The sequence below is a fragment of the Cupriavidus oxalaticus genome, from assembly GCF_004768545.1.
Classification (GTDB): Bacteria; Pseudomonadota; Gammaproteobacteria; order Burkholderiales; family Burkholderiaceae; genus Cupriavidus; species Cupriavidus oxalaticus_A.
This window is the reverse complement of sequence record NZ_CP038635.1, coordinates 3,644,520-3,701,008: the sequence shown is the minus strand read 5'-3', so window position 1 is coordinate 3,701,008 and position 56,489 is coordinate 3,644,520. Positions and strand designations below refer to the sequence as shown.

The following is a 56,489-nucleotide window of genomic DNA, read 5'->3' as shown; positions in this document are numbered from 1 at the left end:
ACAGGTTCTTCGGTTTGTGGCATATGTGTCGGCGCACAATGCCGTTTACCTTGACACCTTCTTTAAAACTGGGTTAAATGCCGGGTTCTGCGATGCGGCAGGGGATCACGTATGCGCATCGCCGGGTCTGGCCTGTTCGTGCCGTCCGCGCCCACAGGCCAACGCCTGCACTGCGCCGCCGGCCGGCAGCAAGACAGAACCAGAATCGTCGGCATTACCGCGGCAGTTCCTTGCCAGCGGCAGCCCCATGCGAACCATACGCGGCGGCCACGGCACCCCGGCACCGGCCGAAGCCGGGCACGCCCAGATCAACCAGAGAGTGCAACATGAAACGTACCTACCAACCTTCCGTTACCCGCCGCAAGCGTACCCACGGTTTCCGCGTGCGCATGAAGACCCGTGGCGGCCGTGCCGTCATCAACGCTCGCCGCGCCAAGGGCCGCAAGCGCCTGGCCATCTGAGGCCCGGGCAACCGGCCTGACGGCGCCTGCGGCGCCGTCGATGCCTCTTGCCTCGGGTCCAGGACGGCCTGCGCAGTTTGCGCCGGGTTGCCGCCGGGTCCAGCTAGTCAGTCAGCAGTATCTCTCGCCAGCCTTGCCCAGCGTGTCAGCCCATGCCTTCCCCAAAGCCGCGAGGCTAACAAAGACGGATGAGTTTTCATCCGTTTTTGCTTTGCGGCCCCGGCGGCGCAGCACGCATTTCGTGCTGTACGTGCGCGCCAACGGCCAGGCCGAGGCCCGGCTGGGCGTGGTGGTGGGCAAGAAGTTCGCGCCGCGCGCCGCCGAGCGCAACCTGGTGAAGCGCATGGCGCGCGAGCTGTTCCGCCAGCGCCGCGAGGAGCTGTCGGGGCGTGATGTGCTGCTGCGCCTGCAGGCAAAATTCCCGCGGGCGGAATTTGCCACGCGCACGGCGGTCCGACAGGCGTGCGCGGCGGAAATCGCCAGCCTGCTGGAAGTGGCGGCCAGGCCGCTGCCGCCGCCGCCCGCTGCCAACCCTGCACCGCCCGTCCCGCCGCCGGCTTCTGCCCCGCAGAGCCAGCCACCGGGCCTTTAGGCCTGACGGTCTCATCATGAAGCGAATCCTGCTAGCCCTGCTGCGTATCTACAAGATCGCCCTGAGTCCTTACCTGGGCTCGCAGTGCCGCTTCCTGCCGACCTGTTCCGACTACGCCCGCGACGCGATCGTCCATCACGGCGCCGCGCGCGGCAGCTGGATGGCCGCCTGCCGGCTGTGCCGTTGCCATCCCTTCGCCCAAGGCGGGTATGATCCCGTGCCGGGCACGGAAACCGACACAGCCGGGGCGGACTCCGCATCGGGCCGTTCCGTCCATGCCGCGGCAGGCCATGCGCCCCATGTGCCTGCCGCAATCCGTCTGCCCAGACCCTGATTTCTCCGACCACAGCCAGACATGGATATCAAACGCACCATCCTCTGGGTCATCTTCTCGATGTCCCTCGTGCTGCTCTACGACAACTGGCAACGCTCCCAAGGCCATGCGTCGATGTTCTTCCCGAGCGCGACGCAGCAGCAGGGCGCTTCGGCGCCGGCCGCCAGCGGCGCGGCCGCGCAGGGCGACGTGCCCAAGGCCAACGTCCAGCCGGGCGCAGCAACCCCGGCCGCCGGCGCTGCGCCGCAGGCCGCCGCCCAGCCTGCAGGCGAGAAGATCGTTGTGACCACCGACACGGTGCGCGCCGAGATCGACACCGCCGGCGGCATCGTGACGCGCCTGGAGCTGCTCAAGGAGCTTGAGAACGACGGCAAGCCGGTGGTGCTGTTCGAGCGTGACAATGTGCACACCTACATGGCGCGCTCGGGCCTGATCGGCGGCGACCTGCCGAACCACACCACGGTGTTCACCGCTGCTCCCGGTCCGCGCAACCTGGACGGCGCCGAGCAGCTGGAAGTGGTGCTGACCGCCGAGAAGAACGGCGTCAAGCTCACCAAGACCTATGTCTTCCGCAAGGGCAGCTATGTGGTGGACACCAAGTTCGCGGTGACCAACGCGGGCACCGCGCCGGTATCGCCGACGCTGTACCTGGAACTGGCGCGCGATGGCAGCAAGATCGAGCAGTCGCAGTTCTACAGTACCTTCACGGGCCCGGCGCTCTATACGGACGCGGACAAGTACCACAAAATCAGCTTTGAAGACATCGCCAAAGGCAAGGCTACCGTGCCTGCCGCCGCCAACAACGGCTGGGTGGCGATGGTGCAGCATTACTTTGCCTCGGCCTGGATCCCGCAGACCGGCAAGGAGCACAGCTTCTACGTCCAGCAGATCGATCCGAACCTGTACCGCGTGGGCATCCAGCAGCCGCTGGGCGAAGTGGCCCCGGGCGCCACGGTGAGCACCGATGCACGCCTGTTCGCCGGTCCGCAGGAAGAGCACATGCTCGAGAAGATCGCCCCGGGCCTGGAGCTGGTGAAGGACTACGGCTGGTTGACCATCCTGGCCAAGCCGCTGTTCTGGCTGCTGGAAAAGCTGCACGGCTTCCTGGGCAACTGGGGCTGGTCGATCATCGCGCTGACGGTGCTGATCAAGCTGGTGTTCTTCCCGCTGTCGGCGGCAAGCTACAAGTCCATGGGCAAGATGAAGGACCTGCAGCCGCGCATGACCGCGATCCGCGAGCGTTACAAGAACGACCCGCAGAAGATGAACCAGGAGATGATGGGCCTGTACCGCACCGAGAAGGTCAACCCGCTCGGCGGCTGCCTGCCGATCGTGATCCAGATCCCGGTGTTCATCGCGCTGTACTGGGTGCTGCTGTCGTCGGTCGAAATGCGCGGCGCGCCGTGGCTGGGCTGGATCAAGGACCTGTCGGTGCCGGATCCGTTCTACATCCTGCCGATCGTGATGGCCGTGTCGATGTTCGTGCAGACCAAGCTGAACCCGACGCCGCCGGATCCGGTGCAGGCCAAGGTCATGACGATCATGCCGCTGGTGTTCTCGGTGATGTTCTTCTTCTTCCCCGCCGGCCTGGTGCTGTACTGGGTGGTGAACAACATCCTGTCGATCGCGCAGCAATGGCAGATCAACCGGATGCTTGGCAAGGGCAAGACGGCGGTGGTGGCCAAGAGCTGATTGCCTGTTGCGTTGATGTAGTCAGCGGAAAGCCCGGCGGAGTCGCCGGGCTTTTTGTTTTTTTGTTTGATGACTGACAGGCGTTGATTCCCTGGCGGTTTGCTCCTCTCCCGCAAGCGGGCAAGGGGAGCCGCGTTCGTGCGGTGTTGGCTGCGGCAGGCGTTTTGCAGGCGTATGCTACTGGCCTGCGCCTCAACGTCCGGAGATCCCCATGAGCTGGTCCGCCCGCCAATACGTTGCCTTCGAAGACGAACGCACCCGTCCCGTCCGCGATCTCGTTGCCGCCATCCCGAACGAGATCGTGCGCAATGCAGTGGATATCGGCTGCGGCCCCGGCAATTCCACGGAGGTATTGCTGGCGCGATATGCCGGCGCATCGATCACCGGCCTGGACAGCTCCGGCGACATGGTCGAGGCCGCGCGCAAGCGCCTGCCTGACGTGCAGTTCCGCGTGGCCGACATCGGCGCGTGGGACGATCCCGGCCCGTACGACGTGATCCTGGCCAACGCCGTGCTGCAATGGCTGCCCGACCACGCCAGCCTGTTTCCCAGGCTCGTTTCCAAACTCTCGGAAGGCGGCACGCTGGCCGTGCAGATGCCCGACAACCTGGAAGAGCCCGCGCACCGGCTGATGCGGCAGGTGGCAGCGGAAAGCCCGTGGGCGCAGCAGCTGGCCAGCGCCAGCAAGGCGCGCGCAGAGCGTTCGCCGGCGCAGTGGTACTACGAACTGCTGCGCCCGCTGTGCCGGCGCGTGGATGTATGGCTGACCACCTACCACCATCCGCTGGCCGGCGGCGCGGCGGCGGTGGTGGAGTGGTTCAAGGGCAGCGGCCTGCGGCCATTCCTGCAGCCGCTGGACGAGGCCGGGCGCCTGGCGTACCTGGCGCGCTATGAAAGCGAGATCGCGAAGGCGTATCCCGCGCTGCCCGACAAGTCGGTGCTGCTGCCGTTCCCGCGGCTGTTTATCGTGGCGACGCGCTGATCGCCATCTGCCGCACCAGCCGGCTCAGGCCGGCTTGTGACACACCGCCTCGATGTTGTGCCCGTCCGGGTCCAGCACGAAGGCGCCGTAATAATCCGGGTGATAGTGCGCCCGGAGCCCCGGCGCGCCATTGTCCCGTCCGCCCGCCTCGATCGCGGCGCGGTAGAACCTGTCCACAAGCTCGCGGCTGTCCACGCGGAAGGCCACGTGGACCGGCGGCCGGTTGGGCTCGCCGCGGTGGATCCAGAAATCCGGCTTGCCCGGTGGCCCAAAGCCCGCCACGTCGGTACTGCCCGTGACGCTGGCCGGAAATTCCTTGACGAGGCCGTAGCCGATGGCGCCGAGCGCAGCCAGGTAGAACGCGCGGCTCTTGCCGTAATCGCTGACACTGGCACCGGTATGGTCGATCATGCTTGGCTCCTTGCAGGATTGGGATTGGACTCAGGCCAGGTCCAGCACGCTCATGGTGGCGTTGAAGCGGCTTACCAGCACCGTTTCGCCATGCACGTCCGCAAACACATCCGCCTCGACCACGATGATCGAGCGGCCGGACTTGAGCACGTCGGCGCGGCAGCGCAGCCGGTCGCTGCGCACGGCCCTGAGCAGGTTGATCTTGAATTCCGCGGTGACCACGTGCTGGCCCGCTTCGAGGATGGTGGTGGCCGCCGCGCCCGCGGTGTGCTCGGCCATGGTGGCCTGCACACCCGCGTGGACGATGCCGCCGTGCTGCAGGTGACGCGCGGTGATCGCCAGCGTCGATTCGCACCAGCCCGGCCCGCAATCCGCCAGCGCGATGCCGACATCATTGACGAAGGCGGCCTGGCGGAAGCCGGCCGCGATGGTGTCGCGCAGCAGGAGACGCTCCTGTTCGGTGGTCATGGCGGGTCCTCGTACGGTCACTGCTACGGTCACTGCATCACCAGGCGGTGTGCGCATTGCAGCGCGACCGCGGGCCGCTGTCAACCGCGGCAGCGCCTGATGCGCCGCCCGGGCACGTTCGCGCGTGCCGTCGCCTACACTGGTGGCATCTGCGTCTCCACCGGCGCGCCTGACCGCATGAAGACCGCCATGACTGACGCCCAGCCGCCCACGCTGCGCCGCAAGACGCATCCGGTCGTTGCCTTTGCCGCGCTGACACAGGCCAGCCTGGCGCGGATCGACACGTCCCTGCAGGATCTGCTGCACCGCGACGAAGCGGAAGACCTGCACCAGCTACGCGTAGCGGTGCGCTATGCGCGCGCGGTGCTGTGGGCGCTCGCGCCAGCGCTGCCACTGCTGGAGCGCGAGCGTTGGAAGCGCGAACTGCGCACGCTGGCGCGAGCGACCAGCGAGGTGCGCGACTGGGACGTGTTCCTGGCCGAGACCGTTGCCCCGGCGCACGGGAAAGCGCCGGACGATCCGGTGCTGGCCGCCGTGGCCGAGGTTGCCGCCACACGGCGCAACAGCGCTCGCGCGGCCATGCTGGCGACACTGGTCAGCTACCGCGACGGACAGTTGCCTGTCGTGCAACGCGATCTCGCCCACCTGGGCCACCTTGCGGAAAAGGTCGCCGCCCGAGGCAAGGCCGGGCGGCGCGACCGCCTGGGCCCGTTCGCAAGCCAGCGTGTGCGCCGCGGTCGCAAGCGATTGCGCGCGCTGAAGCAGGCCGCACAGGGAGGCGACCTGGGCGCGGTGCATGACCAGCGCATCGCGGGCAAGCGGCTGCGCTACACGATCGAGGCGCTGGCACCGGTGCTACCGTCGCGCTATACCAGGCGGCTGCACCGCAAGCTGATCAGGCAGCAGACGCGGCTGGGCGGCTTTGTCGACGCCATCGTCGCGCGCCGGCTGATGTGCGAGTGCCTGGACGTGGCGGAGCTGCCCGACGACGTGCCGCCGCCACCGCCCGGCGCGAGCTGACGCCCCGCCCGACATGGCGGCCGACCCACCGCGCCGCGCGGCGCTCCTGCAAGTGCAACCCGCGCCACGCCAACTGCAATCGATCTGCGACAATACCGCATGACTGCTACCCAGGTTCCCATTGCCGCCATCGCCACCGCGCCCGGACGCGGCGGCATCGGCGTGGTGCGCGTCTCGGGCCCCGATGTCGGCCCGGTCATGCGCGCCGTCTGCGGCCAGGCACTGAAGCCGCGCCATGCCACCTACCTGCCGTTCCTCGACGGCCACGGCAAGGTCATCGACCACGGCCTCGCGCTGTACTTCCCCGCGCCCAATTCATACACCGGCGAAGAGGTGCTGGAGCTGCAGGGCCACGGCGGCCCGGTGGTGATGCAGATGCTGCTGACGCGCTGCCTGCAGGCCGGCGATGGCATCGGCCTGCGGCTGGCCGAGCCGGGCGAGTTCACGCGCCGCGCCTTCCTCAACGACAAGCTCGACCTGGCGCAGGCCGAGGCGGTGGCCGACCTGATCGAAGCCAGCACCGAAGCCGCGGCACGCTCGGCGGCGCGCTCGATGGAAGGCGAGTTCTCCAATGCGATCCGCAAGCTTGTGGACAAGGTGATCCACCTGCGCATGCTGGTCGAGGCCACGCTGGACTTCCCCGAGGAAGAGATCGATTTCCTGGAGCAGTCCGACGCGCGCGGCCAGCTTGCGGCCATCCGCAATGATCTGGGCGGCGTGCTGGCGCAGGCGCGGCAGGGCGCGCTGCTGCGCGAAGGCTTGTCGGTGGTGCTGGCGGGCCAGCCTAACGTGGGCAAGTCTTCGCTGCTCAACGCGCTCGCCGGCGCCGAGCTTGCCATCGTCACGCCGATCGCCGGCACCACGCGCGACCGCGTGCGCGAGACCATCCAGATCGACGGCATCCCGCTGCACATCATCGACACCGCCGGCCTGCGCGAGAACGCCACCGATGAAGTCGAGCGCATCGGCATCGACCGCACCTGGGACGCGATCCGCCGCGCCGACGTCGTGCTGCACCTGGTCGACGCCACCGACTACCTGCGCCACGGCCTGTCCGAGATCGACGACGCCATCGACGACCGGCTCAGCGGCCATCTGCCACCGGGCTCGCCGATCGTGCGCGTGGTCAACAAGATCGACAAGGCGCCGGCAGTGGGCGACACGATGTTTGGCGGCAACCGCCCGCACGTTGTCGCAGCGAACGGGCCAAACCCGACGGAGATCTGGATCTCTGCCCGCACTGGTGCAGGCATCGAACTGCTGCGGCGCGAGTTGCTGCGGCTGGTGGGCTGGCAATCCGGCAACGAAGGCACCTTCCTCGCGCGCGAGCGGCATCTGACGGCGTTGCGCAATGCGCAGTCGCACCTCGATATTGCGGCGGAACAAGCCGAGCATCAGGCGCAGGCGCTGGATTTGTTTGCGGAGGAACTGCGGCTGACGCAGGAGTGCCTGAACAGCATTACCGGGGAGTTCACCAGTGATGATTTGCTGGGGACGATTTTTACGCGGTTTTGTATTGGGAAGTGAGGCGGTCGCAACCGGAACGCGCCACCATCCTCTCCCATGCGCCTCACCCTCATCACCTTCGGCACCCAAGGCGACTGCCGCCCCATCGTAGCCCTCGGCCTGGGCCTGCGTGACGCCGGGCATGACGTGCTGATGCTTGGCGAACGCGCCGCGGCACCGCTGGCCGCCGGGCATGGCCTGCCGTTCGCGCCGATGGCCGGCGACATCCAGCAAACCCTGCAGCCCGGCGGTGCCTTGCACAAGCTGATGACGGAGGGCGGCAACGTGGCCGAGGCCACGCGTGCGTTCGGGCGCATTGCGGAGGAGAACACCGAGGCGTGGATGGCGCAGCTGGCGGAAGCGGCGCGCGATGCGGATGGCATTGTATTTTCGGGGCTGACGGCTTATGTGGCGCTGTCCGTGGGCGAGCAGCTCGGCAAGCCGGTGATCGGCGCGGGCATGTTCCCGATCTCGCCGACGCGGGATTTCCCGTCGGCCCTGTTGCCGCCGTTGCGCATGCCGGGCTGGGCCAACCGGGCCAGTCATGCGGTGATCAACTTCGTGCTATGGCGCATGTTCCGCAATGCCACCAACGCGGCGCGCGCGAAGCTGTTCGGCGTGGCGCCGCGCCGGGCGATGTGGCGCGATTTCCCGTCGCTGTACGCGATCTCGCCGCACCTGGTGCCGCGCCCGCGCGACTGGCATGCGGACTGGCTGGTGACCGGCGCGTGGAACATGCCGGCGCAGCCGGCCTGGAAGCCGGGCGCTGCGCTGCGAGACTTCCTGGCGGCCGGCGCGCCACCGCTGTATATCGGCTTTGGCAGCATGGCGGGCTTTGACCGGCAGAAGGTGGTCAAGGCCATGCTGCAGGCCGTCGATGGCCGGCGCGCGCTGTTCTATCCGGGCTGGTCGGGCATCGATGTGTCGGCGCTGCCAGCCAACTTCCATGTGATCGGGGCCACGCCGCATGACTGGCTGCTGCCGCGCGTGGCGGCGGCGATCCATCATGGCGGGGCCGGCACCACGCACGCGGTGGCGGCGGCCGGCGTGCCATCGATCGTGCTGCCGTTCGCGGGCGACCAGTTCTTCTGGGCGGGACGGCTGGCGGCGCTGGGCGTGGCGCCGGCGTACGTGCCGGGGCACAAGATCGACGCAGCGCGGCTGGCGTCGATGATCGCCTTTACCGAGCGCCCCGAGACGCGCGGCAAGGCCGCCGCGCTGGGGCGCGCCGTTGCGGCGGAGCGCGGGGTGGAGCACGCGGTGGCTGCAATCGGGCGCTTCTGCGCTTCGGGTGGCGCATAATCGCGCTTTCGCCTTTTTGCATGCTCCCAGGCAGACCGCCAGATGTTGAACCGTACCCAGCAGATCCTCGTTGCCATCGTCGCCGTGGCTGTCCTTGGCATGTTGTGGCTTGCCGGCAATGACCGGCATGAAGACGCCGCCGCACCCGCTGATTCCGCAACGCCGGCGCAGGCCAGCGCGCCCGTTGCCACGGCCAGCGATGTGCGCGGCGTGCCGCGCGACGGCACGCTGGACCCGGTCAGCATCGACCCGCAGCGGCCCGCCGACCGCCTGCCGCAATACCAGGCCGGCGCCATCCTGGACGACTACCGCAACGATCCCAAGGCCGCGGATGCGCGTTACCTGAACCGCTACGTGATCGTCGAAGGCGTGGCCAGCGGCGTGCGCCGCGAGGGCGAGCAGGTGTTTGTCGATATTCGCACCAACGATCCCGCCGCCAATGTGCGTGCCTTGCTGCTGCAACGGCAGATCTGCGGCCCGGCGGGCCGGGTCTGCGAAGTGGAGGCCCGCGCCACCATGGTGCGGCGCGGCCAGAAGGTGGCGGTGGAGTGCAACGGCGCGGGCGTGGCCGATGGCGTGCCGCTGCTGCGCGACTGCCTGCTGCGCGGCGGCGCCAACTGAGCGCAAGCCTGAACCGGAGAACCTGCGATGCAATCCGTGCTGTCCGTGCTTGCGCTCATCATCCTGGCGGCGACCGCCGCCGGCCTGGCTTCGCCGCGCTGGCTTAGCGAGACCCTGCTGGGCGGCCGGCCCGTGACGCGGCTGCAGGTCGCGGTGGTCGGGCTGTGCCTGGCTGCGTTCTGCCTGATCCTGGTGGGCCGGCTCGCGCAAGGCGGGGCGGGCGGCTGACGCGCCACGCCGGCGCAGCAGCGCCGGTTTTGCGTCTCTGTTCCGGGAATTGGCCGGCGCCGGCAGCGCCTACAGTGTGAAGGCACGCTGCCCGCATTGCGCGCCGGCGGCAGTGCCCCAAGCCATCCAGGATTCCCATGAACAAAGCCCTGCTGGCCGCCAGCGTCGGCCTGCTGCTGTGCGGCTGCTCGACCTACCAGGCCGTGACCCCGGTCGACCGCCCCGACCGCTCCGATCCCAATACCGCGTTCCAGGTGCCCGCCGGCGGCGGCCCGCGCGGCGACTACGGCGCCAACGGCATGCTGCTGTGCGTGGTGGTGAACCCGGTGAGCGGCAACAACTATGTCGAGGCCTTCCGTGCCTCGCTGGAACACCGCAACTTCGAAGTGAAGATGCTGCAGGCCGAGGCAGCGTCGGCGATGGCGTGCCCGATGGTGGCGTATTACAGCGCGCGCAGCGCCTGGTTCTGGACGTCATACCTGGACAGCGTGGACATCACAGTCTTTCGCCAGGGCGACCGCGTCGGCAAGGCGATCTACAGCGCCAACCGCAGCGCGGGCGGGCTCAACCTGAGCAATCTCGTGGACCCGGCGTCCAAGCTGAACGAGCTGGTCGAGCAGCTGTTCCCGGGCATGCTGCCGCCGCCGGCGCCGTCGGCGGGCACATTGCCGGCACCGACGGCGGGAGCCTGATCAGGCAGACCCTGACCTTCCAACCCGGCTCAGCGTTCGAGCCGGCCCAGCCGCACCACGGTCACGCCGGGGCGAAGCTGGCGCAGCGAAGGCATCACCAGCACGCAGTCGGGATACGGCGTCACCACCGGCTCGCCGTCGCGCCAGCCGATGACCGCGCCGGCGTCGGCAAAGGTCTCCAGGCCGGTATAGGGGCCGGCAAAGCGGAAATCCATGCCGGTGGCGACCACCGGCTCGGTCACGCGTACCACCCGCTGCGCGGCGGGCAGCGGCTGCAGCCAGCCGGCGGGCAGGTCGGCGGCGTCGACCACGCCGGCGTGCATCAGGAAGCGCGCGGTGCTGTCCTGCGCCACCGTCACGGCAGCCGGCTCCCAGTGCTGGCCGCATTCGATCAGCAGCGCATTGCGCGGGCTGGCGGGATCGCCAAAGCCGTCGTAGTCGCGCATGCGGCGGCCTTCGGGATGGCCTTCGTCGACGATCACGTCGGCCGGCGCGCCCAGCGCGCGCGACAGGGCGATGCCCTTGTCGAGCGGGCCCGAGACGATCAGCGGGCGGCTTTTCTCATGCATCGAATGCAGGTCGAGCAACAGGTCGACGGTGTCGATCACCGGGCGCATGGCGCGCGCGCGGCGCAGCTCGGAGGAATCGCGGCTGGTGTCGTCCAAAGTGCCGGCGGTCCAGACGCGGTTGAAGTCCTGGTCGACGAAGCGCGAGGCGTCGGGCCGGGCCGGGTCGAAGCTGTGATAGGCATCGACGTTGGCGAAGGCCAGCGTCAGGCGGCCGCGGCGCGGGCGCAGGTGGTGGTCGAGCAATGCCTTGACGGCGATGGCGCCGCAGACCTCGTTGCCGTGGGTCAGGGCGTTGACCATCACGTGCGGGCCGGGCTGGCCGCTGTCGAAGGAGTACAGGTAGGGGATGCCGCTGTTGCCGGGGGCGTAGGGGCGGATGTCGGGGAAGGCGACGTCGACGGGGTAGGCGTCGAGGTGGGCGGGGTGGGTCATGGAAATCAGGTGCTCACAGGGGTGCGCATTGGATCGGTGCCTGGCGGGTCGTTTCTATTTGGTGTGTCGTGGGTACTGGCAGGCGCTGGCAGCACCGACACCCCATCCCTCACTCACGAATCCCAGCCGTCTGCACAATCGTCCGGTAGCGCCCCGTCTCGCGCTTGATAAAGCTGCCGAACTGCGAAGGATTGCCCGGCGTCACTTCCACACCAGCCTCGGCCAGCTTCTTCTTCACATCCGGCAGCGCCAGCACGGCTTGCATCTCGTTGTTCAGCCGCTCCACTACCGGCTTGGGCAGGTTGGCCGGCCCCATCAGACCGAACCACACCCCCATATCGACGCCCTTCAACGCCGGCGTCTCCGCCAATGCCGGCACGTTCGGCGCCACCGCGGCGCGCTTGGCGCCGGTCACACCATAGGCCTGCACGCGGCCCGCCTGGATATGCGGCAGCGCCGACGACAGCACCATCACCGCCAGGTCGATCTGGCCGCCGAGCAGGTCGGTGGCCATGGCCGATGCGCCCTTGTACGGCACGTGCGTGATATTGACGTTGCCCTGCTGCTTGATCAGCTCGCCGGCCAGGTTCAGCGGCGTGCCCACGCCCGACGACGCATACGACAGCTTGCCCGGCTGCGCCTTGGCCAGCGCGATCAGCTCGGCGGCGTTCTTCGCCGGCAGGCCCGGCTTGCCGACCAGCACCATCGGCTGGGTGCCGACGAAGGTCACGGGCGCCAGGTCCTTCTCGCCGTCGTAGCGCACGGCCGGGTTGGTCAGGCGAGCGATCGAGACCTCGCTGCCGGATCCCATCAGCAGGGTGTAGCCATCTGCCTCGGCCTTGACCACCTTGGACGCGCCGATGGTGCCGCCGGCGCCGCCCAGGTTTTCGATAACCACGCTCTGGCCCAGGCGCTTGCCCAGCTCCGGCGCAATGGTGCGGGCGACGAGGTCGACGCTGCCGCCGGCGGTATAGCCCACCACCAGCGTGATCGGCTTGGCGGGCCAGGTGCCGGCAAAGGCGCCGCCGGTGGCGGTGGCAAGGCAGAGTGCGGCAGCGGCCGCGCGCAGGATGGTCTTCATGGTCTTGTCTCTGGGGTTTCCGGAATCTATGTTGTGACCGGATGTTAGAGAGCGCGCGGCCCGGCCGGCATGCGGCTTTGGCAAGTGGGGTTGCCGATTCGGCAATGGCCGCAGCTAGCGCGGCGCCGCCACCGCGGCGCGCCAGAACGCCTCGGCCAGCGGCCGCATCGGCGCGCGCGGGCGGTACAGGCGGATATCGAGGGCAAGGTCGCCGCCATCGTCGGCCCCCGCAGCAGTGGCGCCGATCGCGCGCACCAGCCGGCCCGCGTGCAGGTCGTCGGCAATGAGCCGCGCGGGCAGCCACGCCAGCCCCATGCGCTGCCGCACCATTTCATGCACCGACTCGGCAAAGTCGCTGACCGCGATCACGTCCAGCCGCGGCGCCAGCTTGCGGCGCGCGATCTCCTGGTTGACCATGCGCCCCAGCGTCAGCGTCTCGGCATAGGCGATCATCGGCACCGGCTTTTCCTTCGCTGCCTTGCCGGTGCGCAGCCGGTGCAGCGGTGCGCCGTGCGCGTCGGCGGCGCTGACGCACACCAGCCGCTCCACGCCGGCCAGGTGGAACTGGTAGCGCGCGTCGTCCAGCATCACCGGCAGGTCGGGCGGGCTGTAGCACAGCAGGAAGTCGGCATCGCCCTCGGCAAACATCGCCAGCGCGTCGTGCATGGGGAAGGTCGACAGCCGCGTGCGGAAGCCTGCCGCGGCGGGGTCGCCGCGCAGCGTCTCGCGCAGGCCGGACAGCCACGCCGGCACCATCGAGCGCGCCAGCGTCTTGCCGGTGGCGATGGTCACGGTGCTGGCGTCGGCCCGGTGCGCGGCGCGCAGTGCCAGCCGCGTTTCATCGAGCGTGCGCAGCGCGCCCTGCGCGGCTTCCAGGAACAGCCGGCCCTCGGCGGTCAGGCGCACCGGGAACACGCTGCGGTCGATCAGCGGGGCGCCGGCCCACACTTCCACGGCCTGCATGCGCCGGCCGAACGCGGGCGGGGTCACGTTGCGCAGCTCGGCGGCGCGCGCCAGGCTGCCGGCCTGCGCCAGGCAGACGAAATCTTCGAGCCAGCGGATATGCATGGAAGGCGGGCGGGTGGGGTTGGTCTGCCCTCATTATCGGCAAAACCAGCACGGGTTTTGCTACGCCTGCGCGACCCGGCGGCGCCAGCCGTGCGGCGTCTCGCCGGTCCAGCGCTTGAACGCGTGCGTGAATGCGCTCTGCTCGGAATACCCCAGCCGCAGCGCGCACTGCGCCAGGCTGACCGCGGGATCGGCCAGGTATTGCTCGGCCAGCGCGCGCCGCACGTTATCCACAAGCTGTGAATAACTGATGCCCTGCGCCTGCAGGCGGCGCTGCAGCGTGCGCACGGGCAGCCGCAGGTGCGCGGCCACGTCGGCGATGGGCAGCTCGCCGTCCTGCAGGCGGGCGCTGATATAGGCACGCGCCTGCGCCAGCTCGTCGGCGCCGGCGGGGACGCAAAGCTGCAACTGAGAGTCGGCGATGCGCGTCATCTGCGCCTGCATGCCGGCATCGGCCTGCAGCGAAGGCAGCGCCAGCAGCGCCGGGTCGATATGCATGGCATGGCGCCCGGTGCCAAAGGCGACCGGGCAGCCGAACACCTCGGCATGCAGGCTGGTGTCGGCCGGCGCGGGGTGCGGGAATTCAACCTGCGTGGCGAAGTAGCGCTCGCCGATCAGCCAGCGCGCGAACACCGACCAGGTGGCCATGTGCAGCTCATGCGCGTGGCGCGACAGCGGGCCGTGCTGCGCGGTCCAGGTCATGCACGCCATGCCCGGCGCTTCGACCAGGCGGGTGCGGCCGATATCGTTGGCCAGCACCTCATAGCGTATGCCCTGCAGGATGGCGTCGCGCACGGTCGGCGTGGTCAGCACCACATAGCCCATCTCGGCATAGTGGCGCGGCACGAAGGCGGCCCCGGCACGCAGCCCGACATGCGGATCGCCGGTGGCCTCGCCGAGCCAGTCCAGCAGCGCAAGGTAGGCGGCACCCGGGATGCGCGTGGCGATCGGCGCACCGGTGGCGCCGAGGATGCCGGCCGCCACGCCGACGGCGCGCAGCTGGTCGGCGGCGGCAATGCCCTGGCGTTCGCCGTGGTCAAGCACGGCGCGAAGGTAAGCGAGCGACACGGTGCCGGATACCGTGGCACCGCCGGCGGTCGGGTTGGCGCGTGGCATCAATTCACCTGTCATGCGGAATCAAGACGGGGCTCCGATCTTTATCCAAACTACAGGTAGCGTCAATGCGGAGTCATCCCGCCCCGACAACAACACCGACGCACAGGAGACACCCCATGCCCCCGCATTCCCAACCTGCGCCACACCGGCGCGCAGATGCCGGCGCCGAGGCGCTGCACGCGCTACACGCTCTCTCGCGCCGCGGCTTCCTCAAGGTCGGACTCGGCTTCTCGGCCGCGCTGGCGTGTACCGCGCTGGTGCCGTCGCTGGCCGGATGCAGCGCGGCCGATGCCGCGCCGCAGGCCGGCATGGCCTGGCTGCGGCCCGACGACGTGGCCATGTTCCGCGCGTTGCTGCCCGCCGTCGTCACCGAACTCGCCGAGGCGCCGCCGCCGCGGCGCGAGGCCCTGGTGCAGGAGACACTGCGCAATATCGACACCAGCTGCGCCGCGATGAACGCCGGCGCGCAGGCTGAGCTGCGCAAGCTGTTCGGCCTGCTCGCCAGCACGCCGCTGCGCTGGGCGCTGGCCGGCATCCGCCAGTCCTGGGACGCCACCACGCCGGAACAGGTCCAGGCCTTCCTGGAACGCTGGCGCGCCAGCCGGCTGGCCACGCTCAATGCCGGCGCGGTGGTGCTGGTCAAGCTCGCCAGCGTGAGCTACTACGTGCTGCCCGCCGCCTGGGCCGGCAGCGGTTATCCCGGCCCCAATGCGCCGGTCTACAAGGCGCTGCACGCCTGAATACAGACATGGCCATCGACAATCTCTACGATGCCGGCATCGCCGCCGGCTGGAAGGTGCTGGATGCCGCCACCTTCACCGCCTCCCGCACGCTCGACGCGGACGTTGTCATCGTCGGCAGCGGCGCGGGCGGCGGCATCAGCGCCGAAACGCTGAGCCGCGCCGGGCTGCGCGTGGTGCTGCTGGAAGAAGGCGCGCTGCGCACCTCCGACAGCTTCCGCGACATGGACGAGAACCGTGCCTACCGCGAGCTGTACCAGGAGGCCGCGGCGCGCACCACCGCCGATGGCGCCATCGCCATCCTGCAGGGCCGCGCCGTCGGCGGCAGCACCACGGTGAACTGGTCGTCCAGCTTCCGCACGCCGCCGCAGACGCTGGCGCACTGGGCCGGGCACCATGCCGTCAGCGGCCACGCCGAGGCCGACATGGCGCCGTGGTTCGCGCAGGTGGAAGCGCGCCTGGGCATCGCGCCCTGGGCCATGGCGCCGAATCCCAACAACGACGTGCTGCGCCGCGGCTGCGAAAAGCTGGGCTGGGAGTGGCACGTCATCCCGCGCAACGTGAAGGGCTGCTGGAACTCGGGCTACTGCGGCTTCGGCTGCCCGGTCAATGCCAAGCAGTCGATGCTGGTATCGACCATCCCGGCGGCGCTGGCCGCAGGCGCGACGCTGGTGCACCGGGTGCGGGTGCGCACGCTCGGACACGACGGGCAGCGCGTGCAAGCGGTCATCGGCGAAGCGCTCGGCGCAGACGGTTATACGCCCACCGGCGTGGGCGTGACCGTGCGCGCGCGGCACGTGGTAGTCGCCGGCGGCGCTATCAACACACCGGCGCTGCTGCTGCGCTCGCGCGTGCCGGACCCGCATGGGCGGCTGGGCGTGCGCACGTTCATCCATCCGGTGAATATCAGTGTCGCAGTCATGCCGGAGAAAATCGATCCCTATTATGGCGCGCCGCAGTCGGTCGCCTCCGACCACTTCCAGTGGGCCAACGGCGCCACCGGCCCGATGGGCTACAAGCTGGAGGTGCCGCCGCTGTTCCCCGGCATCAGCGCCGGCGTGCTCAACGGCATGGGCGACGCGCTGCGGCGCGATATCGCGCAGCTGCCCAATACCAACGCCATGCTGGCGCTGCTGCGCGACGGCTTCGTGCCGCAGAGCGAGGGCGGGCGCGTGCGGCTGGCCCCCGACGGCAGCCCGCTACTCGACTACGAGATGAGCGACTACGCCTGGGACGGCGTGCGCCGCGCCTGGCTGAGCATGGCACAGGCGCAGTTCGCCGCCGGCGCGGTCAAGGTGCGGCCGGCCCACCTGGACGCCACCGACTACCGCAGCTGGCCAGAAGCGCGCGACGCGATCGCGAAGCTGCCGCTCAAGCCGTTCCGCACGGCGCTCTTCACCGCGCACCTGATGGGCGGCTGCGGCATGAGCGACGACGCCCGCCGCGGCGTGGTGGACAGCCACGGGCGCCACCACCAGCTGGAGAACCTGTCGGTGTTCGACGGTTCGGTCTTTCCGACCAGCGTGGGGGCCAATCCGCAGTTGTCGGTGTTTGCGCTGACGGCACAGAATGCAGATGCGCTGGCTCGAAATATCACGGCATGATGGATCGGCGCCGCTGTGATGCAGGCGAAAAAAAACCAGTGGCGCTGCCACTGGTTTCTTCGCTTGAGCTGCTTGCTCCCCCTCCCGCTTGTTCCGCTTGTGGGAGAGGGGAGCAAACCGGCAGTGAGCGTTACTGCGTCACCGGTTGCTGCGCCGCTGGCGCTGCCTGCTGCGCCACCGCGCTGTCCGCCTTCAACCCGCCGCCCAGCGCGCGATACAGGTCGATCGCGTTGTTCAGCCGCAGCTGCCGCGCCTGGATCAGCGCCTGCTCCGCGGTGAACAGCTGGCGCTGCGCGTCGAGCTCATCCAGGTAGCTGGCCACGCCGCTGCGAAAGCGCAGGCGCGACAGCTCGTAGCGCGCGGCTTCGGCATCGCGCACCTGTTCCTGGCCGGTGACCTGGTCTTCCAGCGTGCCGCGCGCCACCAGCGCATCGGCCACTTCCGCGAAGGCCGTCTGGATGGTCTTCTCGTAGTTGGCGATCTGGATGTTCTTGCGCACGTTGGCCAGGTCCAGGTTCGACAGGTTGCGGCCATAGTCGAAGATCGGCAGCGTCAGCTGCGGCGCGAACGACCATGCGCGTGTGCCGGCATCGAACAGCCCCGAGAACGTCGGGCTGATGGTGCCCACGCTGGTGGTCAGCGAGATGCGCGGGAAGAACGCGGCGCGCGCCGCGCCGATATTGGCGTTGGCCGACAGCAGCTGCTGCTCGGCCTGCCGGATATCGGGACGCTGCTCCAGCAGCTCCGACGGCAGGCCCGCCGGGATATCGCTGATGATGCGCTCGTCCGACAGCCGCATCGGCTCGGGCAGGTTCTCGATGGTGCCGATGGGCTTGCCCACCAGCACTTCGAGCGCGTTCTGCGCCTGCGCGCGCTGGCGTGCCAGCTGCGCCGCGGAGACGCGTGCCTGCGCCACCAGCGATTCGTTGTCGCGCAGGTCCAGCGCCGAGGTGGCGCCGGCGTCAAAGCGCTTCTTGGCCAGCCCGTAGGTGCTTTCGCGCGCCTGCAGCGTGTTGCGTGCCAGCTCGTACTGCTCGGCAAAGGAGCGCTCGGCCAGGTAGGCCTTGGCGACTTCCGACACCAGCGAGATATACGCCGAGCGGTGCGCTTCTTCGGTGGCGAAGTACTGCGCCAGCGCGGCGTTGGACAGGCTGCGCACGCGCCCGAAGAAATCGAGCTCGTACGACGAGATGCCCAGGCCGACCCGGTAGACCTCGGTCACCCCTGGCTGGCCCAGCACGGTGGCCGCCTCGGCCGGGGTGGTGCGGGCCCGCGTATAGCCGCCTTCCACGTTCACCGTGGGCAGCAGGTCGGCGCGCTGCACCTGGTACGTGGCGCGCGCTTCCTCGATGCGCAGCGCGGCCTGGCGCAGGTCGCGGTTGTTATCCAGCGAGGTGGCGATCAGCGCCTGCAGGCGCGGGTCGCGGAAAAACTCGCGCCAGCCGATGTCGGTGGCGCGGCGGGTCTCGCCGCTCTTCACCTCGGCGGTGGCATAGCCCTCCGGTGCCACCGGGAAGCTGTCTGCCACCGGCGGGGCGGGGCGGTCATAGTGGGGTGCCAGCGTGCACCCGGTCAGAACGCCGGCCACCAGCAGCAGTGTGGTCAGGGTCTTGGTCATGTCAGATTTCCTCTTGCGGGTCATGCCACTTCTTGTCCAGCATGCGCTGGCGCTGGCTGCCCTTGAAGCGCTTGCGCACCACCACGAAGAAGACCGGCACCAGGAAAATCGCCAGCACCGTGGCCGTGATCATTCCGCCCATCACGCCGGTACCGATCGCGCGCTGGCTGCCCGAGCCCGCGCCGGTGGCGATCGCCAGCGGCAGCACGCCCAGGATGAATGCCATCGACGTCATCAGGATCGGGCGGAACCGCAAGTGCACCGCTTCCAGCGTGGCTTCGACCAGGCCCTTGCCTTGCGCCTGCAGGTCCTTGGCGAATTCCACGATCAGGATGGCGTTCTTCGCCGACAGGCCGATCGTGGCGATCAGGCCCACCTTGAAGTACACATCGTTGGGCATGCCGCGCAGCGTCACGCCCAGCAGCGCGCCGAGCACGCCCAGCGGCACCACCAGCAGCACCGAGAACGGGATCGACCAGCTCTCGTACAGCGCGGCCAGGCACAGGAACACGATGATCAGCGACAGCGTGTACAGGATCGGTTCCTGCGAGCCGGCCAGGCGCTCTTCATACGACTGGCCCGACCACTCGAAACCGAAGCCCGGCGGCAGCTTGGCGAAGTTCTCTTCCATCGCGCGCATGGCTTCGCCGGTACTGCGTCCCGGCGCGGCCTGGCCCGCGATCTTCACCGCCGGCATGCCGTTGTAGCGCTCCAGGCGCGGCGAGCCCATGATCCACCTGGACGTCGCAAACGCCGCGAACGCCACCATGTCGCCGTTGCTGTTCTTCACGCGCAGCTTGGTCAGGTCATCCGGCAGGCGGCGGTCGGCGCCGTCGGCCTGCACGATCACCTTGCGCACCCGGCCTTCATAGATGAAGTCGTTGACGTAGCTGGAGCCGAACGCGATCGACAGCGTCGAGTTGATCTCGGCCACCGACACGCCCAGCGCTCGCGCCTTCTCGCGGTCGATGTCGATCTGCAGCTGCGGCGCGTCTTCCTGGCCTTCGGGGCGCACGCCCATCAGCACCGGGTTCTGCGCGGCCATGCCGAGCATCATGTTGCGCGCTTCCATCAGCTTGGCGTGGCCCTGGCCGGTGCGGTCCTGCAGGCGGAAGTCGAAGCCCGAGGAGTTGCCCAGCTCGGCGATCGCCGGCGGATTGAGCGGGAAGATGATCGCGTCCTTGATGAACGACAGCGCGCCGAAGGCACGGCCCACCAGCGCCTGCGCGTTCTCGCCGTCGCCGGTGCGCTCCTTCCAGTCCTTCAGGCGCACGAACGCGATACCGCCGTTCTGGCCGCGGCCGAAGAAGGAGAAGCCCGCCACCGTGATCATCTGGTCCACCACCTTGCTTTCCTTCTGCAGGTAGTAGTCCTCGATCTGCTTGAGCACGCCGATGGTACGGTCCTGCGTGGCGCCGTTGGGCAGCTGCACCACCGTGATCATGTAGCCCTGGTCTTCATCGGGCAGGAACGACGACGGCAGGCGCTTGAACAGCACCACCACGCCGGCGATGATCAGCGCGTAGATGATCAGGTAGCGGCCGGTGCGCTTGAGGATGCGCGCGACCACGCCCTGGTAGCCGGTCGACGCGGTAGCGAAAGTGCGGTTGAACCAGCCGAAGAAACCCTTCTTCTCATGGTGATGGCCGGCTTCCACCGGCTTGAGCAGCGTCGCGCACAGCGCCGGGGTCAGCGTCAGCGCCAGCAGCGCCGAGAACGCCATCGAGGCGATCAGCGACAGCGAGAACTGGCGGTAGATGTTGCCCACCGAGCCCGAGAAGAATGCCATCGGGATGAACACCGCGGTCAGCACCAGCGTGATGCCGACGATGGCGCCGGTGATCTGGCCCATGGCCTTGCGTGTCGCTTCGCGTGGCGAGAGTCCTTCCTCGCTCATGATCCGCTCGACGTTTTCCACCACCACGATGGCATCGTCCACCAGGATACCGATCGCCAGCACCATGCCGAACATGGTCAGCACGTTGATCGAGAAGCCGAACGCCAGCAGCGCGCCGAACGTACCCAGCAGCGCGATCGGCACCACCAGCGTCGGGATGATGGTGGCGCGGAAGTTCTGCAGGAACAGGTACATCACCAGGAACACCAGCACCACGGCTTCCAGCAGCGTCTTGATCACTTCCTCGATCGAGATCTTGACGAAGGCCGAGGTGTCGTAAGGCACCGTGTACTGGTAGTCAGCCGGGAAGGTCTTCGACAGCTCTTCCATCTTGGCGCGCACCGCGGTGGCCGTGGCCAGCGCGTTGCCGGTCGGGGCCAGCTTGATGGCGATGGCCGCCGACGGCTTGCCGTTGGTGCGGGCCAGCGTCGAGTAGTCGGCGCCGCCCAGTTCCACGCGGCCCACATCCTTGATGCGCACCGACGAACCGTCGGGGTTGGTGCGCAGCAGGATGTTGCCGAACTGCTCGGGCGTGGACAGCCGGCTTTCGGTGGTGACGGTGGCGTTCAGCTCGGTGCCCTTGGGCGAGGGCGTGCCGCCCAGTTCGCCCACGGCGACCTGCACGTTCTGCTCGCTCACCGCGGCGGTCACGTCCAGCGGCGTCAGGTTGTAGCCGGTCAGCTTGGACGGGTCCAGCCAGATGCGCATGGCGTACTCGGTGCCGAACAGGTCGGCCTGGCCCACGCCCGGCACGCGGCGGATCGAGTCGATCACCTGCGCCGAGACATAGTTGCCGAGCTGGATCGCGCTGGCCGTGCCGGACTTGGACGACACGGTCAGGAACATCATGTAGTTGTTCCCGGCCTTGTCCACGCGCACGCCCTGCTGGCGCACCTCCGCCGGCAGGCGCGCTTCCACGCGCTTGAGGCGGTTCTGCACCTCGACCGAGTTCAGGTCGACGTTGGAGCCCGGCGCGAACGCGATGGTGATCGTCGCCAGGCCGGTCGATTCGCTGGTCGAGTTGTAGTAGAGCAGGTTGGGGGCGCCGTTAAGCTCCTGCTCGATCACCGAAGTGACGGAATCCTCCAGCGTCTTGGCCGACGCACCCGGATAGGTGGCCGTGACCGAGATCGTAGGCGGGGCGATGTTCGGGTATTGCGCGATCGGCAACTGCATGATCGACAATATCCCGCCCAGCACGATGATCAGCGCGAGCACCCACGCGAACACCGGCCGGTCGATAAAAAACTTGGCCATAAGACTGGCTCCCTCTTTGTCTAGCCCTGTGTGCCGCGGCGGCTGGCTTCAGCCGCCGCGGCGCGGCGGTTTCAGCCTTGCTTGCCCTCGGCCTTCGCTTCCTGCTTCGCTTCGGCCTTGGGGGCCGAGGCCGGGGCAGCAGAAGCCGCAGCCGGCATGGCGGCCGGCGCCGAGGCACCCGCCTGCACGAACGGCACCGGCCTGGCCGGCGCGCCGACCTTGACCTTCTGCAGGCCCTCGACGATCACCTTCTCGCCGCCCTTCAGGCCTTCGGTCACGATCCAGCGGTCGCCGATGGCCTGCGGCGCCTTGACCGGCACGGAGGCGACGTTGCCGTCGTTGCCAACGACCAGCACGGTGGCGCCCTGCGCGCCGCGGATCAGCGCCCGCTGCGGCACGGTCAGCGCGTTCTCATCCACGCCCTGCTCGATCTTCACGCGCACGAAGGTGCCCGACAGCAGCTCGCGCTTCGGATTGGGGAACTGCGCGCGCAGCGTGATCGCGCCGGTGGTCGGGTCGACCGTCATGTCCGAGAACAGCAGCTTGCCGGTGTGCTCGTACTCGCGGCCGTCTTCCACGTACAGGTGCACGTTGGCGCCGCCGTTGACGCCCTTGACGGCGCCCGACTCGATGGCGCGTCGCAGGCGCGTGACTTCCGAGGCCGGCTGGGTGAAGGTGACCCACATCGGGTCGACCTGCTCCACCAGCGCCAGCTTGGTCGCCTCGCCCTTGCCCACCAGCGCGCCCTCGGTCACCAGCGCACGGCCGGCGCGGCCGCTGATCGGCGCGGTCACGGTGGTGTAGCCCAGGTTGATCTGGGCGGTGCGCACGGCGGCCCTGGCCGATGCCACGTCGGCGTTGGCCTGGCCGGCGGCGGCCACGGCGTCGTCGTATTCCTGCTTGCTGACCGCGTTGACGGCCACCAGCGGCTTGTAGCGCTCGGCCTTCAGCCTCGCAGTGACGGCGTTGGCCTCGGCGCGCTGCAGCGCGGCCTGGGCCGACGACAGTTCGGCCTGGTAGGGCGCCGGGTCGATGCGGAACATCACTTGGCCGGCCTTCACTTCGCCGCCCTCGGTGTAGTTGCGCGACAGCACGATGCCTTCGACGCGAGCGCGCACTTCGGCCGTGCGCACGCCTTCCAGGCGGCCCGGCAGTTCATTGACGACGGCGACCGGCGACGGCGTCACGGTGACCACGCCCACTTCCGGCGGGGGCGGGGCACCGCCCTCGGCCTTCTTGTCGCCGCAGGCAGTGAGCGCCAGCGCCGACAGCGCAGCGGCTGCAAAAGTGGCAACGCGACTGATATGTTGGGACTTCCTCATCGATAACCCCATGATGGCAATTTGAGATCTGCCGCATCGCCCCGGCCTGACATCTCAGGAAAGCGAAAACGACGCAGCCCGCCGCAATATTTGCAGCGGATAAAAGCGTGATGCTAGCCACAAATCGCGTCGGCGCGGTGACGAATACGACGAACGGTGGCTTTTATATGACGACTGGATTGCCGTCCGGCTGGCCTGCGCAAGGAGTCGCCCAGGGTGCTGGCTATGTCACAGGGGGCGGCTGGCCGAAAGCCGGGCGAGCGCGTATTATATATACATTCAAGCATGTATGTTAAAGTCGATTCATCAGCAGGGGCTTTCACATCACGCCGGGCGGGTCCGATGCGAACCATCGGATCCCAGCGAAAAGCCGGCCAACCTGATCCGGTATCCGGCGCAAACCGCCGACTCGGGTTAGGATGCGCGCCGTCCTGTCGGACCCAAGGGCTTGCGACAACATAGCCATGTGACGACAACGACCCGCCGCGCACCTTGCGCGGCACCGGGGAGATTCAACACGCCGGACCGTGGACACCGTGTCCATGCGCCTCCGGCATATGAGACAGACATGGTCAGACGCACCAAGGAAGAGGCGCTAGAGACGCGCCACCGGATTCTCGACGCGGCCGAAACCGTGTTCCACGCCCGCGGCGTGGCACGGCCGTCGCTGGCCGACATCGCCGAGGCGGCGGGGGTCACGCGCGGCGCGATTTACTGGCACTTCAAGAACAAGAGCGATGTGTTCGCCGCCATGTGCGACCGCGTGCACCTGCCGGTGGAAGCGCTGTGCGATCCGGAGCGGATCGCGCGCCAGGAAGACCCCCTTGGGGGCGTGCGCGACATCTGCGCCTACGTGATGCGCCAGACCGTGGTGAACCCACGCCTGCGCCGCGTGTTCGAGATCATCTTCCACAAGTGCGAGATGGTGCAGGACAACGGAGCCATCTTCGAGCGCCAGCGCCAGTCGCACAAGGAAGGCCTGGTCAAGATCCGCGAGCACCTGCGCCTGGCGCGCGAGCGCGGGCAGCTGCCGGCCGACCTCGACCTCGATCTCGCCGTCAATGCGTTCCACGCCTGCATCGGCGGCGTGCTGGCGCACTGGCTGTTCTCACCCGAGGACTTCGACCTCGACGCCAACGCCGAGCGCATGGCGGATGCCTTCATCGATACCCTGAGATTGTCCCCCGCGCTGCGGCTCGGCTACGTGCCGCGCCCGATGGCGCAGCTCGACGACGAACTGTCGACGCTGTGCGAGCAGGCCTGCCAGAAGGAAGCCGCGGGCCTGGACACCAGCGACCTGGTGCCCTGATCTCCTGACTCCCCTGGCTCCCCGAAACCGGCCTGGGTGCTAGCCGCGCACCGCTTCGTGCCAGCGCGCCAGGAAGGCGCGCTTGCGCAGGGTGTCCTGCGCGGCCAGCAGGCCCGGCCCCACGCTGATCGGCTTGAGCGCGTAGCCCAGGCGCTCCGACAGCGCCGCGGCGGTGTGCACGCTGTCGGTATCGGTGCGGATGGTATAGAGCTGCGTGGTCGACTTGGCCAGCAGCGCCTGGCCCTCGCGCGACAGCAGGAAATCCAGCCACAGCCGCGCCGCATTGGGCCGCGGCGCGCGCCTGGCGATAAACGCCACCCGCGACATCACCAGCGTGTAGTCGCGCGGCGCGATCACGTCGATCGCCGCGCCGCGCTCCATCAGCGACAGCGCGTAGGAACCCAGCAGGTTGTACCCCATCACCAGCTCGCCGCTGGCGATGCGCTCGACCATCTCCGCGGTCGACGACGACAGCTGCACCCCGGCGCGCCCCAGCGCCTGCGCCAGGTACCAGAACTCGCTGCCCATGCGCGCGTCCTGCTGCGCCAGCAGGTAGCCCACGCCGGAGCGCTCCACGTCATACGTCACCACCTTGCCGCGCCAGCGCGGCGCGTTCTCCTGCAGCAGCCGCGCCAGCCCGGTGCGGCTGCGCGGCGCGCGCATGCCGGCGAAGTGGTGGCGGTTGTAGACGATCACCGCGGGCTCGAAGGTGGTGCCCCAGGCCTCGTCGCGCCAAACCGCCCAGCCGGGCAGGCCGGCGCGCTCCGGCGAGGCGTAGCGCTGCGCGTTGCCGTCGTTGACCAGCTTGATCTGCAGGTCCATGGCGGTGCTCCACAGCACGTCGGCATAGCGCGCGCCCGGCGCCGGGCGGCCGCTGCCCAGCGCGGCGGTTTCGGCGAGGAAGCGCTGGTTCAGGTCGACGGTGTTCAGGTCTTCATAGCGCACCCGGATGCCGGGATAGCGCGTCTCGAACGCCGTGATCAGCGGCTGCGCCACTTCCAGGTCGGTCGAGGCATAGACCACCACCTCGCCTTCGCGCAGCGCGCGGGCGATGGTGGCGTCATACCCCGACGGATAGCCCGGCGGCGGCGCCGGCAGCATGGACTGGGCCTGCAGCGGCAATGACAGCGAAGTCCCGGCAAGCAGCGCGGCACCGGCCAGCCGGCGGCGCTGCGGTGAGGCGGGTGACGGGTGTGATGCGTGACGTGATGCGGGAAGGGCGGGCGACCCATGCGCCGCGGGCGGCATGGAAGCGGACTGCTGGGGCGGACGCTTGGACACGGTGATCGGGAACTGGAGGGCGGCCCTGCAGCAGGCGCGCCGGGACAGGCGGGGCGGGGTTATTATAGGCGCCCGCGGCCGGCGCACCATAGCGCCGGGGCCGCCATGCAAGAACCGGCAGAGGAGGAGAACCGGCATGCGCATCCTGCTGGTGGAGGATGAAGTCGAACTGGCACGCTGGGTCGCCCGCGCACTGGAGCAGGGCGGCTTCGTGATCGAGCACGTCGCCGACGGCCTGCAGGCCGAGGCACGGCTGCAGGCCGAGGAATACGACGCGGTCGTGCTCGACCTGCGCCTGCCCGGCAAGGACGGGCTGGCCGTGCTCAAGTCGATGCGCGGGCGCGACGACCGCACCCCGGTGCTGATCCTGACCGCGCAGGACACGCTCGACGAACGCGTGCGCGGCCTCAACCTCGGCGCCGACGACTACCTGCCCAAGCCCTTCGCCATCGCCGAGCTGGAAGCGCGGCTGCTGGCGCTGATCCGCCGCAGCCGCGGCCGCGCGCACCCGCGCCTGCAATGCGGCACGCTGGTGTTCGACGGCGAGACGCGCAGCTTTACGCTCGATGGCCAGCCGCTGGCGCTGACGCCGCGCGAATCGACGCTGCTGGGCGCGCTGCTGGCGCGCAGCGGCCAGCCGCTGACCAAGGCGCAGCTGCTCGACAAGGTGTTCTCGCTCGACGCCGACGTCTCCCCCGACGCGATCGAAGTGCTGGTCTACCGGCTGCGCAAAAAGCTGGCCGGGCACGGCGTCACCATCGTCACGCTGCGCGGCTTCGGCTACCTGCTGGAGCCCGAGGCCGGGCGCTGACATGCGCTGGATGGCAGGGAATATGCGCATGGGTCCGCGCCATCCCATACTGCTGTGGCGGCGCGGCAGCCTGCGCCGCCAGCTGCTGTTGCTGCTGGTGCCGGCGCTGGCGGCGATGATGGCGATCGACACCTGGCTCAGCTACGGCACGCTGCGCGACGCCGCCAACCGGGCCTACGACCGCTCGCTGTACGGCTCGATCCGCACCATCGACAACGCCATCGGCATGGCCGGCGAAAGCGTCCAGCTCACGCTGCCCGACGCCGCCATGGAAATGTTCGAGAGCGCGGCGCAGACCCATGTGTACTACCGCGTGTCGCTGGAGCGCGCCGGCAAGGTGGAGACCATCACCGGCTACGACGACCTGCCGCTGCCCGCCGGCAACCTCGTCAACAACCAGCCGCGCTTCTACGATACCGAGTACCTGGGCGAAGCGGTGCGCATCGGCGTGATGGCGCGCCCCGTGTACCGGCCCGATGCGCGCATGCGCGTGATCATCCAGGTTGCCGAGACCGCCGAGCCGCGCAGCGCGCTGATCGCCACGGTGTGGCGCAGCGCGCTGGCGCGCGACCTGATGCTGATCCTGCTGAGCGCCGCGATCCTGGTGGGCGGCGTCACTTACGTGCTGCGCCCGCTCAAGCGCGTGCGCGACGACGTCGAGGCGCGCTCGCCCGACGACCTCGCGCCGCTGTCCTTCGAGCGCGTGCCGTCCGAGGTGCGGCCGCTGGTCGACGCGGTCAACCTGCACGTGTCGCGCTCGGCGGCAATGGCGCAGGCGCAGGCGCAGTTCATCGCCGATGCCGCGCACCAGCTGCGCACGCCGCTGGCAATCCTGAAGACGCAGGCCGAATACGCCCAGCGCCAGCTGCGCGACCCCGATCCGGAAGCCGCGCGCCGCGCCGCGGGCGAGGCCGTGGGCGGCATCGTCACGCAGCTGGAGCAGGCCGCGCGGCTGACCAACCAGCTGCTGGCGCTGGCGCGGGTACGCCAGCACCATGGCGAGAATGCACAGCCGGGCGAGGCCAGCGACGCCATCGACATCATCGACGCCGTCGCCGTGGCCGAGCAGGTGGCGCTCGACTACCTGCCGCTGGCGCGCGGCAAGCAGCAGGACTTCGGCTGGGAGCCGGTGCCGGGGCTGAAGCTGCCGGTGCGCGCCGATCCCGCCCTGCTGCGCGAGGCGCTGGCCAACCTGGTGCACAACGCGATCCAGTACTCGCCGCGCGGCAGCCGGATCACCTTGTCGGCAAGCCGCAACGACGAAACGGCCTGCCTGGTCGTGGAAGACGACGGGCCGGGCATCCCGGCCGAAGAGCGCGAGAAGGTCTTCGCGCGCTTCTACCGCCGCGTGGGCAACGCCGAGCCCGGCTCGGGGCTCGGGCTGGCGATCTCGCGCGAGATGGCGTCGCGCTTCGGCGGCACGGTGGAGCTGGGCGACGGCGCGCAGGGCGTTGGCGTGCGCGCCGTGCTGAAGCTGCCGGTCGGTGATTGAACCCGAGTAGCGCTCAATAGCGCTCAGCCGAACAACTCCTCCGCCACCGTCGGATGCAGCTGCACCGTGGTCTGCAGGTGCGATTCACGCACGCCCAGGCGCAGCGCCACCGCCAGCGCCTGCACGATCTCCGGCGCGGCGTTGTCCATCAGGTGCACCCCCAGCACGCGCCCGCTGCGCGCGTTCAGCACCAGCTTGAACACGCTCTGGTACGCCGTGCCGCCGAAGCGGTTCTCCAGCGAGACAAAGCGCTTGACCACGGTGCGGATGCGCTCGGGCTTGCCGGCATCGGCAATCGCCTGCGCCTCGGTCATGCCGACTGCGCCGATGGCCGGTTCGCTGAACACCGCGGTGGGCACGAAATCGAAGTCGGCACGCTCGCCGCGCCGGCCATACAGCCGGTCGGCCAGCCAGCGGCCCTGCGCGGTCGCCACCGGCGTCAGGTGCAAGCCGTCGGTGGCATCGCCGACCGCATAGATCTTGCGCACGCTGCTGCGGTACTGCTTGTCGACATGGATGCCGCCCTTGTCGCCAAAGGCCAGGCCGAGTTCTTCCAGCCCCAGCCCCTGCACATTGGAGATGCGCCCGATCGCCGCCAGCGCGGCCTGCGCGCGCACGGCCTCGGTCTGGCCGGGGCGGTCGGTGGGGCGGTAGCAGACTTCCACCGCGCCATTGGCCTGGCTGAGCAGGTGGACTTCGGCATTCAGATGCAGGCGCACGCCGCGCGCCGTCAGCGCCTCGGCCAGCGCAGCGCCGATCTCATGGTCGAAATGCCGCAGCAGCCGGTCGCCGGCGACGATCAGGTCGACCTTGACGCCATAGCGCGACAGGATCGATGCCAGCTCCACGCCGATATAGCCGCCGCCGATCACCGCGACCGAGGCGGGCACGGTCTGCCAGGTAAAGACATCGTCGGAGCTGGCCGCCAGTTCGCCGCCGGGCACGTCCAGCGGGCGCGGGCGCGCGCCGGTGGCGATCAGGATGCGGCGCGCATGGATGGTCTCGTCGCCGACGCGGACTTCATCGGGCGCGGTGACGCGCGCGTCGCCACGCAGTATCTCCACGCCGGATTCATGCAGGCGCTGGGTGTAGCCCGCGTTCAGCCGCGCCACCTCGGCATTGACGCGCACGATCGCGTCGCGCCAGTCCTCGTGCCCGCCGGTGTGCGACAGGCAGCCCGACAGGATCGCTGCCCACGAGGCGCCATACGACAGCATCTTCTTCGGTACGCAGCCGCGGTTGACGCAGGTGCCGCCGATGGCATCGCGCTCGACCAGGATAACGCGCGCACCGTGCGCCGCCGCGCGCCGCGCGCAGGCCACGCCGCCGGAGCCGCCGCCGATCACCACCAGGTCGGCGTCGCGCGCCTTGCCGTTGCGGCGCTTGCCTCCCTGGCCGCGGGCGCGCGGGACGCGCTCGACGGGTGGCGCAGCGCTGACCTGGCGGGCACGCCTCGGTTCGTTGGTCCCCTGCGTTGCGGTGGGGGTTGTCTTGCGCTCGGTCATCCATGCCTCCTGTCGCGGCACGCGGGCCGCATCGACAATCGATCGGGCCGGTGCCACAACACGAAGCTAGGCGGCCGGCCGCAGTTCGGTATTCAGGATCGACGGCCACTCGCGCAGGAAAGTTTCCCCGTCGCGGCGGCCGAGTTCGTAGGCGTGCGTCATGGCATCGGGCCGGGTGTAGTCCCAGCTCGAGATCGGCACGCGCTCCGAGGGCTGCAGGTACAGGCGGCGCTGGCCGCCTTGCTCGATGACGAAACGGCGCGGGCGCGGATAGAGCCGCGTCACCAGCACCAGCACATTGCCCGGCGCGGTGTCGAGCGCATCGACCGGTACGTTATCCACAAGGCCGCCGTCGAGCACCGGCCGGCCGTCGCGGCGCAGCACCGGCGTGAACGGCGGCGTCGACGCCGACTGCAGCAGCAGGTCGGCCAGCTGCTCAGGCGAGGCGCAGTCCTGCGCGCGCACGAACTCGGGCCGGAAGCCAAGCTTGCGCCCCAGCCGCGGGTGCAGCGTCTTGAGCACATGCTTGTCGATGTTGTAGGCCAGCAGGCCTGCGGCCACCGCCAGCCGCGGACCGCTCCAGCGCGGGATATGCGCCACGCCGATGCGGATCTCGGGCGCCTGTAGAAGCTGCGCCAGGCGGCCGTCGGCAAAGATCGTCAGCAGCGCGGTGCGGTAGATACCGTAGTGGGGAAACACGCGCTCGTTGCGCAGCAGGTTGCCCCAGTAGGCATTGCGGCGGTTGTTGGACAGCACCTCGCGGTAGTAATCCATGGTCTGGTGCGAGTCATGCGCATAGACCATGCACGCGGTGGCCGCGCCGGCCGAGATGGCCGCGATCACCCGCGGACGCAGCTGCAGTTCGGGCGCGACCATGTCCCACCAGCCCGCCTGCCACCAGCAGCGGTTGCCGCCGCCGGCAAAGACGACCTGGTCGAAGGGATTGGCGGGATGGGCGGGACTGGTGCCCGCGCTGGCTGGCATCAGAGCAGCGCGTAGGTGGTGGTGGCCTGCACCGCGAGCTTGCCGTCGGTGCCGGTCAGCTCGATCTCGCCGAACACCACGGTCTTGCCCAGGCGCAGCACGTTGGCGCGCACCAGCACGTCGCCGTCGATCACGGGACGCATGAAGTTGGTGGTGAGCGAGACCGTGGTCATCGGGCGGAAGCCGCCGAGCGCACTCGCGACGGCAACGATCATGGCGGTATCGGCCGCCGACATCAGCACCTGGCCGCAGACCACGCCACCCGCGTGGCGAAATGATTCGTTGAAAGGCAGGCGCAGCGTTACGCCTTTTGCATCGACGGCTTCGGCCCGCAGGCCGAGCTGGCGCACCCACGGCGCCAGCACGCGCTCCAGCGTGGCGTCGATGTCGGCAAGGGCAAGTTGCGGTGATGCTTCAGACATGGCGGTCCTCGTTCTTGTATCCATGTTCCTGGCCGCACCCGTGGCCGACCGTGGCCGACCTTACGCTGTCTCCCCCGGCGCGACGCGATGCTTCAGGCAATGATACAGGGGGCCGGTGGCAAGCACCACGAAGGCCATCCGGATCACATGGAAGGCCGTCACCAGCGGCACGCCCAGCTCCAGCACCTTGGCGGTGATGCACATCTCGGCAATGCCGCCGGGCGTGGAGGCCAGGATCATGGTGGCCGGGTGCGCGCCCGACAGCGCAGCCAGCGCCCAGCCGAACAGCGCCGACACCACCAGCGCCAGCACCGTGTACAGCGCCACGCCCGACAGGAAGCGCGGCGCGGTGTGCAGGAACTCGCGCGAAAAGCGCACGCCCAGCGACACCCCGATCAGCAGCTGGCCGGCGCGGCTCATCCAGGCCGGGATCGCCGACAGCTCGATGCCCGATGCCGTCAGCACCGCGGCCGCCAGCAGCGTGCCGATCACGAACGGGTTGGGCATGTTCAGGCGCCTGACCAGCAGCGCCACGCCCAGCGTGATTGCCACCAGCGCCAGCAAGCCCGGCGCGCTGACCACGCGCGGCCCGGGGATGTACGTGTCAAGCCCATGGATGCCGCCGTACTGGAAGATCGCCGGCACCGTCACCACCACCATCAGCACCCGCAGCGAATGCGCCGCCGCGACCTGGTCGATGCGCGCGCCGTTGCGCTCGGCCAGGTTGGCCATCTCGGAAGCGCCGCCGATGGCTGTGGAAAAGTAGGCGGTCTTGAAGGCGACCCCGGTGGTCCGGCGCAGCATCAGCGCGCCGCCCGCGCCCATCGCCAGCGCGAACAGCGAACCGGCGACGATGTACGGCAGGAACTCCACCAGCCGCGCCACCACGTCGGGCGTGAAATACAGCCCGAGCGAGGCGCCGATCACCCACTGCCCGGCATTGCGCGCCTGCGACGGCGCGCGCAGGTCGGCGCCCCACATGCGTGCCGAGGCGACGGCCAGCAGCGGGCCGATCATCCACGGCAGCGGGGTATGCAGGACGGTGCAGAGCAGGGCGGCGGCCAGCCCGAGTGCCAGCGTGGGCACCGCGGACAGCCAGCGGTTGGCGGCGAGACTCATCGGTCAGCAGCCTGGCGCGCAGGCGCCGGCGCTTGTTGTTTTAAGGGGATGGAAATGCAAAGGGCCCGCACGCCATGGCGCCGGGCCCCGGAAACTACCGCATGCTAACGCGCATCATGCCGCGTTGTCAGCCTGCGCATGCGCCGAGCCGCGCGCGGCATGCCAGCGCAGCAGGCGCGGGATCACCACCACCGCCACGGTCAGCGCCAGGATGGTGGCCGAGATCGGCTGGCGCACGAACAGGCTCCAGTCGCCCTGGCCGATCGACAGCGCATTGCGCAGCTGCTTCTCCGCCATCGGTCCCAGGATCATGCCAACGATCACCGGCGCGGTCGGGAAGTCGAAGCGGCGCATCACCATGCCGAGCAGGCCGACCACGAACAGCAACAGCAGGTCGAACCACGACTGGCGGATGCCGTACGCACCCAGGCCCGCGAAGATCAGGATGCCGCCGTACAGCAGCGGCGTCGGCACGCGCAGCATGCGCACCCACAGGCCGATCGCCGGCAGGTTCAGCACCAGCAGCATGACGTTGCCGATATACAGCGACGCCAGCAGGCCCCACACCAGGTCGCCCGAGGTCTGGAACAGCATCGGGCCCGGCTGCAGGTTGTAGTTCTGGAATGCGGCCAGCAGGATCGCGGTGGTGTTCGAGGTGGGGATGCCCAGCGTCAGCAGCGGGGCCAGCGTCGCGGTCACGGCCGAGTTGTTGGCCGCTTCCGGGCCGGCCACGCCTTCGATCGCACCGACCTTGCCGAACTCTTCCTTGTGGTCCGACAGCTTCTTCTCGGTCGCATACGACAGGAAGGTCGGGATCTCGGCGCCGCCCGCGGGGATCAGGCCGAACGGGAAGCCGATAAACGTGCCGCGGATCCACGCCGGCAGCGAACGCTTCCAGTCCGACTTGTTCATGTGGACCGAGCTGAGTTTGTTGAAGGTGCCGTCCGGCTGCGGGAAGAACGCATTGAACAGGGCCTCGCCCACGGCGAACAGGCCGACGGCCACCACCACGATGTCGATGCCGTCATACAGCTCCTGCACGTTCATCGAGTAGCGGGTCTGGCCCGACAGCGAATCCATGCCGATCAGCCCGATGCCCAGGCCCAGGAACAGCGCCGTCATGCCGCGCAGCAGCGACGAGCCCAGCACCGCGGAAACCGTGGTGAAGGCCAGCAGCATGATCATGAAGTACTCGCCCGGGCCGAACTGCAGCGCCACGTCGGCCGCCACCGGCGCGAACAGCGACAGCATCACGGTGGCGATGGTGCCGGCCACGAACGAGCCGATCGCCGCGGTCGCCAGCGCCGGGCCGGCGCGGCCGTTCTTGGCCATCAGGTTGCCTTCCATGGCCGTGACCATGGTGGACGATTCGCCCGGCGTGTTCATCAGGATCGACGTGGTCGAGCCGCCGTACATCGCGCCGTAGTAGATGCCGGCGAACATGATCAGCGCGGCGGTGGGTTCGACCTTGGCGGTCAGCGGCAGCAGCATCGCCACCGTCAGCGCGGGGCCGATGCCCGGCAGCACGCCGATGGCGGTGCCCAGGAAGCAGCCCACCAGCGCCCACATCAGGTTGATCGGCGTGATCGCGACGGCAAAGCCGTGCATCAGCATGTTCAGCGTTTCCATTCGAAGACTCCTTGCTGGACGGGCGGGCTCAGAAGCCGGCGATGGGGAGCAGCGGCAGGTTGATGCCGAGCAGGAATTCAAACAGCGCCCACATCGGCACCGTGATGCACAGGCCCACGATCAGGTCGCGCACGATGCGGCGGCTGCCGTAGCCGCGCGCCACGCACATCATCAGCAGCGTGGAAGAAAACACGAAGCCGAGCGTGCCGATCAGCGCCATGTTCAGCACCAGGCCGGCGGCCACCCACAGGAAGCCCTTGAAGTTGTGCGGCGCGCTGGGCAGTTCGGCATCTTCCTCCGGCATGTTGTGGAAGCCGCCGCGCACGCCCTGCCACGTCAGCAGCGCGCCGCACACCGCCAGCCCGACGGCCACCAGCGTGGGCACGAAGCGCGGCGACAGGCCGGCATAGCCCTCTTCGCCGGTAATGCCCGACAGGCCGAGAAAGAAGAACAGCGAAAGCGCCAGGACGGCAACGCCGATGGCAACGTGCGAGGGTTTCATGGAGACTCCTTGGCCTTTGTCGCCAGCAAGGGGGCTGGCGTCCGCGACGCTGGCTTAGCTAAGCTTGCGGCCCGCGCGGCAATGAGGCCCGGCGACATATGGTTGTTGTCTTCGGTATCGCAGGTGGACACCGGGCCCCATGCCGTTTTCCTGCCGCCGGGATCGCCGGCGGTGTTGGCAGGCACGACAGGTAAAGCGGTTTGATGCGGTTTTCTGATGCGGTAACGGGGGGGGGTTCACAGGCCGCGCCGGCTTGGCGCGGCAGCGGGCTTTACTTGGCGACGCCCAGCTCGCGCAGCGTGCCGCCCAGGCGGGTCGATTCGCTGTCGACAAACTTGCCGAACTCATCGCCGGTCAGCAGGAACGGGGTCCAGTCGTTCTTCTGCAGCGTGTCCTTCCAGGCCTTGCTCTCGGTGGCCTTGACCACCGCATCGATCATGGCCTTGCGCTGCTCGGGCGTGGTGCCGGGCGCGCCATACACGCCGCGCCAGTTGTAGATCTCGACGTTGACGCCCTGCTCCTTCAGCGTCGGGATGTCGGCGGTGCGGTCCTTGGAGGTCACGGCCAGCGCGCGCATCTTGCCGCTCTTGATGAAGGGCAGGAATTCCGACACGCCGGCGATGCCCACCGTCACGTGGCCGCCCATGATAGAGGCCGAGGCTTCGCCGCCGCCCTGGAACGGCACGTAGTTGATCTTCTTGGGATCGACACCGCTCTCCTTGGCGACCAGGCCGGCCAGGATATGGTCGATCGAACCCTTGGAGCCGCCGCCCCAGCTGACGCTGCCCGGGTTGGCCTTGAGCTGCGTGGTCAGGTCCTTGATCGACTTGATCGGCGAGCTGGCCGGCACGGTGATGACCATGGTGTCGGCGAACAGGCGCGCGATCGGCGTGGCGTTCTTCAGCGTGACCGGCGGCTTGTTGGTCTCGATCGCGCCGACCATCACGGCACCCACCACCATCAGCGCGTTGGGGTTGCCCTTGTCGGTGTTGACGAACTGCGTCAGCGCGATGGTGCCGCCGGCGCCGCCCTTGTTGTCGTACGAAGCGGTCTTGGCCTGGCCGGCTGCGATCATCGCGGCGCCCAGCGAGCGGCCGGTCTGGTCATAGCCGCCGCCGGGGTTGGCGCCGATCATGACCTTGACGCTGTCCAGCGCGTAGGCGGGCGCGGCAACGACGGTGGCGGCAACGGCGGCCGATGCCAGCGCGGCATGGGCAAAACGGGAAATCGAACGGCGCATAGCGGTCTCCTTGGTTGTACCGGTGATCGCTTGCCAGTCACTGGCTGGCCGCGATCCGACCCGGGGGTTCCGGCGGGCAGCCTGAGCGTTGCTGGGGACTGGGACACGGCTTGCCGGCGGCGCACGGGGCGCTGCCGGGCTTGTCTCCTGTCCGGGCGCAGCGGGGCGTGGCCGGGACTGTTCTTGGATTATTGGTGAACATCAGACCGGGGTTAGCGGTCATGGGGCGGATTCTAGGCGGGGGAAACTGTCAAAAGGCTGTCAAAAGTGGTGGGAAGGGGTTGGGGTTTACGTGGATGGCGGGGGATTGGCATGTGGACGGGCGGGAGAGGGCCCGCGCATCCGGGGACTGCGGGCCTGCAATAGCTCAATAGCGCTCACCCTGCAGGCACCGCCTGCAAGCAAGGATCCTTGCGCGCCACCGCCGGCACCACCACCGCCATGTCGAACTCGCCGTCCGCCGCCGCGCTCTCCACGTAGCCCACGCTGACAACCTTGCCGGCCTCGCCAGTAAGCCAGCGCGGCACCCCCACGTCGCGCCGCACATGCCCGTTGCCCGCAATCAGCACCGCGCCGCGCTGCGCGTAAGGCCGCAGCGCCCGCGCCATCACCGCGTCGCGCGCCGCCTGTGCCGCCAGCATGCCGGGCAGCATTGCCTTGGGGAAATTGCCGCAGTGCCCGCGGTCAAGCACAGCGGTCTGCGCCGCCACCAGGTCAGGCGGCAACTCTCCCGTCAGGCCAAGCTTCTCCCGCTCGTGCGCCGGGAACAGCCCGTCCAGCCCACCGCGCACGATCTTCCCCGCATCCGCGCGCGACAGGTTAGCCGCGACCAGCGGCAGGTCGTACTGCAGCGCCAGCGCCACCACCGGCCGGTACAGCGGCCACTGCCAGGCACCACCGCCGGCCTGCGCGATCAGGTAGTCGGCATCCTTGGGCCGCTCCTTGCGGGCACGGTCGATATCGGGCTGCCGTTCGCGGTCGAACTGCTCCATGGCGATGGCCGGACGCCAGCCCTGCTCGACCGCGCGCGTCAGCGCGGCCAGCCGCTGCTGCTGTCCGGCGGCATTGTCATGGACCTCGCCCAGCAGCACGTAGGGCTTGCCGGCAAAGCCGGCGCTGACGGCAGCCGGCGAGGGGCCCGAGGCAGCACAGCCTGCGGTCAGCAAGGCGGCAGCTGCGGCCAGCATGGTCGGAACGCGCAAGCGGAATGACATCACGCGGCTTCCTTTTTTTCTTGTTTCGTTCGTTAGCATGGATCCGGCTAGCGCCCTCAGTGCTGCCGCACCGTCTCCCCAGGCACCTTCTCCGGCAGCTTGTTGCCTTCCGAGTCGATCTGCAGCGGCCCCGTGCCCGAGAACCTGTCCAGCGCCAGGTAGATCACCGGCGTGATGAACAGCGTAATCACCTGCGAGAACAGCAGCCCGCCGACCACCGCCAGGCCCAGCGGCTGGCGCAACTCGGCGCCGGCGCCGAGGCCCAGCGCCAGCGGCAGCGCGCCCATCACCGCGGCGAAGGTAGTCATCATGATCGGACGGAAGCGCAGCAGGCATGCCTGCCGGATTGCCCTGGCCGGCGTCATGCCTTGCTCGCGCTGCGCCGCCAGCGCGAAGTCGATCATCATGATCGCGTTCTTCTTGACGATGCCGATCAGCATCAGCACGCCGATGACCGCGATCAGCGACAGCTCGATATTGAAGACAAAGAGCGTCAGCAGCGCGCCGACCGCGGCCGACGGCAGTCCCGCCAGGATGGTCAGCGGGTGGATGTAGCTCTCGTACAGCACGCCCAGCAGCGTGTAGATCACCGCGATGGCCGCCACCAGCAGCACGATCTGCGTGGCCTGCGATGACTGGAACACCGCCGCGTCGCCGCCCCAGCTGGTGAAGATGGACGTCGGCATCGCGATCTCCTGCTTGTAGCGGTCGATGCGCGCCGACGCGTCGCCCAGCGCCGCGCCCGGCGCAAGGTTGAACGACACCGTCACCGACGGCAGCTGCCCCTGGTGGTTGACCGCGATCGGGCCGACGCGGCGCTCGGTGGTGGCGAACGCCGACAGCGGCACCATCTGGCCGGTCTTGCTGCGCACGTAGAGCTTGGCGAACGCGGTCTCGTCGACGCGGTCGAGGTCGGCCGCCTGCAGGATCACGTAGTAGTTGTCGATCGGCGTGTAGATGGTCGACACCTGCCGCTCGCCGAACGCCGAATACAGCGCGGTGCGCACGTCCTGCATCTGCACGCCGAGCGCGTTGGCCTTGTCGCGGTCGATCGACAGGTGCGCCTCCAGGCCCGACTGCTGCGAGTCGCTGGTGACATCGCGGAACAGGCTGTCGGCGCGCATCTTCGCCATCAGCTTGTCGGAGTAGTCCTGCAGCTGGCCGGCCTTCACGCTTTGCAGCGTGTACTGGTAGCGGCTCTTGCTCTGGCGCCCGCCGAGCTGCAGGTTCTGCACCGGCGCGAAATACACCGCCAGCCCGGGCACGCCGGCCACGTCGCGGCGCAGCGACTCGATCACCTTGGGCATCGCGTTGCGCTCGCCGCGCGGCTTGAGCTCGACGAACATGCGCCCGGTGTTGATGGCCGGCGACGGGCCGCCGCCGATCGCCACCACGATGCTCTTGACCGCGGGGTTGGCGCGCATGCGCTCGGCCGCATCGCGCAGGCGCTCGGACATGGCATCAAAGGAAATGTCCTGCGGCCCTTCGGCATTGACGCGGATCTGGCCGATGTCTTCCTCCGGGAAGAAGCCCTTGGGGATCGTGACGAACAGCACCGCGGTCAGCACGAAGGTCAGACCCGCCGCCACCAGCACCGTGCGCCGGTGCGCCAGGCACCAGTCCAGTCCGCGCGCATAACGGTGCAGCGTGAACTCGAACAGGTTCTCGAACCACTGCGTGGAGCGCATGCCGATGGTCTGCCTCTGTGGCACGGCAGGCTGCGCCAACGCGTGGTCGCCATAAGCGTGGTGCGACTCGTCGACCGGCACGTTTTCGGCCGACAGGAAACGCGCGCACAGCATCGGGATCAGCGTCAGCGACACCGCTGCCGACACCAGGATCGACAGCGACACCACCGCGGCGAACTCGTGGAACAGCAGCCCGATCACGCCGGGCATGAAGAAGATCGGGATAAACACCGCCACCAGCGAGATCGAGATCGACAGGATGGTGAAGCCCATCTCGCGCGAGCCCACCAGCGCGGCCTTCAGCGGCGGCACGCCTTCCTCGATATGGCGCACGATGTTCTCGAGCATGACGATGGCGTCGTCCACCACCAGCCCCACCGCCAGCGTGATGGCCAGCAGCGAGACGTTGTCCAGGCTGTAGCCGAACGCCTTCATCAGCGCCACCGTGCCGATCAGCGAGATCGGCAGCGACACGGTGGGGATCAGCGTGGCGGCGGCGCGGCGCAGGAACAGGAAGATCACCATCACCACCAGCGCCACCGTCAGCGCCAGCGTGAACTGCACGTCGTGGATCGATTCGCGGATCGAGCGCGAGCGGTCGTTGACCACCGCCACGTTGACCGAGCCCGGCATCTGCCCGATCAGGCGGGGCAGGGCGGCCTGGATCGCATCGACCACCGCCACGGTGTTGGCGTCGGGCTGGCGCAGCACGGCCAGCACGATCGAGCGCTCGTTGTTAAGCCAGCTGCCGGTCTTGATGGTCTCGACGCTGTCCTCGACCTCGGCCACGTCGGACAGCCGCACCAGCGCGCCGTTGGGCTGGCTGGCGACGATGATGTTGCGGAAGGCATCCGCATTGGTCATCTGCCGGTTGGCCTGGATGGTCAGCGTCTGGCGCGCGCTGTCGAGCGTGCCCACGGGGGTGTTGGCGTTGGCGCGGTTCAGCGCGGTGGCCAGCTCGTCCAGCGTCAGGCCGCGCGCTGCCAGCGCATCCGGGTGCGCGCGCACGCGCACGGCAAAGCGCTTCTGCCCGAAGATCTGCACCTGCGCCACGCCCGGCAGCGTGGCCAGCGTGGGCGAGATCAGGTTGTCGCCGAAGGCATTCAGGTCCGCCAGGCTCATCGCCGGCGAGTTGATCGCCAGCAGCAGCACCGGCGCGTCGGCCGGGTTGACCTTGCGGTACGACGGCGGCGTCGTCATCTCGATCGGCAGCGAACGCTGCGCGCGGAACAGGGCCGCCTGCACGTCCACGGCCGCGTCGTCGATATCGCGGTCGCTGTTGAATTCGATGGTGATGCTGGAGTTGCCGAGCGTGTTCGACGAGCTGATCACCGACACACCGGGGATGGTGGCGAACTGCTTTTCCAGCTGCGTCGCCACCGAAGCCGCCATGGTTTCCGGGCTCGCGCCCGGCAGCGTCGCGGTGACCTGGATCACCGGCGAGTTGAAGCTGGGCAGCGCGGCGATCGGGATGGTCGGGTACAGCACGATGCCGGTGACGACCACGGCCAGGCACAGCAGCACCGTCATCACCGGACGGCGGATGCAGAGTTCGGACAGCGTCATGGCTCAGTGCCCCGCGGCGGCATTGGCGGCAACGTTCGCGGCACTGGCTGGCCGCGCGGCGGCCGCACCGGAGGCGGCGCCGGCCGGCGCCTCGCGCACCAGCGCGCCCGGGCGCAGGTTCTGCGTGCCTTCCACCACCACGCGGGCGCCGGGCTGCACGCCTTCCACCACGGCCGCGGCGGCGGTGGTGGTGATCACCTGCACCGGCACGCGCGCGACCTTGCTGTCGGGCTGCACCACGTAGACAAAGCGCCCTTCGGGGCCGGTCACCACCGCCTGCGGCGGCACCGACAGCGCGCCCTTGAGCGTCTGCACCACCGCGCTGACGTTGGCGTAGGTGCCCGGCCACAGCCGCTGCTCTTCGTTGCCGAACTGGGCCTTGACGCGAATGGTGCCGTACTGCGGATCGACCGTGTTGTCCACGAAGGTGATCTTGCCGGTCACCGGGGTCTTGCTGCCGTCGTTGGGCTGGGCGATGACCTGTACCGGGCCGGCCTGCAGCGCCTCGCGCAGCGCCGCCAGCTGGCGCTCGGGCAGGCTGAAGGTCACTGCGATCGGCTGCACCTGCGCGATGGTGACCATCGGCACGGCGCCGGTAGGCAGCACCAGCGAGCCCGGGAAGGCGTTGATCACGCCGGTGCGGCCACTGATGGTGGCGCGGATCGAGCCATAGCTGATCGCCACGCGGCTGGCCTCGATGGCGGCCTGGTCGGCGCGCACGGTGGCTTCGGAGCCATCGACCCTGGCCTGCGCGGTATCGACTGCGCTCCTGGAAATGAAGTTGCGCTCGAGCAGTTCCTTGCTGCGCGCCAGCGTGCGGCGGGCGTCGGCCAGGTCGGCCTGGTCCTTCAGCAGCTGCGCCTGGGCCTTGGCCAGGTTGGCCTCGTCCATGCGCGTGTCGAGCGAGAACAGCAGGTCGCCCGGCTTGACCGTCTGGCCTTCCTTGATATGGACCGTGCGCACCGTGCTGGACACCTGCGGCCGCACCTCGACCGTGGACAGCGCGGTGACATTGCCGTTGGCCGTGACCTGCAGCGGCACGTCACCCTGCTGCACCAGCGCGGTGGTGACCACCGCCGCGGCGGGCGGCTTGGGCGCCGGCTTGGGCGCCAGCCACGTGCGCCAGGCAAACCAGCCCAGCCCGCCCAGCACCAGCACTGCCAAGACCAGTACCCACGGCGAAACCCGGCCGCGCCCGGTTCCCGCGGCCGCACTCCAGTTGCTGTCGACGAACCCCTTGGGCTGGTCGATCCTGTCAGTTTTCATGTTGTGTGGACCCTCTGCACCGCGTCTTGCGCTACTCCCCGTGATCCGCGCCGGCTTGTTGTGATCGAATGTCGCCGGCGCGTGCTGCGCAAAGACTCTACTAGTACCGCGCTTCGCCGGCCGGAGCCAGCGTCGCGTATTACAGTCCGTTACAGGGGTGTAAGGCGGTATCGGGAAGACGGGCGCCGGCAAGCGCCCTCCGGACCACGGAGGAAACCGGAAATGAAGTTGGCGAGGCGCTTGTATCGTTAGACAAACATTATCAGAAAAGCTGCCGCCGGCTGTCACGACGCCACTGGTTAACGCTGTCGATCGACAGTTCGCGTGGCCCCGGCTGCACAATGATGGCGTCGCCGGCGCGAACCTGGCCGGTCACCAGCACGCTCAGGTAGACGCCCGAATACCCGCTCTGCACCATGTCGCGCACCGCGTGGCGGTAGCCGAGCGCGGCATTGAACTTGTAGCAGGGCCGGCGCGGCGCCTCCACCCGCAGCAGCGCCGTCCCGGCGCGCACCAGGTCGCCGATCCACAGGTCGGACTCCAGCAGGCCTTCCAGGCTCAGGTTCTCGCCCAGAGCGCCGAACGGCAGCGGCTGTGCCGATTCGGGTTGCCCGCAAGCGCGCCGGCGCGCATTCCACCAGGGGTAGTGCTCGGACGGATAGGCGTAGACCGCCTTGTCCCGGCCGCCGTGGACGGTCAGGTCGGCCTGCTCGTCGCCGGCCATGCCCAGCGGCCGCACCTGCACCGAGAGCGGGTGCAGCAGGGTGCTGACGGGATGCTTGCGGATGCCGGACAGCACCACCGCCTCGGTGCCTGCGCCGGCCACGACCAGCGGGATCGCCTTGCCAAGGCTCACGGCCAGCACGCGTGCATTGCCTTGCCAGCGTCCGGAATCGCTCACGTGCGCCCCCGCTTGTGGTTGTGGAAAGAGATGTGGATAAGCTGCGGATATCCCTGAGGATAAGGGGGCGGATAACACTGTGGACAAGTGCTTCGTGCGGTGCCTCACAAGACGCCGCGTGCACGGCGAGGCAGGTCGCTCCCGGGGACAGGACGCCCCCGGGCCTTGGTTTCAGCCGGCGTTGGGAGCCTGCTGCGGAGCCTGCGGGCGCTGCCACTGGCAGCCCAGCGAACGGGCGCGCTGCGACACCGCCAGCGCCGCCAGCATCAGCGCCGCGGCGCCCCAGTGCAGCGAATCGACCCCGGCCAGGGTATAGATGCCGGCGCCGGCCATCGCGCCTGCAGCCTGCCCGAGGTAGATCGACGAAGAGTTCAGCGAGATCGAGGCCGAGGCGCGCTCCGGCGCCAGCAAGACCAGCCGCGCCTGCTGCGCGCTGTTGGTGGCAAACCCGCCCAGCCCCCACAGCATGAACAGCAGCACCAGCGCCACGCCGCCCAGGCCCGCCAGCGGCCACAGCACCATGGCGGTCACCGAGGTCAGCAGGGCCACCTGCACGATCCGGCTCGGGGTGACGCGATCCATGCGCGACGCCGCCAGCGCATTGCCGAACACGCCGCAGGCGCCATAGGCCAGGAACATCAGGCTGAGCGCGCCGCCGCTGATGCCGTAGACATCGCGCATCAGCGGCGCGACATAGGTAAACATGGTGAACATGCCGGCCGACGACACCATGGTGGTCAGCACCACCAGCATGACCGGCTTGTGGCGCAGCACCGCGGCCCAGGCCTCGCGCCCCACCGGCTCCACGTACAGCCCGCGCGGCAGCGCCCGCCAGACCGCCGCCGACACCAGCAGCGCCAGTGCGCCCACCAGGCCCATGCTGACGCGCCAGCCCAGCGTGGTCGAGATCCAGGTGCCCAGTGGCACGCCCACCACGCTGGCGACGCTCCAGCCCAGGAAGACAAAGCTGATGGCACGGCCGCGCGTCTGCGCATTGACCAGCAGCGGCAGCGTCGCCGCGGTCTGCGGTGTGTAGATGGCGGCGCCGATCGCCGTCAGGAAGCGGATCACCATCAGCGCCGCGAAGCTGGGCGCAAAGGCGGCCGCCAGGTGCATCACCGCATAGACCAGCAGCGACCCCGCCAGCAGCAAGCGGCGGTCGATGCGCGAACCCAGCGTGGCAAACAGCGGCGCGCCCACGCAGGTGGCCAGCGCGAATACTGAAATCAGCTGCCCGGCACTGGCCGCGCCCAGCCCGAAATCCCCGGCAATATCGTTCAACATGCCGGTCACGATCATCGCGCCGGTGCCGATGACGAAATTGCCGACGCAGAGCGTCACGAGCCTGGGATCCATGCCGGCCTTGGGAAGAGGGGGTGCGCGCGGGCGCTTGTTGTTGTCGGGGCTGCCGCCATGGCCGTTGCGGCCGGCGGTTAGGGAAGTCCCGAGTGTAGCGGGATTGGCGGATTCGCGTTGACAGCGCAATCCGCCCTGGCCATAGCCCACGCCATGTGAACCAGGCTCCCCTCTGCCGCGCTCGCTCCCGCGAAGTGGGAGAGGGGTGGGGGAGCCTCTACGAAGTGACGCGAGGCGGAATGCCAGCGCCGACCCGCCCCGGCAGCTACCGTAACGCCTCAGCGCGACAGCGCCGGTGTCAACGCCTTGGGATTGACGATGCAGCCGTGATTGCCGCCCAGCACGTCCAGGATGTTCTGGAAAGCCGTGCGGAAGTACAGCTCATAGCTGTCGCGCTCGACATAGCCCAGGTGCGGCGTGCAGATGCAGTTCTCCATGCGCAGCAGCGCGTGCCCCTGCAGGATCGGCTCGGATTCGAACACGTCGACCGCCGCCATGCCCGGGCGGCCGCGGTTAAGCGCGGTGACCAGCGCGTTCTCTTCCAGCAGCTCGGCGCGGCTGGTGTTGACGAACAGCGCGGTGGGCTTCATCCGCGTCAGGTCGGTCAGCTTGACGATGCCGCGGGTGTCGTCGTTCAGCCGCAGGTGCAGCGACAAAACGTCGCTGTCGGCAAAAAACTGGTCCTTGGAGGCGGCCACGTCCAGCCCGTCGGCGCGCGCGGCCTCCAGCGAGGCCTCGCGGCCCCACACCATCACCCGCATGCCGAAGGCCTTGCCATAGCCGGCCAGCAGGCGGCCGATCTTGCCGTAGCCCCAGATGCCCAGGGTCTGGCCGCGCAGCATCTGGCCCAGCCCGAAGTTGGGCGGCATGGTGGTCGATTTCAGCCCCGATTGCTGCCACGCGCCGTGCTTGAGGCTGGCCACGTACTGCGGAATGCGCCGCTGCGCGGCCATGATCAGCGCCCAGGTCAGCTCGGCCGGCGCCACCGGCGAGCCGACGCCTTCCAGCACCGCCACGCCGCGGTCGGTGGCGGCATCCAGGTCGATATGGCTGCCCGGACCGGCGCCGACCTTGCCGGTCTGGCTGATCAGCTTCAGTTTCGGCAGTTTTTCCAGCAGTTGCCGGGTGATACGGGTGCGTTCGCGGATCAGCACCACGGCTTCCACGTCCGACAGGCGCGCTGCCAGCTGGCCCACGCCCTTAACGGTGTTGTTGAACACCTTGACGTCGTGTCCCTCCAGCAGGCTGAAGCACGGCAGCTTGCGCACGGCGTCCTGGTAATCGTCGAGTACGGCAATCTTCATCGGCAACTCTGGTTTGTCTTCCGGCGCTTGTGCCGGTTGGTGCGCGCGGCAACCGAGCCGCGCGCCGCCCAACAGTATTGTGGATAACCCAGCGTCGGCGCCAGCATGCCGGCCCGCCGCGAGGTGGAACATCTCTTGCGAAACAACGGCGTCAATTGTTGCGCAGCAAAAAACAGGGGGGTGCGCCAGTGGTATCCTTGCCCGCTCCGGTGCCGCCGCGGATTGTCGGTCGAGCCTTGCTCCCGACACGCGGTTGCCGCCGGACAAAGCCCGCCCGGCGCGCGCAGATACCCCTGCGCGGGCGAAGCGCAACTGTAGCGCAGCCGCAGGGACCGCCGCGACCTTTTGCACAACACGGGCCGCCGCGGAGTTGTAACGGGATGTGACGATCGGGACAGGGCCATCTCCCATGCCGCGATCCCGCGATTCCGTCCCCCGCGCGAGCAACGGACCAACCGCCCGCCGGCCAGGCTTTGCAAGGTTTCCTTCCCTTCCTTCCCTTTACAAACCTGGAGTTGCAGTATGAACCACCCCTCGATGCAAGGCACGGCGCCAGTGAATGCCCCGGCCTGGGTCAAGCACCCCAAGCTGGTTGCCTGGGTCGCCGGAATCGCCGCGCTGACCAAGCCCGACAATATCTACTGGTGCGACGGCTCGCAGGAAGAATATGACCGCCTGTGCGAGCAGATGGTCGCCGCCGGCACCATGAAGCGGCTGAACCCGGCCAAGCGCAAGAACTCGTTCCTGGCGCTGTCGGATCCGTCGGACGTGGCCCGCGTTGAAGACCGCACCTTTATCTGCTCGGAACGGCAGGAAGACGCCGGCCCCACCAACAACTGGACCGCCCCGGCCGAGATGCGCCAGACGCTGAATGGCCTGTTCGAAGGCTGCATGCGCGGCCGCACGCTGTACGTGGTGCCGTTCTCGATGGGCCCGCTGGGCTCGCCGATCGCCCATATCGGCGTGGAACTGTCCGATTCGCCGTATGTGGCGGTCAATATGCGCATCATGACGCGCATGGGCCGGGCCGTGTATGACGTGCTGGGCACCGACGGCGAGTTCGTGCCGTGCGTGCACACCGTCGGCAAGCCGCTCGCCGCCGGCGAGAAGGACGTGCCGTGGCCGTGCAACCCGACCAAGTACATCGTCCATTTCCCGGAAACGCGCGAGATCTGGTCGTTCGGCTCGGGCTACGGCGGCAACGCGCTGCTGGGCAAAAAGTGTTTTGCGCTGCGCATTGCGTCGACCATGGGCCGCGATGAAGGCTGGCTCGCCGAGCACATGCTGATCCTGGGCGTAACCTCGCCCGAGGGCAAGAAGTACCACGTGGCCGCGGCGTTCCCGTCGGCCTGCGGCAAGACCAACTTCGCCATGCTGATTCCGCCCAAGGGCTTCGAGGGCTGGAAGGTCACCACCATCGGCGACGACATCGCCTGGATCAAGCCGGGCCAGGATGGCCGCCTGTACGCGATCAACCCGGAAGCCGGCTTCTTCGGCGTGGCCCCGGGCACCAGCGAGAAGACCAACTACAACGCGATGGCGACGCTGAAGGAGAACGTCATCTTCACCAACGTGGCGCTGACCGACGACGGCGACGTGTGGTGGGAAGGCATGACCAAAGAAGCGCCGGCTCACCTGATCGACTGGCAGGGCAAGGACTGGACCCCGGAAATCGCCAGGGAGACCGGCGCCAAGGCTGCCCACCCGAACTCGCGCTTCACCGCGCCGGCGTCGCAGTGCCCGTCGATCGACGAGAGCTGGGACAACCCGGCCGGCGTACCCATTGATGCGTTCATCTTCGGCGGCCGCCGCTCGACCACCGTGCCGCTGGTGACCGAGGCCCGCAACTGGACCGAAGGCGTGTACATGGCCGCCACCATGGGTTCGGAAACCACCGCCGCGGCCGCTGGCCAGCAAGGCGTGGTGCGCCGCGACCCGTTCGCCATGCTGCCGTTCTGCGGCTACAACATGAGCGACTACTTCGGCCACTGGCTGGCACTGGGCCAGAAGCTGGAAGTCGCGGGCGCGAAGCTGCCGAAGATCTACTGCGTCAACTGGTTCCGCAAGGACGCCGACGGCAACTTCGTGTGGCCGGGCTTCGGCGACAACATGCGCGTGCTGTCGTGGATGATCGATCGCGTGGAAGGCAAGGGGCAGGGCGCCGAACACATGTTTGGCACGACGCCGCGATATGAGGATCTGAACTGGAATGGGGTGGAGTTCTCCCCGGCGCAATTTGCGCAGGTGACCTCGATTGATCGCGATGCCTGGCGGGAGGAACTGGCGCTGCATGATGCGCTGTTCACGCAGCTGAATCATCGCCTGCCGCAGGCGCTGGCGGAAACGCGCGCGGCGCTGGGCAAGCGGCTGGAGGGCTAAGCCGCTGCCGGTTTGCTCCCCTCTCCCCGTGAGGTCCGTGAGGGGAGAGGGAGAACACCTTGCCAAGGCGAGTTCGGGCGGCCTGGGAGCACCCAGAACCGCACTCCTTTTCGGCGTCCTGGGGGCCTGTCAGCCCCCCTCGCTATCCCCCAGCGTCTCCACCGCATACTTCACCAACCCCGAGCGCCCTTCGATCCCCAGCTTGCGTTTCAGGTTGAGCCGGTGTGTTTCGACCGTCCGCACCGATACGCCCAGTTGCGCCGCAATCTCCTTGTTGGCCATCCCGCGCCCGATGCAGCCCAGGATGTCGCGCTCGCGCCGGGTCAGCGCATCCAGCGGTCCCGGGCTCTGCTCGGCCATGCCGCGCGCGATGCGGGCACTGTAGAACACCCGCCCCGCCAGCACCGACTGGATCGCCGCCATCAGCTCATCGGCCGGCGCATCCTTCAGCACATAGCCCCGCGCCCCCGCCCGCACTGCCTGCCGCACATACTCCAGGTTGTCGTGCATCGACACGATCAGTACCGCCAGCTCCGGATACCGGTCATGGAGCGCGGCCGCCAGCGCAATGCCGCCCATGCCGCGCATGCCGATATCGGTGATCACCAGGTCCGGCAGGTCGGCCTCGCCGGCACGGTCCAGCCACGCGAGCGCCGCCTCGCCGCCATCGGCCTCGCCGACCACGCGCAGCCCCGGCTGCAGCGCCAGGTGCATGCGCATGCCGTCGCGCACCAGCGCGTGATCGTCGATCAGCAATACGCGCGCCGGTGCGCCGGTGTGGCTCGATTCAGGGGAACGTGTCATGACTGCGAAGGTCCGGCGGAAACAGGATCATGCGAAACGGCTGCGGGCTTTGGCGCAGGCTTCGCCAGGGGCAGCGACGCCACCAGCTCGGTGCCGCCGGTGCCGGAAACAATATCGAACTGCCCGCACAACGCGGCGATGCGCTCGCCCAGGTTGCGCAGGCCGATGCCGCGCCGGGGATCGCGCTGCATGCTCGGCACGTCGAAACCGGCGCCGTCGTCGCGCACCGTGAGCCGGGTGGCGTCGGCGTCGAATGCCAGCGACACGCTGACGTGCCGGGCGTTTGCGTGGCGTTCCACGTTGGTCAGCGCCTCCTGGGCGATGCGGAACAGCGCGGTGGCCTGCTCGTCGGGCAACTCGCGCGGGGTACCTGACTGAATCACCGAGATCTGCAGCCGGCTGCCGCCCTGCATCTCGCGCGCCAGGTGCTGGAGCGCGGCAAAGAGACCGAGGTCGTCCAGCAATGCCGGCCGCAAATTGCGCGCCACCCGCCGCACTTCATTGAAAACCGTGTCGAGCCGGTTCAGCGCCATGCCCAGCACCGGCGCCACCGCGGCGCCTTCGGTCGGAGCCAGCCGCAGCCGGTTGGTAGCGGTTTCCAGCACCAGCTTGACCGACACCAGCAACTGGCTGATGCCGTCGTGCAGTTCGCGCGACAGCCGTGCCCGCTCCTCCTCCTGCGACTGCACCACCCGCTGCGCAAGCTGGCGCAGCTTGGCATCGGCCTCGCGATGCTCGCTGACATTGAGCGCGAGGCCGCTGGCCGCTACCAGCAGGATGCTGATCGCGGCGATCACGCCGATCCAGGCCATGGTCTCCCGGATATCGGTCTCGGCACGGGCATCGAGCTGGCGCAGCGTGCTTTCCACGTCGTCCAGGTAGATGCCGGTGCCGAGCATCCAGCCCCATTCGGGCACCGACACCACGTAGCCGAGCTTGGGTACCAGTTGCTGCGATGACGGCTTTTTCCACAGGTACCGCACCGCGCCGCCTCCGCCCCTGGCCGCCGCGATCAGCTGCTGGATGGTGAGCGATCCCTGCGGGTCGCGCATGGTCCACAAGTCCTGGCCGACCAGCTCGGGTTGGCGCGGGTGCATCAGGTTGCGGCCCTGCAGGTCGTACAGGAAGAAATAGCCGTCCGGCCCGTAGTCGAGCCGGGCCAGCGCCTCCATTGCCGCCTGGCGCGTGGCCAGATCAGTGCGGCCCGACCGCACCATCGGCGCGATCGCGCTCTGCGCCAGTTCTACGTAGTGGCGCAGCTCCATTTCCTTGCTTTGCAGGTAAGCGGCTTCGACCAGCGCGCGCTCATGCTGCGCGAGCTGGGTCGCCTGGTAGCGCACGGCAAGCGCGATGCCCAGCATGGCCACCGCAAGGGGCGCCACCGCGAGCAACAGGATCTTCTGGCGGAGTTTCATACAGGACCGGGGGTAAACACCGATGCCGCGCAGGCGGCATGCCACCGTCGATTTGCGTAGTACTACGCAGAAGTGCTGCGTAGTTACGCGCTTGTGCGGGGTTTGGCGGGTGTCAATACTACACGCCGGATGCGCAGGCCGCCCCAACAAGGCGCGCGTATCCACGCAGCTGGTGCACCGGCCTATCCGGATGGTGCACCGCCTGCCTGCAAGACGAGATCCGGAAACGACACGAACCGGGCGAGCAGCAGCCAGATCCCAGGAGACACCTTCACCGCCGGATTGCCCAGCTGCCCGCCCAGGCGCGCCCGCCGCCAACCCAGCCCGTTGCCAGTTACCAGTCCTTCGCCGCCGCAGGCTTTCCAAATCCCGGTCTGAGGAGACCTTCACTATGAATCGCATCGGAGAACACCTGGTGTGGCTGGCCGTCGCCGTGCTCGGCGCGTTTGCCTTCGGCACCGTCGCGCTGGCGCGCGGCGAGGCCGTCAGCGCACTGTGGATCGTGGTCGCCGCGCTCTGCATATACCTGATCGCCTACCGCTACTACAGCCGCTTTATCGCCGACAAGGTGATGCAGCTCGACCCGAAACGCATGACGCCGGCCTGGCGCCATAACGACGGCCTGGACTACGTGCCGACCAACAAGGCGGTTCTGTTCGGCCACCACTTCGCCGCGATCGCCGGGGCCGGCCCGCTGGTCGGCCCGGTGCTGGCCGCGCAGATGGGCTACATGCCCGGCATGCTGTGGCTGCTGGCCGGCGTGGTATTCGCCGGCGCGGTGCAGGACTTCATGGTGCTGTTCATCTCCACGCGCCGCGACGGCCGCTCGCTGGGCGACCTGGTCAAGTCCGAAATGGGCACGGTGCCGGGCCTGATCGCGCTGTTCGGCTGCTTCATGATCATGATCATCATCCTGGCGGTGCTGGCGCTGATCGTGGTGAAGGCGCTGGCCGATTCGCCGTGGGGCACCTTCACCGTGGCGGTGACCATCCCCATCGCCATCTTCATGGGCATCTACACCCGCTACATCCGTCCGGGCCGCATCGGCGAAGTATCCGTGATCGGCTTCGTGCTGCTGATGATGGCGATCATCGGCGGCCAGTACGTGCATGAAAGCGCGACGCTGGCCCCGCTGTTCACCTACGACGGCAAGGCGCTGACCTGGATGCTGATCATTTACGGCTTCATCGCCGCCGTGCTGCCGGTGTGGCTGCTGCTGGCCCCGCGCGACTACCTGTCGACCTTCCTGAAGATCGGCACCATCATCGCGCTGGCGGTGGGCATCGTGATCGTGGCGCCGGAGCTGAAGATGCCGGCCTTCACGCAGTTCGCCGAGGGCGGCGGCCCGGTGTGGTCGGGCAACCTGTTCCCGTTCCTGTTCATCACCATCGCCTGCGGCGCGGTGTCGGGCTTCCATGCGCTGATCTCGTCGGGCACCACGCCCAAGCTGCTGGAGAACGAGACCCACGCGCGCTTCATCGGCTACGGCGCGATGCTGGCCGAGTCCTTCGTCGCCATCATGGCGCTGGTGGCCGCCGCGGTGATCGAGCCGGGCGTGTACTTCGCCATGAACAGCCCCGCGGCCGTGATCGGCACCACGCCGGAAGCGGTGGCGCAGGCGGTCTCGACCTGGGGCTTCGTGATCACGCCTGACGTGCTGGTGCAGACCGCCAAGGACGTCGGCGAGAACACCATCATCTCGCGCGCCGGCGGCGCGCCGACGCTGGCCGTGGGCATCGCGCACATCCTGCACCAGGTGGTGGGCGGCCAGGCCATGATGGCGTTCTGGTACCACTTCGCGATCCTGTTCGAGGCACTGTTCATCCTGACCGCCGTCGACGCGGGCACCCGTGCCGGCCGCTTCATGCTGCAGGACCTGCTGGGCAGCTTTATCCCGTCGATGCGCAAGACCGACTCGCTGCCCGCCAACCTGATCGCCACCGGGCTGTGCGTGGCGGCCTGGGGCTACTTCCTGTACCAGGGCGTGGTCGATCCGCTGGGCGGCATCAACACCCTGTGGCCGCTGTTCGGCATCTCCAACCAGATGCTGGCCGCGGTGGCGCTGGTGCTGGGTACCTGCGTGCTGGTCAAGATGAAGCGCGGCCAGTACGCCTGGGTCACGCTGGTGCCGACCGTCTGGCTGCTGATCTGCACGCTGACTGCCGGCTGGCAGAAGCTGTTCCACGCCGACCCGAAGGTCAGTTTCCTGACCCACGCCGCCAAGTTCAGCGCCGCCATTGCCGAAGGCAAGGTGCTGGCCCCGGCCAAGTCGATGGAGCAGATGCACCGCATCGTCTTCAACGACTACCTGGACGCCGGCCTGTGCGCGCTGTTCATGGTGGTGGTGCTGTCGATCGTGTTCTATGGCTTCAAGACCGCGCTGCAGGCCCGCGCGGTGAACCGCCCGACCGACAAGGAAACGCCGTTCGAGCCGCTGCCAGGCGCGGCTTCGGCCCAGTCCTGACCCTGACCTCGACAAGGAGTCCGCCATGCTGGAACAACTGGGAACGATGGGGCGTTATCTCGGGCAGTCGCTGCGGCTGATGGTCGGCTTGCCCGACTACCAGACCTATGTGGCGCACATGGAGAGCACGCATCCGGACCGCGCGCCGATGAGCTACGAAGAGTTCTTCCGCGAGCGCCAGGAAGCGCGCTACGGCGGCGGGCAGGGCAAGTGCTGCTGAGCACACGGTAAAATACGCATCCGGGCCCTGGCCCGGGTGCAGACAAAGCAGACAGGCGATCACATGATCGCCTGTCTTTTTGTTAGGTGTTGTATTTTCACCGCGCTTTTATTGCCCAGTTACGCCGTTTCTGTAGGGGGTTACAGGGCTTTACAGGTAGTTACAGCAAGCGTGGGGCTCCTTCTCTACACTTGCGACACATCATGGCAATTCAAAGGACAAGACATATGACTCGCCATCCCGTTCGCAATCTGACCATTGCCCTCGCCCTGGCGGCCAGCGCGCTGCCGGCCTTCGCGGGCGACATGAACAACGCCCTGGGCGGCGCGCTCGGCGGCGTCGCCGGTGCCGCAGTGGGCGGCGCGCTCGGCGGCAGCACCGGCGCAGTGATCGGTGGTGCGGTGGGTGGCGGCGCAGGCGGCGCCGTGACGTCCAACCGCCGCGAGCGCACCGGCGCCATCATCGGCGGCGCGCTGGGCGGTGGCGCGGGTACCGCGGCGGGCAACGCCATGGGCGGCCGTACCGGCGGCCTGATTGGCGCCGGCCTGGGGGGCGGTGCCGGTGCGGCGCTGGGCGGCAATATCTCGCGCAGCAATTCGTATGCAGACGACCGTCGTTATTACAACAACGGCCACTACAAGCACAAGAAGCACAAGCATCGCCATCACCACGATCACGACTGATCTGCCGGGGTGAAGCAAAAACGGGCCGCAAGGGCCCGTTTCTTATTTGTGCCGTCTGGCATAATCGATTTCAGTGCGGCGCCCGACCTGCCGCGCACCGAAACAAAGAAGCCCGCAGCCGGACATGCCGGTTGCGGGCTTCTTCTCCAATAAAGCGGGAGAGGGCGTTTGACTCTCTCCCAAAGCCGGTTGGAGACCAGGCAGAAACAGAAGGGGCCGCTCTGGGGAGGAGCGGCCCCGGATCGCGCGTGCAGGAGCCTTGTTGCGGTAGCGGACCCCGGAGGGACGGGCCCCTTACAGCGGCGCGCGATCGGTACCGGTTTCGTACTTTGCGCCGTCGGCAAAGGCGTCGAACTTGCCGGCGCGGGCGCCATTGGTGTAGGTGTCGAACTTGCCAGCCTTGGCACCGTCAGCGAACACGTCGTACTTGCCGGCCTTGGCGCCGTCCGTGTAGACGTCGTACTTGGCCGCCTTGGCACCGTCGGTGAACACATCGAACTTGCCTGCCTTGGCAAAGGCCGGCGAAGCGGACAGGGCAGCGGCGATGGTGGCGACAGCGATCAGGGCGGAGCGGTTTTTCATGATTCAGGCCTTCTTTATAGCTTGGATGCCTCCGCCAGCACTTTGGCGAAACAGGATTGTTGCATTGCGGCATCCGATGGGTAGATATTAGGCATTTCCCTCATATCAATAAATATCAGGATCCACAATGATTAGTTCTGATTCCAACAATAAAGCAGCCTGAACGCGTAAGGATTCAGCGCAGAAACGGGAGACTATGTCATGGATCGCCTGCAATCGATGCGTGTGTTTTCCAAGGTGGTGGAACTGGGAAGCTTCGCGCGTGCAGCGCAACAGCTGGAAATGTCCAACGCCGTGGTCACCCGCTACGTCGCCGACCTGGAAAGCCACCTGGGCACCCGGCTGCTGAACCGGACCACTCGCAGCCTGTCGCTGACCGACGCCGGCGAAACCTACCTGCAGCGCTGCCAGCAGATCCTCGAGGATGTGGAAGAGGCCGAAAGCGTGGTCGCCGCGCGCAGCCAGTCGCTGTCGGGCACGCTGCGGCTGGTGACGCCGGTGATGTTCGGCCTGCACCTGCTGCCCGAACTGCTATCGCGCTTCCAGCAGCTCTATCCGGATGTGGTGTTCGACGTGCTGCTGTCTGACCGCAACGTCGACATCGTCGAGGAAGGCCGCGACGTGGCCGTAATGCTGTCAGACCTGGGACTGGGCTCGCATCTTGTGGCACGCCCGCTGCTGTCGGCCGAAGTGATCCTGTGTGCATCGCCCGGCTACGTGGCCGCGCACGCGCCGCTGCGCCATGCGCACGAGCTGAGCCACCATCGCTGCATCGCGATGCGGCTGCCCAACGCCGAACACGAATGGACGCTGCTCGGGCCCGAGGGCGAGGTGACCGTGCCGATCCGCCCTGGCCTGCTGTGCAGCAATGCCGAGCTGGCGCACCAGGCTGCGCTGGCCAATATGGGCGTGGCCATGCTGTCTTCCTACCTGGCCCGGCCGAATATCGAATCTGGCAAGCTGGTCCATGTGTTGCCGCAGTATCAGTTGCCACGGCGGGACGTCAGCGTGGTCTACCCGAGCCGGAAGTTCCTGCCGACCAAGGTCCGTGCGTTTATCGATTTCCTGCTGGAGGAAGGGCAGGTGAAGGGCAAGGCGGAGGACGCCGAGCCGCGGCACCCGGCGCATAGCGTCAGCACGTAAGTCCTGGAAGTCCTGGAAGTCCTGGGAAGGGCCGGCGGCTGATTCCGGATTGCAAAAGGGGCCCTTGCGGGCTAATGCCGTTCAGTTAAGGTCCTTTCTGAGGAACCGGACGGTGTAGCGCTTAGGCAGGGCTTTGACTTCACGGGGGCACTTACGCCCCCGTCGCTTTTGGACGATCGCCAACTGAAGTTTGGCGCGCATGCGCTGCAGGTGGGCCGGCAGCTTGCCTGGGGCCATGCCGGCTGCCCAGATCAACTCGCCCTGTATCAGGCGCAAGGCCAGCACAAAGCTCAAGTCGGTGGGCTCGGCGCGGGCCTCGAGCGCAGCCTTGGCCATCTCCAGACGCACCAGGTTGTACGCAATCAGTGCCCCCCAGATTTCCTGATGCACGCCCTCAGGCTGGCGGCTGCGCAAGGTCAGTTCGGCCCCGAGCATCGTCTGCTTCAGTTCCCGATAGCTGGTTTCGATTTCCCAACGGCGCTTGTAGCACCCAATGATGTCGGCTGCCTTGAAGCGCCGACGGTCTGTCAACGAGGTCAACAGGACGCGGTCTGAGTCCTCGTCCCGGATCGCGCGAGCTGTCCAAGTCTCTGGCAAGGCAGGATTCTTGCGGCGAGCCTGAGGCGAGACCTTCATCTGGACGATGCCATCGCCCTCGTTGCCTGAGAGCAACTCCCACTGCAGATTCTTCTTAGCGGGGATCAGGAAGTGGCGCTCGCTGCCGCCCATGCGCAAGCCCCACAGGATCTCTGCGGCCAGAAAGCCCTTGTCAAAGATCGTTAACGAATGATCCGGGATCCGCTCAATGAGCTCCTTGGCATAGAGCATCTCGTTGCGCCCATAGCAGCCAAAGGCGATATCGGCAACAAGATGGGTGGGAACAGCCGTGAGCGAGACCCCGCGGACTTGTGGATAGCTGGCGACCTTGCCGCTGGCGTAGCTCTGCGCGCCAAAGTGGAGGCGATTCTCAGGGCTATCGGCAGTGCGGAAGGTGGTCCCATCCATGGCGTAAAGCGCCAAGCCCTTCCATTTGTAGTGCGCAGCATCCTGAGCCACCCACGCCCGTGCGGTCTGCTCGAACAGCCACAACAGAGGCTTGTCTCCAAGCCGCTCGCGGGCTTGGGCGATCCCGCTCTTGCTGACACAGGCGTTGGCATCGTTGGGCAGTGCCAGGTCCAGCGTCTCCAGCACATCGGGAATCGATTGGTGCCGATAGAGCGCCAGCGCGATGACCAGCCAGACCACCTGCTCTGCTGGCAGTCGGCGCCGGCGAACGGACGCTGTCCCCGAGGCTGCCAGCGCTTGCTCAATCCAAGCCATCGGCAGGTGCTCGCTGAGCCGGGCAAAACTGGCCGGCTCACTAAGCTCAAGGGTGGCGTGGACTTGTTCCGATAGCATCGGAACGGCAAGTTAACAGCTCGACACCTTGTTTACAACCCCTGCAAAGAAAAATGCCGTTCAGACTTAACTGAACGGCATTAGCCCTTGCGGGCCCCTTTGCCGTTACGGTGTCACTCGCCCGCTTCGACAGCGGTCTTGCGCGCCGCGCTCTTGGCGGGCACCTTCTTGGCCGCGGTCTTGGTGGCGGCGGTCTTCTTCGCTGCCGTCTTCGCCGCTGTCTTTGTGGCCGTCTTCGTGGCCGCGGTCTTGGCCGACGCCTTGCCCTCCGGTGCCTCCGCCGGCTCGGCATCGGCCACCTTGGCCGCGCCACGCGATCCCGTCTTTGCCGCAGTCTTGGCGCCCGGCTTGGGCTCGCGCGCCTCGAACTCGAAGCCGATCTTGCCGTCCGGCTGCTTGACCAGGAAGGCCTTGAAGTTGCGGCCGGTGCGCGACGACTTGAAGCCGGTCAGCAGGTCGGTCTTGCCGTCATTGAGCAGCTTGCCGATCTGCTCGCGGCTGATCTCCTGCTGCAGGATGATCTTGCCGGTGGTGAAGTCGCAGCTCTTGGGGCTGGCCACGCTGTTCTCGCAGACGTACTTCATGCCGTGCTCGAACACCGCGCCGCCGCACTTGGGGCAGGTGCCGACCGGCTCCTGGCCGCTGAAGTCGACCGGCTCGCCGTCGCCCTCGTCGTCATTCTGGCCGAAGTCGAACTCCATCTTGAAATTGCCTTCGTCGTCCTTGCCCAGCTTGAGGATGGCGGCGAACGGGCGGCCCATCTTGCTGCGGAAGCCCTGCAGCGGACCGATTTCCTTCT

General features: G+C 68.2%; 49 protein-coding genes (1 of these 49 only partly in view). 21 read left to right on the top strand and 28 right to left on the bottom strand.

The window, feature by feature from the left end:
* Positions 1-326 precede the first annotated feature (326 nt).
* From rpmH to tam, 5 genes are all read left to right on the top strand, one after another.
* Positions 327-461 (top strand): 50S ribosomal protein L34, encoded by a 135-nt coding sequence (rpmH, locus tag E0W60_RS27930; RefSeq protein ID WP_008650850.1) that lies wholly within the window; start codon positions 327-329, stop codon positions 459-461.
* A gap of 142 nt (positions 462-603) precedes the next feature.
* The gene (rnpA, locus tag E0W60_RS27925; RefSeq protein ID WP_135706197.1) at positions 604-1,053 is read left to right on the top strand and encodes a ribonuclease P protein component; all 450 of its coding nucleotides are present in this window, start codon (positions 604-606) and stop codon (positions 1,051-1,053) included.
* A 16-nt stretch (positions 1,054-1,069) separates the two neighbouring features.
* Positions 1,070-1,387: a membrane protein insertion efficiency factor YidD gene (gene yidD, locus E0W60_RS27920; RefSeq protein WP_133096641.1), complete on the top strand. Its 318-nt coding sequence runs from the start codon at positions 1,070-1,072 to the stop codon at positions 1,385-1,387.
* Between the two features lie 21 nt (positions 1,388-1,408).
* On the top strand, positions 1,409-3,079 hold the full coding sequence (gene yidC, locus E0W60_RS27915) for a membrane protein insertase YidC (protein ID WP_135706196.1): 1,671 nt from the start codon (positions 1,409-1,411) through the stop codon (positions 3,077-3,079).
* A gap of 211 nt (positions 3,080-3,290) precedes the next feature.
* Positions 3,291-4,061: a trans-aconitate 2-methyltransferase gene (gene tam, locus E0W60_RS27910; RefSeq protein WP_135706195.1), complete on the top strand. Its 771-nt coding sequence runs from the start codon at positions 3,291-3,293 to the stop codon at positions 4,059-4,061.
* 24 nt (positions 4,062-4,085) lie between these two features.
* Here tam and E0W60_RS27905 read toward each other — a convergent pair whose 3' ends face one another.
* Both E0W60_RS27905 and E0W60_RS27900 read right to left on the bottom strand, forming a co-directional pair.
* Positions 4,086-4,472 carry a VOC family protein gene (locus tag E0W60_RS27905; protein WP_135706194.1) on the bottom strand — a complete coding sequence of 129 codons (387 nt, stop codon included), beginning with the start codon at positions 4,470-4,472 and terminating at the stop codon, positions 4,086-4,088.
* A 30-nt stretch (positions 4,473-4,502) separates the two neighbouring features.
* Complete coding sequence (locus tag E0W60_RS27900; RefSeq protein WP_135706193.1) at positions 4,503-4,940, bottom strand: PaaI family thioesterase; 438 nt, start codon at positions 4,938-4,940, stop codon at positions 4,503-4,505.
* 189 nt (positions 4,941-5,129) lie between these two features.
* Between E0W60_RS27900 and E0W60_RS27895 the strand changes: the two genes are divergently transcribed.
* From E0W60_RS27895 to E0W60_RS27870, 6 genes are all read left to right on the top strand, one after another.
* The gene (locus E0W60_RS27895; RefSeq protein WP_135706192.1) at positions 5,130-5,960 is read left to right on the top strand and encodes a CHAD domain-containing protein; all 831 of its coding nucleotides are present in this window, start codon (positions 5,130-5,132) and stop codon (positions 5,958-5,960) included.
* Positions 5,961-6,059: 99 nt separating this feature from the next.
* Positions 6,060-7,487, top strand: coding sequence for a tRNA uridine-5-carboxymethylaminomethyl(34) synthesis GTPase MnmE (mnmE, locus tag E0W60_RS27890; RefSeq protein ID WP_135706191.1), 1,428 nt, complete (start codon positions 6,060-6,062; stop codon positions 7,485-7,487).
* Between the two features lie 36 nt (positions 7,488-7,523).
* Positions 7,524-8,768 (top strand): glycosyltransferase, encoded by a 1,245-nt coding sequence (locus E0W60_RS27885; protein WP_135706190.1) that lies wholly within the window; start codon positions 7,524-7,526, stop codon positions 8,766-8,768.
* 42 nt (positions 8,769-8,810) lie between these two features.
* Positions 8,811-9,389 (top strand): OB-fold putative lipoprotein, encoded by a 579-nt coding sequence (locus E0W60_RS27880; RefSeq protein ID WP_135706189.1) that lies wholly within the window; start codon positions 8,811-8,813, stop codon positions 9,387-9,389.
* Between the two features lie 27 nt (positions 9,390-9,416).
* Positions 9,417-9,617 (top strand): hypothetical protein, encoded by a 201-nt coding sequence (locus E0W60_RS27875; protein ID WP_029046432.1) that lies wholly within the window; start codon positions 9,417-9,419, stop codon positions 9,615-9,617.
* 137 nt (positions 9,618-9,754) lie between these two features.
* Positions 9,755-10,309, top strand: a complete 555-nt coding sequence (locus E0W60_RS27870) for an Sbal_3080 family lipoprotein (RefSeq protein ID WP_135706188.1) — start codon at positions 9,755-9,757, stop codon at positions 10,307-10,309.
* Between the two features lie 29 nt (positions 10,310-10,338).
* Here E0W60_RS27870 and E0W60_RS27865 read toward each other — a convergent pair whose 3' ends face one another.
* From E0W60_RS27865 to E0W60_RS27850, 4 genes are all read right to left on the bottom strand, one after another.
* Positions 10,339-11,310 (bottom strand): M14 family metallopeptidase, encoded by a 972-nt coding sequence (locus tag E0W60_RS27865; RefSeq protein WP_135706187.1) that lies wholly within the window; start codon positions 11,308-11,310, stop codon positions 10,339-10,341.
* A 109-nt stretch (positions 11,311-11,419) separates the two neighbouring features.
* Positions 11,420-12,391 (bottom strand): Bug family tripartite tricarboxylate transporter substrate binding protein, encoded by a 972-nt coding sequence (locus tag E0W60_RS27860; protein WP_135706186.1) that lies wholly within the window; start codon positions 12,389-12,391, stop codon positions 11,420-11,422.
* 114 nt (positions 12,392-12,505) lie between these two features.
* Positions 12,506-13,459, bottom strand: a complete 954-nt coding sequence (locus E0W60_RS27855; protein ID WP_135706185.1) for a LysR family transcriptional regulator — start codon at positions 13,457-13,459, stop codon at positions 12,506-12,508.
* 60 nt (positions 13,460-13,519) lie between these two features.
* Positions 13,520-14,575, bottom strand: coding sequence for an AraC family transcriptional regulator (locus E0W60_RS27850; RefSeq protein WP_133096625.1), 1,056 nt, complete (start codon positions 14,573-14,575; stop codon positions 13,520-13,522).
* A gap of 116 nt (positions 14,576-14,691) precedes the next feature.
* On the opposite strand from E0W60_RS27850, the gene E0W60_RS27845 reads away from it, so the two are divergent.
* Positions 14,692-15,315, top strand: a complete 624-nt coding sequence (locus E0W60_RS27845) for a hypothetical protein (RefSeq protein ID WP_133096624.1) — start codon at positions 14,692-14,694, stop codon at positions 15,313-15,315.
* Positions 15,316-15,323: 8 nt separating this feature from the next.
* A complete protein-coding gene (locus tag E0W60_RS27840; protein WP_135706184.1) occupies positions 15,324-16,919 on the top strand; it encodes a GMC family oxidoreductase in 1,596 nt (531 codons plus the stop codon).
* A 130-nt stretch (positions 16,920-17,049) separates the two neighbouring features.
* On the opposite strand, the gene E0W60_RS27835 is transcribed toward E0W60_RS27840, so the two are convergent.
* The 3 genes from E0W60_RS27835 to E0W60_RS27825 all read right to left on the bottom strand — a co-directional run bounded on the left by E0W60_RS27835 (position 17,050) and on the right by E0W60_RS27825 (position 23,013).
* The gene (locus tag E0W60_RS27835; RefSeq protein WP_135706183.1) at positions 17,050-18,537 is read right to left on the bottom strand and encodes an efflux transporter outer membrane subunit; all 1,488 of its coding nucleotides are present in this window, start codon (positions 18,535-18,537) and stop codon (positions 17,050-17,052) included.
* Position 18,538: 1 nt separating this feature from the next.
* Complete coding sequence (locus E0W60_RS27830; RefSeq protein ID WP_133096621.1) at positions 18,539-21,691, bottom strand: efflux RND transporter permease subunit; 3,153 nt, start codon at positions 21,689-21,691, stop codon at positions 18,539-18,541.
* A 71-nt stretch (positions 21,692-21,762) separates the two neighbouring features.
* Complete coding sequence (locus tag E0W60_RS27825; RefSeq protein ID WP_135706182.1) at positions 21,763-23,013, bottom strand: efflux RND transporter periplasmic adaptor subunit; 1,251 nt, start codon at positions 23,011-23,013, stop codon at positions 21,763-21,765.
* A 568-nt stretch (positions 23,014-23,581) separates the two neighbouring features.
* Here E0W60_RS27825 and E0W60_RS27820 point away from each other — a divergent pair.
* On the top strand, positions 23,582-24,322 hold the full coding sequence (locus E0W60_RS27820; protein WP_133096619.1) for a TetR family transcriptional regulator: 741 nt from the start codon (positions 23,582-23,584) through the stop codon (positions 24,320-24,322).
* A gap of 39 nt (positions 24,323-24,361) precedes the next feature.
* On the opposite strand, the gene E0W60_RS27815 is transcribed toward E0W60_RS27820, so the two are convergent.
* Positions 24,362-25,423, bottom strand: a complete 1,062-nt coding sequence (locus E0W60_RS27815; protein ID WP_205751643.1) for an ABC transporter substrate-binding protein — start codon at positions 25,421-25,423, stop codon at positions 24,362-24,364.
* A gap of 316 nt (positions 25,424-25,739) precedes the next feature.
* Between E0W60_RS27815 and E0W60_RS27810 the strand changes: the two genes are divergently transcribed.
* Both E0W60_RS27810 and E0W60_RS27805 read left to right on the top strand, forming a co-directional pair.
* Positions 25,740-26,414 (top strand): response regulator, encoded by a 675-nt coding sequence (locus tag E0W60_RS27810; protein ID WP_063239986.1) that lies wholly within the window; start codon positions 25,740-25,742, stop codon positions 26,412-26,414.
* 28 nt (positions 26,415-26,442) lie between these two features.
* Entirely contained in the window at positions 26,443-27,906 is a 1,464-nt protein-coding gene (locus tag E0W60_RS27805; protein ID WP_135706181.1) for a sensor histidine kinase, read from the top strand.
* 23 nt (positions 27,907-27,929) lie between these two features.
* Here E0W60_RS27805 and E0W60_RS27800 read toward each other — a convergent pair whose 3' ends face one another.
* The 13 genes from E0W60_RS27800 to E0W60_RS27740 form a co-directional block, all read right to left on the bottom strand.
* A complete protein-coding gene (locus tag E0W60_RS27800; RefSeq protein ID WP_135706180.1) occupies positions 27,930-29,411 on the bottom strand; it encodes a dihydrolipoyl dehydrogenase family protein in 1,482 nt (493 codons plus the stop codon).
* Positions 29,412-29,477: 66 nt separating this feature from the next.
* Positions 29,478-30,395 (bottom strand): patatin-like phospholipase family protein, encoded by a 918-nt coding sequence (locus tag E0W60_RS27795; protein WP_135706179.1) that lies wholly within the window; start codon positions 30,393-30,395, stop codon positions 29,478-29,480.
* Complete coding sequence (locus E0W60_RS27790; protein ID WP_116320087.1) at positions 30,395-30,817, bottom strand: PaaI family thioesterase; 423 nt, start codon at positions 30,815-30,817, stop codon at positions 30,395-30,397. The genes E0W60_RS27795 and E0W60_RS27790 overlap by 1 nt, the downstream gene beginning before the upstream one ends.
* A gap of 60 nt (positions 30,818-30,877) precedes the next feature.
* On the bottom strand, positions 30,878-31,936 hold the full coding sequence (locus tag E0W60_RS27785) for an AbrB family transcriptional regulator (RefSeq protein WP_135706178.1): 1,059 nt from the start codon (positions 31,934-31,936) through the stop codon (positions 30,878-30,880).
* Positions 31,937-32,050: 114 nt separating this feature from the next.
* Positions 32,051-33,565, bottom strand: a complete 1,515-nt coding sequence (locus E0W60_RS27780; RefSeq protein WP_133096613.1) for a tripartite tricarboxylate transporter permease — start codon at positions 33,563-33,565, stop codon at positions 32,051-32,053.
* Positions 33,566-33,593: 28 nt separating this feature from the next.
* Positions 33,594-34,067 carry a tripartite tricarboxylate transporter TctB family protein gene (locus E0W60_RS27775; protein ID WP_135706177.1) on the bottom strand — a complete coding sequence of 158 codons (474 nt, stop codon included), beginning with the start codon at positions 34,065-34,067 and terminating at the stop codon, positions 33,594-33,596.
* Positions 34,068-34,338: 271 nt separating this feature from the next.
* The gene (locus tag E0W60_RS27770) at positions 34,339-35,307 is read right to left on the bottom strand and encodes a Bug family tripartite tricarboxylate transporter substrate binding protein (RefSeq protein WP_029046453.1); all 969 of its coding nucleotides are present in this window, start codon (positions 35,305-35,307) and stop codon (positions 34,339-34,341) included.
* A 377-nt stretch (positions 35,308-35,684) separates the two neighbouring features.
* Entirely contained in the window at positions 35,685-36,521 is an 837-nt protein-coding gene (locus E0W60_RS27765) for a ChaN family lipoprotein (protein ID WP_135706176.1), read from the bottom strand.
* A 56-nt stretch (positions 36,522-36,577) separates the two neighbouring features.
* Positions 36,578-39,775, bottom strand: coding sequence for an efflux RND transporter permease subunit (locus E0W60_RS27760; protein ID WP_135706175.1), 3,198 nt, complete (start codon positions 39,773-39,775; stop codon positions 36,578-36,580).
* A 3-nt stretch (positions 39,776-39,778) separates the two neighbouring features.
* On the bottom strand, positions 39,779-41,041 hold the full coding sequence (locus E0W60_RS27755; RefSeq protein WP_135706174.1) for an efflux RND transporter periplasmic adaptor subunit: 1,263 nt from the start codon (positions 41,039-41,041) through the stop codon (positions 39,779-39,781).
* A gap of 262 nt (positions 41,042-41,303) precedes the next feature.
* Positions 41,304-41,942 (bottom strand): MOSC domain-containing protein, encoded by a 639-nt coding sequence (locus tag E0W60_RS27750; protein ID WP_135706173.1) that lies wholly within the window; start codon positions 41,940-41,942, stop codon positions 41,304-41,306.
* A 171-nt stretch (positions 41,943-42,113) separates the two neighbouring features.
* Entirely contained in the window at positions 42,114-43,298 is a 1,185-nt protein-coding gene (locus E0W60_RS27745) for an MFS transporter (protein WP_133096607.1), read from the bottom strand.
* A gap of 278 nt (positions 43,299-43,576) precedes the next feature.
* Positions 43,577-44,602: a D-2-hydroxyacid dehydrogenase family protein gene (locus E0W60_RS27740; RefSeq protein WP_135706172.1), complete on the bottom strand. Its 1,026-nt coding sequence runs from the start codon at positions 44,600-44,602 to the stop codon at positions 43,577-43,579.
* A 522-nt stretch (positions 44,603-45,124) separates the two neighbouring features.
* Between E0W60_RS27740 and E0W60_RS27735 the strand changes: the two genes are divergently transcribed.
* Entirely contained in the window at positions 45,125-46,981 is a 1,857-nt protein-coding gene (locus tag E0W60_RS27735) for a phosphoenolpyruvate carboxykinase (GTP) (RefSeq protein ID WP_135706171.1), read from the top strand.
* Between the two features lie 129 nt (positions 46,982-47,110).
* Here the strand turns inward: E0W60_RS27735 and E0W60_RS27730 are convergent, their stop codons facing one another.
* Positions 47,111-47,785 (bottom strand): response regulator, encoded by a 675-nt coding sequence (locus tag E0W60_RS27730; protein ID WP_135706170.1) that lies wholly within the window; start codon positions 47,783-47,785, stop codon positions 47,111-47,113.
* Positions 47,782-49,200 (bottom strand): cache domain-containing protein, encoded by a 1,419-nt coding sequence (locus tag E0W60_RS27725; protein ID WP_133096603.1) that lies wholly within the window; start codon positions 49,198-49,200, stop codon positions 47,782-47,784. Before E0W60_RS27725 ends, E0W60_RS27730 begins: the two co-directional genes overlap by 4 nt.
* A 391-nt stretch (positions 49,201-49,591) precedes the next feature.
* Between E0W60_RS27725 and E0W60_RS27720 the strand changes: the two genes are divergently transcribed.
* The 3 genes from E0W60_RS27720 to E0W60_RS27710 all read left to right on the top strand — a co-directional run bounded on the left by E0W60_RS27720 (position 49,592) and on the right by E0W60_RS27710 (position 52,567).
* Positions 49,592-51,664 carry a carbon starvation CstA family protein gene (locus tag E0W60_RS27720; protein WP_133096602.1) on the top strand — a complete coding sequence of 691 codons (2,073 nt, stop codon included), beginning with the start codon at positions 49,592-49,594 and terminating at the stop codon, positions 51,662-51,664.
* A 25-nt stretch (positions 51,665-51,689) separates the two neighbouring features.
* The gene (locus tag E0W60_RS27715) at positions 51,690-51,884 is read left to right on the top strand and encodes a YbdD/YjiX family protein (protein ID WP_012354346.1); all 195 of its coding nucleotides are present in this window, start codon (positions 51,690-51,692) and stop codon (positions 51,882-51,884) included.
* A gap of 227 nt (positions 51,885-52,111) precedes the next feature.
* Positions 52,112-52,567, top strand: a complete 456-nt coding sequence (locus tag E0W60_RS27710) for a hypothetical protein (RefSeq protein WP_133096601.1) — start codon at positions 52,112-52,114, stop codon at positions 52,565-52,567.
* Between the two features lie 294 nt (positions 52,568-52,861).
* Here E0W60_RS27710 and E0W60_RS27705 read toward each other — a convergent pair whose 3' ends face one another.
* Entirely contained in the window at positions 52,862-53,149 is a 288-nt protein-coding gene (locus tag E0W60_RS27705; protein WP_431189894.1) for a hypothetical protein, read from the bottom strand.
* Positions 53,150-53,350: 201 nt separating this feature from the next.
* On the opposite strand from E0W60_RS27705, the gene E0W60_RS27700 reads away from it, so the two are divergent.
* Entirely contained in the window at positions 53,351-54,292 is a 942-nt protein-coding gene (locus E0W60_RS27700; RefSeq protein WP_133096599.1) for a LysR family transcriptional regulator, read from the top strand.
* A gap of 81 nt (positions 54,293-54,373) precedes the next feature.
* Here the strand turns inward: E0W60_RS27700 and E0W60_RS27695 are convergent, their stop codons facing one another.
* A complete protein-coding gene (locus tag E0W60_RS27695; RefSeq protein ID WP_135704128.1) occupies positions 54,374-55,690 on the bottom strand; it encodes an IS4 family transposase in 1,317 nt (438 codons plus the stop codon).
* A 113-nt stretch (positions 55,691-55,803) separates the two neighbouring features.
* Positions 55,804-56,489: the final stretch of a DNA topoisomerase III gene (locus E0W60_RS27690; protein WP_133096598.1), read on the bottom strand. The gene runs 2,017 nt beyond the window's last position; the window shows 686 of its 2,703 coding nt (coding positions 2,018-2,703); its start codon lies off the right edge, out of view; it ends in the stop codon at positions 55,804-55,806.

Excerpts from the sequence above, each read along its gene's own strand:
- rpmH (WP_008650850.1), top strand. The coding sequence starts at position 327 with ATGAAACGTACCTACCAACCTTCCGTTACCCGCCGCAAGCGTACCCAC.
- yidD (WP_133096641.1), top strand. The coding sequence starts at position 1,070 with ATGAAGCGAATCCTGCTAGCCCTGCTGCGTATCTACAAGATCGCCCTG.
- yidC (WP_135706196.1), top strand. The coding sequence starts at position 1,409 with ATGGATATCAAACGCACCATCCTCTGGGTCATCTTCTCGATGTCCCTC.
- tam (WP_135706195.1), top strand. The coding sequence starts at position 3,291 with ATGAGCTGGTCCGCCCGCCAATACGTTGCCTTCGAAGACGAACGCACC.
- E0W60_RS27905 (WP_135706194.1), bottom strand. The coding sequence starts at position 4,472 with ATGATCGACCATACCGGTGCCAGTGTCAGCGATTACGGCAAGAGCCGC.
- E0W60_RS27900 (WP_135706193.1), bottom strand. The coding sequence starts at position 4,940 with ATGACCACCGAACAGGAGCGTCTCCTGCTGCGCGACACCATCGCGGCC.
- E0W60_RS27895 (WP_135706192.1), top strand. The coding sequence starts at position 5,130 with ATGACTGACGCCCAGCCGCCCACGCTGCGCCGCAAGACGCATCCGGTC.
- mnmE (WP_135706191.1), top strand. The coding sequence starts at position 6,060 with ATGACTGCTACCCAGGTTCCCATTGCCGCCATCGCCACCGCGCCCGGA.
- E0W60_RS27885 (WP_135706190.1), top strand. The coding sequence starts at position 7,524 with ATGCGCCTCACCCTCATCACCTTCGGCACCCAAGGCGACTGCCGCCCC.
- E0W60_RS27880 (WP_135706189.1), top strand. The coding sequence starts at position 8,811 with ATGTTGAACCGTACCCAGCAGATCCTCGTTGCCATCGTCGCCGTGGCT.
- E0W60_RS27875 (WP_029046432.1), top strand. The coding sequence starts at position 9,417 with ATGCAATCCGTGCTGTCCGTGCTTGCGCTCATCATCCTGGCGGCGACC.
- E0W60_RS27870 (WP_135706188.1), top strand. The coding sequence starts at position 9,755 with ATGAACAAAGCCCTGCTGGCCGCCAGCGTCGGCCTGCTGCTGTGCGGC.
- E0W60_RS27865 (WP_135706187.1), bottom strand. The coding sequence starts at position 11,310 with ATGACCCACCCCGCCCACCTCGACGCCTACCCCGTCGACGTCGCCTTC.
- E0W60_RS27860 (WP_135706186.1), bottom strand. The coding sequence starts at position 12,391 with ATGAAGACCATCCTGCGCGCGGCCGCTGCCGCACTCTGCCTTGCCACC.
- E0W60_RS27855 (WP_135706185.1), bottom strand. The coding sequence starts at position 13,459 with ATGCATATCCGCTGGCTCGAAGATTTCGTCTGCCTGGCGCAGGCCGGC.
- E0W60_RS27850 (WP_133096625.1), bottom strand. The coding sequence starts at position 14,575 with ATGCCACGCGCCAACCCGACCGCCGGCGGTGCCACGGTATCCGGCACC.
- E0W60_RS27845 (WP_133096624.1), top strand. The coding sequence starts at position 14,692 with ATGCCCCCGCATTCCCAACCTGCGCCACACCGGCGCGCAGATGCCGGC.
- E0W60_RS27840 (WP_135706184.1), top strand. The coding sequence starts at position 15,324 with ATGGCCATCGACAATCTCTACGATGCCGGCATCGCCGCCGGCTGGAAG.
- E0W60_RS27835 (WP_135706183.1), bottom strand. The coding sequence starts at position 18,537 with ATGACCAAGACCCTGACCACACTGCTGCTGGTGGCCGGCGTTCTGACC.
- E0W60_RS27830 (WP_133096621.1), bottom strand. The coding sequence starts at position 21,691 with ATGGCCAAGTTTTTTATCGACCGGCCGGTGTTCGCGTGGGTGCTCGCG.
- E0W60_RS27825 (WP_135706182.1), bottom strand. The coding sequence starts at position 23,013 with ATGAGGAAGTCCCAACATATCAGTCGCGTTGCCACTTTTGCAGCCGCT.
- E0W60_RS27820 (WP_133096619.1), top strand. The coding sequence starts at position 23,582 with ATGGTCAGACGCACCAAGGAAGAGGCGCTAGAGACGCGCCACCGGATT.
- E0W60_RS27815 (WP_205751643.1), bottom strand. The coding sequence starts at position 25,423 with ATGCTGCCGGCGCCGCCGCCGGGCTATCCGTCGGGGTATGACGCCACC.
- E0W60_RS27810 (WP_063239986.1), top strand. The coding sequence starts at position 25,740 with ATGCGCATCCTGCTGGTGGAGGATGAAGTCGAACTGGCACGCTGGGTC.
- E0W60_RS27805 (WP_135706181.1), top strand. The coding sequence starts at position 26,443 with ATGGGTCCGCGCCATCCCATACTGCTGTGGCGGCGCGGCAGCCTGCGC.
- E0W60_RS27800 (WP_135706180.1), bottom strand. The coding sequence starts at position 29,411 with ATGACCGAGCGCAAGACAACCCCCACCGCAACGCAGGGGACCAACGAA.
- E0W60_RS27795 (WP_135706179.1), bottom strand. The coding sequence starts at position 30,395 with ATGCCAGCCAGCGCGGGCACCAGTCCCGCCCATCCCGCCAATCCCTTC.
- E0W60_RS27790 (WP_116320087.1), bottom strand. The coding sequence starts at position 30,817 with ATGTCTGAAGCATCACCGCAACTTGCCCTTGCCGACATCGACGCCACG.
- E0W60_RS27785 (WP_135706178.1), bottom strand. The coding sequence starts at position 31,936 with ATGAGTCTCGCCGCCAACCGCTGGCTGTCCGCGGTGCCCACGCTGGCA.
- E0W60_RS27780 (WP_133096613.1), bottom strand. The coding sequence starts at position 33,565 with ATGGAAACGCTGAACATGCTGATGCACGGCTTTGCCGTCGCGATCACG.
- E0W60_RS27775 (WP_135706177.1), bottom strand. The coding sequence starts at position 34,067 with ATGAAACCCTCGCACGTTGCCATCGGCGTTGCCGTCCTGGCGCTTTCG.
- E0W60_RS27770 (WP_029046453.1), bottom strand. The coding sequence starts at position 35,307 with ATGCGCCGTTCGATTTCCCGTTTTGCCCATGCCGCGCTGGCATCGGCC.
- E0W60_RS27765 (WP_135706176.1), bottom strand. The coding sequence starts at position 36,521 with ATGTCATTCCGCTTGCGCGTTCCGACCATGCTGGCCGCAGCTGCCGCC.
- E0W60_RS27760 (WP_135706175.1), bottom strand. The coding sequence starts at position 39,775 with ATGACGCTGTCCGAACTCTGCATCCGCCGTCCGGTGATGACGGTGCTG.
- E0W60_RS27755 (WP_135706174.1), bottom strand. The coding sequence starts at position 41,041 with ATGAAAACTGACAGGATCGACCAGCCCAAGGGGTTCGTCGACAGCAAC.
- E0W60_RS27745 (WP_133096607.1), bottom strand. The coding sequence starts at position 43,298 with ATGGATCCCAGGCTCGTGACGCTCTGCGTCGGCAATTTCGTCATCGGC.
- E0W60_RS27740 (WP_135706172.1), bottom strand. The coding sequence starts at position 44,602 with ATGAAGATTGCCGTACTCGACGATTACCAGGACGCCGTGCGCAAGCTG.
- E0W60_RS27735 (WP_135706171.1), top strand. The coding sequence starts at position 45,125 with ATGAACCACCCCTCGATGCAAGGCACGGCGCCAGTGAATGCCCCGGCC.
- E0W60_RS27730 (WP_135706170.1), bottom strand. The coding sequence starts at position 47,785 with ATGACACGTTCCCCTGAATCGAGCCACACCGGCGCACCGGCGCGCGTA.
- E0W60_RS27725 (WP_133096603.1), bottom strand. The coding sequence starts at position 49,200 with ATGAAACTCCGCCAGAAGATCCTGTTGCTCGCGGTGGCGCCCCTTGCG.
- E0W60_RS27720 (WP_133096602.1), top strand. The coding sequence starts at position 49,592 with ATGAATCGCATCGGAGAACACCTGGTGTGGCTGGCCGTCGCCGTGCTC.
- E0W60_RS27715 (WP_012354346.1), top strand. The coding sequence starts at position 51,690 with ATGCTGGAACAACTGGGAACGATGGGGCGTTATCTCGGGCAGTCGCTG.
- E0W60_RS27710 (WP_133096601.1), top strand. The coding sequence starts at position 52,112 with ATGACTCGCCATCCCGTTCGCAATCTGACCATTGCCCTCGCCCTGGCG.
- E0W60_RS27705 (WP_431189894.1), bottom strand. The coding sequence starts at position 53,149 with ATGAAAAACCGCTCCGCCCTGATCGCTGTCGCCACCATCGCCGCTGCC.
- E0W60_RS27700 (WP_133096599.1), top strand. The coding sequence starts at position 53,351 with ATGGATCGCCTGCAATCGATGCGTGTGTTTTCCAAGGTGGTGGAACTG.
- E0W60_RS27695 (WP_135704128.1), bottom strand. The coding sequence starts at position 55,690 with ATGCTATCGGAACAAGTCCACGCCACCCTTGAGCTTAGTGAGCCGGCC.